This window comes from Bacillus sp. 17RED48 (assembly GCF_019837545.1).
GTDB classification, from domain to species: domain Bacteria; phylum Bacillota; class Bacilli; order Bacillales; family Bacillaceae_G; genus Bacillus_A; species Bacillus_A wiedmannii.
Map to the genome: position 1 here is coordinate 1 of NZ_JADAXG010000012.1, position 57,671 is coordinate 57,671.

Here is a 57,671-nt window from a genome sequence, read left to right on the forward strand (position 1 = left end):
AAGTGTAATTTCCATTATAAAAGCTTCCAGTAAGGGAGAGAAAGGGACCTTGACTCTTGACGTTGCAATAGAAGTGTATAAATCTAAAGGAATGATTTCAAAGTGAAAAGAGACGATAGCAATATAAATTGCAGGTAAAAAAATCGCTATAATAAATCCTGCAAATCGTAATAAACGAAAAAACGATGCAATGAGCCAATGAATATTATAATCATCAGGAGTCTGAAAAAATCCAATTAAATTCATTGGAACAATCATTGCACCTGGGGATCTATCCATCAATACTGCTACTTTCCCATCAAGTAAATGATTTGAAATTGCATCTGGGCGTTCGCTTAAATAAGCCTGTGGAAAAGGAGTCCAATTTTGATCTTTTGTATAATTAGATAGTTCTCCAATGCTCAATACCGTATCCGTTTTAATTTTACAGATTCTAGTTTCTATTTCTTGAACTACATCTGCGCTCGCAACATCACCTAAGTAAATTAAATAGACTAATGAAGTTGCTCTTTCTCCAATCGTCAGCTTTTTGATTTTTAATTCTGTAGAAGGAATATATCGACGAATTAAGCCTATATTTTTTGTGGCATTCTCAATAAATCCATCATGTGAGCCTTTAATAGTAACTTCTGAAATTGGTTCTTGAATTGCTCTTTCTGCCCAGCCTTTTGTATTTATTAAAAGTGACCGCTTTTCTCCTTCCATAAATAGAACACATTGACCCTCAAGTAATCCTTCTTTAATTTCATTCCACGTATATACTATTTTGGTATGAGTAGCAATAATATTAGAATTAAATATTTGACTGTCTTCATTTACTTCTTGTAATAATGGTGTAACAACATTGCTTTTTAATGCGACACCATCTGTAAGGCCTTCAAAATAATATAGTAAAATATTCGTGTTTGTTTTTAATTGCAAAGGATGTTCAACCAAATCGGCACAAATATCAAAGGTCTGTTCTAATCTATTTTTAAGTTCTTGTAAATTTTTTGTCTGAATAGTTTCAACGATTTCATTCGTTGTAGTTTTTAATTTTTCTTCAATTAAGGACATGTGTTCACCCTCTTAATATGTATAATAGTCCGTTTTTTATTATTATTTTTAAATAATTAAATTATATTCATTGAATTTAATTATTCTGAGAGGAATGAAGTAGAAAGTAGTTTTGAACTATCCTTACTTTCAATTCATTTAGAAGAGGGGTTTCCTAAGTAAAGAGTTTGATGGAACGCTTTACTTAGGATATCTTCATTTATTCCAGCGAGAAGATTCTTTCGTTCGTCTTGAAAGAATAAGTTGTGCTTTCGCCAACTTCTCTTCTAATGATCAAAAAAACTTCGGACTTTTCTAGGTAATTCCATCTGACAAAATGGCAAAATCTTATAGTTATACAGCCATTTCAATGTAAGAATTTGTTTTTGGAAGTTCTTGTACTTCTGTTTCAACTACTAGTGACACAATTCATCTACCATTGGAGTTCCTTGAGGAAGGGGTCTTCTCGGAAAAAACGATAATTATTTATTGAAATTTCAATATACAAATGTTTAATTTTAAAATATCTATGTATTTTTATTAATTGATTTTATGGAATTTGGGGATTTATATAATTTAATCCACTTAAAACGGTATTTTAAGTGGATTAAGAAATTATTCCCATTTTTATTTTTCTTTATTTTCTAATAACATATGCTATAATGAAAAAAACTAAAATTTCGACATTTTTCGTCAAAAAAGGAGAGTGCTCTATGAAACAATCGTTAACTTTTAAAGAAACAATCCCTATTGGACTTATGCTGTTTGCAATATTTTTTGGTGCAGGTAATATGATATTCCCTCCCTTATTAGGATATTCATCTGGAACGAATATTTGGATATCGATTTCGGGATTTGTTGTGAGTAGTATTGGACTTCCATTACTAGCCATCGCTGCTATTTCCCTTTTTGGTGGAAATGTTAGTACCCTTGCTAGTAGGATTCACCCCGCCTGTGGTGTTATTATTCCTCTTATCATTTATTTAGCAATTGGCCCTTTTTTCGCCATTCCTCGTACAGGCACTGTTTCATATGAAATGGCAGTTGCCCCCTTTTTAAGTAACACCATGCAAAATCAATGGTATATATTACTTCTGTATACATTTGTATATTTCGCTATAACATATTATCTATCTTTAAATCCCTCTAAATTGGTAGATAGAATTGGAAAATATTTAACCCCGCTGTTACTAATCATGATTAGTATTATTATTGTTAAAGCAATTTCTTCACCAGTTGGATCTATTTCAACACCCTCTGATTCATATCAGGAAGCTCCTTTTTTCAAAGGATTTATTGAAGGATTTTTAACAATGGATGCCCTTGCTGCTCTCGTATTTGGAATTATTGTAATTAACGCTATAAAAGAAAAAGGTGTTACAAATAAAAAATTAATTGCTAAATCTACTATAGTAGCAGGGCTTATAGCCGCACTTGGATTATCTATCATATATATATCACTTGCTTATATTGGAGCTACTTCTCAAACATTTGGCATATTTGAAAATGGAAGTGTGTTATTAACAAATGTAGTACAACATTTATTTGGGCAATATGGTCTTTCCTTATTAGGAATTACAATGTTATTCGCATGTTTAACTACATCTGTAGGACTCGTTTCAGCATGTGGGAGATTTTTCACAACACTATTTCCAAAGATTTCTTATAACAAAATCATTTTAATTATTTGCTTATTTAGCTTTGGAGTATCAAACCTTGGTTTGTCTATGCTAATTAAACTTTCCCTACCTATCCTAATTGTTATCTATCCTGTAGCAATAGTGTTAATTATTCTTGCTTTTTTTGATCGTTATATAAAAGATAAGCAGGCTGTCTATGTTGGATCAGTTTTAGGAGCATTACTGATTAGTATAATACAAGGATTAGAAACAGCAGAACTGGCTAGTGACTCGCTGCTTACTTTCATGCAACATGTTCCTTTATATAATGAAGGAATGGGATGGGTTTTAATAGCCTTACTTGGTGGTTTGATCGGTTTGATGATTTCTGGAAGAACTAAACAATGTTCTACTACGTAAGATCATTAAGGAAATTGTAATCATTGGAACAATGTAACTCTAAAAAGACGTCTGATTCGTGTACAAAGAGAAAATATATAAACGAAAATAGTATCTGAGTGCTAATAAAAAAATTTGAAGATCATGTTTCCGCTTATTTTTTTGTCAAACTGAATTCACGTTTTTTTAGATAAATATATTCATTAGAATAAGGGGGATTAATCATATGGATTTCATCAAAGATGTAATCACTTCCATCCACAAATTCATTGGAATAACAAATGAATTTTTATGGGGTTACATTCTAATTGCTCTTTTAATTGGGATTGGATGCTATTTTACAATTAAGACAAGGTTTGTACAATTTCGCTATATTGGTGAAATGATTCGCTTACTTAGTGATGGCGCAAGTTCCTCAACTCGTAAAGCACAAAAAGAAAAAAATGGAGTTTCTTCTTTTCAAGCATTTTGCATGAGTACAGCTTCTCGCGTTGGTACAGGAAACTTAGCCGGTGTTGCAATTGCGATTTCCACCGGCGGACCCGGTGCAATATTTTGGATGTGGCTTATCGCATTAATTGGGGGAGCTTCTGCATTTGTAGAAAGTACACTTGCTCAAATATACAAAGTAAAAGATGGTAATAAATTTCGAGGCGGTCCAGCTTACTATATGGAAAAAGGATTAAATAAACGTTGGATGGGAGTTGTTTTCTCAATTTTAATTACAGTTTGCTTTGGTCTGGTATTTAATGCTGTTCAAGCGAATACAGTTTCGCTAGCGTTTGAAAGCGCATTCAATCTGGAACCTAAAATTGTCGGCTGTATACTAGTTGGTTTAATCGCACTAATTATTTTTGGAGGCGTAAAACGGATTGCTCGTGTTGCAGAAATGATTGTACCATTTATGGCGATTCTTTATGTTGGTGTTGCACTATTTGTGGTTATTACAAATATTACGCAAGTTCCTATTCTATTTAAAGAAATTTTGCTGCATGCTTTTGGTATTAAGGAAGTTGTAGGCGGAGGACTTGGTGCTGCGATTCTTCTAGGAGTAAAGCGTGGTTTATTTTCAAATGAAGCTGGTATGGGAAGCGCTCCAAACGCAGCTGCGACTGCCAATGTTACTCATCCTGTTAAACAAGGATTTATTCAAACACTTGGTGTTTTTACTGATACACTAATAATTTGTAGTTGTACTGCATTTATGATCCTTCTATCCGATATGCACAATTCTACAGACCTGAATGGAATTCAATTAACACAAGAAGCATTAAAAACTCATATCGGACCATGGGCACCTACCTTTGTAGCAGTAGCAATTTTTCTATTTGCCTTTAGTTCTCTCGTTGGGAACTATTACTATGGTGAAACAAACATTGAGTTTTTAAGTGGTAGTAAGACATTATTAATGATATATCGCATTTCAGTAATTGGTATGGTAATGCTCGGTTCTATAGCAACGGTTCAAATTGTATGGGATATTGCAGATTTATTCATGGGGATTATGGCTATTTTCAACCTAATTGCAATTATTTTCCTTGGAAAATATGCTTTCTCTGCTCTCAAAGATTATATAAGACAAAAGAAAGCTGGAAAAGATCCGATTTTCTATGCAACTAATATTCCTAATTTAAAGAATACTGAATGCTGGAACAACGAAAAAACCAAAGAAAAGATTGGTTAACAAAGATATTTACTTAAATACAGAGGAGTCAATTTCTAGGATTCTGAAGACGCTCTTTTATTCAAGTCGTTTATTAAATACAGATCATGAACACAACTATCATGTTGAGAAAATAGAGAATTTTGAATTTCCACGTTTATTATATTACGGATAATTTATATCCATTTCATTAAAAATTTTAGTTACTTTCAAATTAATTAGAATACAATTAATAATAAAGAAAAGGACGTATTAGTGATGCAGTGTATTCAAATAAATAATCTAGAACAATTGTTAGAGCAAGTACAAACATATACAAAAAAAGGGAAACTGGCTACTTATATCCCAGAACTAGGAAATGCGAATCTAGATGATTTAGGGATTGCAATTTATCATAAAGAGACAGATTATATTCATGCCGGTAACTCACAAACGCTCTTTACACTTCAAAGTATTTCAAAAGTAATTACGCTTGCACTTGCGCTTTTAGACTGCGGCGAAGAGTATGTATTTTCTAAAGTTGGAATGGAGCCAACTGGTGATCCATTTAATTCTATTATTAAATTAGAAACAGCTAGCCCCTCTAAGCCACTCAATCCAATGATTAACGCAGGAGCACTAGCAATTACAAGTATACTAAAAGGGGATAGTAATGACGAGAAGATAGAACGGATTCTTTCCTTTGTGCGTGATATTACGGATAATCCTACCATTAATTACTCTTTAAAAGTAGCCGTCTCTGAATTAGAAACAGCTTACTTAAATCGCTCTCTTTGCTACTACATGAAGCAAAATGATATTATTCATGGAGATGTGGAGGCGTTAATGGATTTATACACAAGGCAATGTGCAATTGAGGTAAACTGTATTGATTTAGCACGGATAGGTTTAATCTTTGCAATGGATGGATATGATCCATATAGAAAAAAACAAATTGTTCCGAAACATATAACAAAAATTTGTAAAACCTTTATGGTCACATGTGGCATGTACAACGAATCTGGTGAATTTGCAATTCGCGTAGGGATTCCTGCGAAGAGTGGCGTTTCCGGTGGAATATTCGGCTGCGTAAAAGGAGAAATGGGAATTGGTATTTTTGGCCCCGCTCTAGATTCAAACGGAAATAGTATAGCTGGTATTAAAATACTAGAGCTACTTTCCTTAAAAGAATGCTGGAGTATCTTTTAGGTTTTTAGTACTAATTATATAAAGATAGATGAAAAATTCTAAATAGCATCTTACTCAAATTAAAGGGATTCTGATACAAAGTCAGCAAAAAGCTAAAAAGAGACATGGATAAAGGGATTGAAGCAATTCAATCTATATTTGAACTACTCACCACTTAACGTCCTTACGGACTTTTTGAAGTGGGAGATTCCTGCGAACACCGATGTATCCACCGGTTATCTTAGCAGGCTCTACCCGTAGTCCCTACGGTGAGAACATAAGTATCTTGTACGTTAACGCACCACACTCCCTACTTTAGCTTGGTTTTCGCAACTTCGGCAAGCATGGGGCGATAGAACGTTGAAGATTTTACGGTTGCAACGTTTTTCTGCAATCAACCTCATATCTTCAGTTTTCGAAGAGCAATCTGTACAAGTAAATGATAGCAAACATGTTGGCTTATGCCAACCGACATTCATCTCCCACCTAAAATTGGTGTTTCACACCTTCACATCTTTGAGGAAGGAGTCTTCTGTCGGAAAACGATAAATGAAACTGCAGTTCGTGACCAAACTGCAGTTTCATTTATATAAAATTACATAAGATTTAATAGCGCTTAATCTAAACTTTTATCTTTTAAGAACCTTTATACCAGAATTACCTATTTACACAATGGCTGAGTGAATATATATGAAATTGGCTGGTTTCTATTCTAGACATATACTCTATTATATAGATAAATACAAATAGATTAGGGAGTTACTAGCAATATGACAGAGATAGAAATTATTAAATCAAAAGAAAAATTAACCATTACATGGCAAAGCGCAATAATAAATATTTCTTTAGAGGATATCGTTGAGGTTAATACAAATAATACTATTACGAACACTACCAAAGTGGTAAAGATCGGTAGAGAGCTTGAATTTTCAGAAATAGTTGTTATTAGAACAAAAAAATTAGCTTATGAATTATTTACAACTAATAAATTAACACTGCTAAATAAAATCAACTTTTAACTTGCAAAAAGTTCTGATGTGAATTTTTCTAAGTATTTTATAACAAAGCACGACAAGGTTCCCTATAGATAGACTATATTATCAAAGAATCTTGGCGGAGAATTAATGAATAAACTGTAATGACAGTCATGAAAAAAGGTTTAAAAATCAATTTTAATTATATAAAAATTACACATCTAAATATGACCTTATTGAAGCCCTGTAAACTAATTATAGAACGCTTAGATTAAAATTCATCTTCCAAAATTAGATTACCGGCATCATTATCTTTCGTCAATCGCTGATTCAAATAATTTTCTTTCGTAGTACGATCATTTTTATGACCTACTGCAGCTGCGATAATATGAGGTGGTAATCCTTTGTAATCATATAAGTACTGTACATAAAAATGTCTAAAGAAGTGAGGAGTAATTCTGATATTCTCTGTAAAGGGTAGGTGAGTATCCTTTATGATTTTAGAAATATATTGCGACAAATAATTCTCTCTATAAGCAGTATGGTTTTTAGTTTGAAATACTGTTCCACCATTTCTATTCCCAATGTCTATAGGTAATCTTCTCCGCATTCGAAATGTGGCAATCCGATTAAAAATCTCTTTATTAATAGAAACAATCCTTTCATTATCTCCCTTTGTATCAACCTTTAAATAATATCGTCCTCGTATAGCGTCATACTCAAGATCATCCCACTTTGCATGTGCGACTTCTGCAACACGTAACCCTGTAGTAGCTAGGACTGATAATAAAGCGTAATTGATTTCATTATCCTTGTAGTAATGAAGCAACTGTTTTACTTCCTCATATGATAACTCCCGTTTAGGTTTATGCTGTTTATTTACAGTTGTACATAGTATCTCAACATGTAGAGGGTCCTGAATATATTGGATTTCATATAGCCATTTCAAATAGGAACGAATAACACCAAGCTTTCTACTAATTGTAGACAGCTTGTATTTATTTTTAGATTGATAGGAGATCGCCTCCTGTGACAACCATTTTTGATAATTACGGATATGTCGTTTTCTAAGGTTTCTCCAGACTTGACCAACTTTATAATCTTTTACATCTTTCTGTAGAAATTCCACACTTTGTTTAATAAAGAAATAAAACTGACTTAGATCACGTGCATATAGAGTTCTTGATGCATCCTTAATCCGTTTTTCTTGGTCAAAATGTGTTTGTCGATTCAAGTAGTAGTACAATATCTCTTCATCTGAAAACCCTTCATATGTATATGAATCTTCTCTTTCATTATTTTCCTTTTTTAATTCCGCTTCATTTATATAATCATCGTTCCATAATGCAATTATGTTTGTAAAATTTTGTTTTTGTTTCTCTATGTTTTCTAAAGAATTCTCACTTTGAAGAGTATCTAATTCAAATTTCAATGTTATTCAACTCCTTATAAATTCCTTTTATATTAAATATTATAACTTAATCAATTAGAAAATAAATTATATATTAAGATTAAATTTTATAAAATATTAATATATAATGACTATAGAAAATGTCCCATTTTCTATGGTTAAATTAGAATTTCAAAAATTAACTTTTTGTTAATATGTTTAAAATTTAATAAAATCTAATTTTAAAAGTAAATCAAATTAGATGTTGTTTCAATTTGAAACCTGATACACATATCGATATATGTTATAATTTATTTAAAGTGTAAATTTTATAAAATTTAATTTACATAATATTATTATGTAAAATATGAGGCGTGAGGAGGAATTAGAATGCTTAACGTATATGAAATGACTATGACTACAAATGAGGTAAAAGATTATTTAGACATTAGTCACTTTATTTTTAATAGTTTAATGAAGCAAGGAAAGCTAACGCCAATCAATAAGGATACATGGCGTTTAGATGGAAGTTTCTTATTTAGTAGAGAAGAAGTAGAGAAAGTAAAAGAAGAGCGTAAAATTGAGGGTATTACTTTATACCAGGCAAGTAAAGAGTACCATATTAGTATGAATCAACTTGAAAAATGGATAGAGGAAGGAAAGTTAGTTTATTCTTTAATAGAACATCGTAACCGACAAACGAAATTTGTGAAGGAGGAGGATATTCGTGAACTTGTTCAGCAAGTAGAACAAGCTAATCCTGTATATACATTTTCGCAGAAACATAATGTAGTATTATTTCAAAAGTTTGTAAAGGGAAATACATTGGCACGTGTTATTTCTATTCCAAAACGTGGTGATATTATAGTTCTTGATGAATTTGGAACTAATATGACACTTAGTGAGGCATTAAAAGCAGGATATGAGTCCGCTTATAAACTGTCGGATAAACCTAGAAGTCATCATCAAAGGTTTGTTAAGTTTCGTTTTCCTAAATCTGCACAATTACGAAACAACGTTTTTCACATAATCGATAATATATTACAGTACGTATCTCCAAGAAATATAAAAATTTCAGAAGAAGAGATATTTTGGTATTTTGAGATTCGTCAATCATTAATTTCATTACCACCAGGAATTCAAATGGAATGGATTGAAGAGTTAATGCCCTATATAATAGAAGGGAAAATCGTCCCAAGAATGAATCATAGTGTATATTTGGATAGTAACACAGTAACGAAGTCTGTCATACTTACAAGTAAGGAATACAAATATATGAAAGAAATTACAAGTGAAACAAATAGCTCTATTGAAGAATTTATAGAAGTTGCTATCAGAGACAAAATTAATCAGCACTTACTTAAGTGAAATCGAATTTTTTACTGAATTAAGGCTGAATCTAGGTGTTTTTTCTTTTACTTCTATTAAAACGTTTTGAGTGGAACGGATTAAATGCTATGCTTTACTATTGCTAAAATGTTATTCAGGATATAAAATCTGAATATCTAGTTTTATATCTGTAATACTTCCTATAAAGTCTGCCATCAGACTTTTGGAAGTATAGAGATAGAAGAAATACAAAACTAATTGCATAAATAATGTAGCGACAAATACCCTCTTTATGTATTAAGTAAATATATCTATTGTGTATGTAAAATAAATTTATATGTATGTTTTAATCATTAGTTCTAGAAAATTACCCTATAATTTTTTGATACTATTTATATCTTTATTCTAATCCAAACTGCATTACGGCCTTTGGATACTAGTTCAATTAATTTTTCTTCTTGTAAACAAGCAAACGCTTTATTGATCGTGCTTGGTGAAACATCAGAAAATACCATTCGTATTGCTTCTTTTGTAAAAGGTAGTTCTTGTTTTAATATATACTCTTTAATTTTAAAACTTTTGTTCCCTTTCAGTTGGTAACTAGTAATATGTACATCTAGTTCTTTATACGCTTCTAGAATAATATGTAATAGACATTTTAATATAAAGGATACATTATGTTCTTGAAAATGCCAATTTGCTGAAGATTTATAAAGGGCATCATAATAATCTCTCTCATATTTTTTAAGTATTTTATCTAGTGAAATATATTTCACTAGTGAATGTTTACTTTGTAATAGTAATAAAGATATAAGTAGACGTACCATTCTTCCATTTCCAGATTCAAAAGGAAAAATACATATAAAATTAAGTACAAAATTACAAATTAAAAGTAGGGGATCAATTTCTTTTTGATTTAATAAATAATTGTATTCTTCACATAAATCTTTTATTGCTTCTGGGATTTCTTTAATCGTTAAAGGGCGATAGCAATAAAATGAGAAATTAAGTTGCTCATGTTCTTCAAGTAAGATGTCCTGTTTTCTCCACGTTCCACTATCCGAAGTAGCATATTTAAAAAGTTGAAAATGTATTTCTAAGATTGTGCTTGGATCAATAGTAAGCCTTTCATAGTTATTATGAATGAGTGATAGCGCATCAACGTAACAAGATATTTCATCTTCAATCATTGTTTTTGGCGACAGATCATATGTAATTAATTCTTTTAACCTTTTATTTGTTATTTTTAAGTTTTTATACATTGCGACAAAATCTTTGGTATGTTGAAGCTGAGTAGATTTTTGCAACTTTTCTAATGTACATGGAAATTCCTTCTCATAGACCTCCAATCTCCCTTGGTATTGCTTTATTTTTCCAATTAGGCTTGCTACATCTAAATTTACCAATAAATTTGTGAATTTTTCGCCAAAAAACGACATATTTTTCCCCTCCTATAATATAAAACTATACAATACTTAACTGGATTTAAAGTGTTTTTTTGAATAATTTTCTAAAAAAAATTTAAAATATAGTTTTTTATGTGTGAAAATTACAATAATTAGGGTCTTTTTGCCTTATTTTGTGACAAGATTTAACATCAGATTAAATAGTTACATGTTAAAAGGTGGAGTTTTATATTGTGTAATTATTTTTTATTAATAATTAAGTCACTGCATATGGGGAAGGGGGAAGTCCTTATTAATGAAGACTATTGCTTTTTACTTACCACAATTTCATGAAATACCTGAAAACGATTTATGGTGGGGGAAGGGTTTTACAGAATGGACCAATGTAAAAAAAGCAAAACCACGTTTTCTAGGACACTATCAGCCTAGGGCTCCATTGGGGGATTATTATTACAACTTGTTAAATTTAGATGTTCATAAGTGGCAAATAAACTTAGCAAAACAGTATGGTTTAGATGGTTTTTGCTATTATCATTATTGGTTCAAAGGGAAAAAACTACTAGAAAAACCAGTAGAACTAAGAAACCAATGTAAGGAAATTGATTTCCCATATTGCTTATGTTGGGCAAATGAATCTTGGTCAAGATCTTGGGATGGGAAAGACCAGGAAGTATTAATACGACAAGAATATGGGGAGGAGTCTGATTGGAAAGAACACTTTAATTATCTTTTGCCATTCTTTAAAAACAAAAACTATTTAAATATTAAAGATAAACCGATATTTGTAATTTACCGACCAGCTTCTATACCAAACCTAAATAAAATGTTGAGTCTATGGAATGAATGGGCTCAATCTGAAGGGCTTCTGGGGATACACTTTGTAGAAATGTTAACAATTTTTGAAGATAAATCAGATTTTCCTTTTGATGCTGCTATAGAGTTTGAACCTATGTACACTTTAAAAAAATTAATAGGTAATACAAATTCACTTCAACAAGAAAAAAAAGATTTTCATTTAAGTTATGATTTTGTATGGAAAAGAATATTAAGCCGTCAAATTAAAGAACGTGAAAACATTTATAAGGGGGCTTTTATAGATTGGGATAACTCTCCAAGAAAAAAAGAAAGCGCTTTAATTTTGAAGGGAGCTACTCCCCGTAAGTTTAAGAAGTATCTTCTACAACATAGTAAGGATACTGATTTTTTATTTATTAATGCTTGGAATGAGTGGGCAGAAGGCACATACCTAGAACCAGACTCAAAGTACGGATATAAATACCTTGAAGCTTTAATGGATATAAAGAAGAGTCACTTTTAATATATTGTATTAGCAATATGGAGGAGGAAACAATATGACTGATATAAATAACATGATTTCCATTCGGAACATTAAGAAATCATATGGAGATTATACAGTTATTAATAATTTAAATCTAGATATTCGTAAAGGTGAAATTATAGGATTACTAGGACCAAATGGAGCAGGGAAGACAACACTTATTTCAATTTTATCTACTCTTATCCTGCCAGATGAAGGGTATGGCACAGTATGTAGCTACGATTTGTATACTGAACGGAATAAGATTAAAAAAAATGTGAGCGTAGTACCTCAAGATTTAGCGCTATACCCGACTTTAACCGCATATGATAACTTAGCTTTTTATGCCGATATATACGGATTAAAGGGAAAAAGGAAAAAAAGGCGGATAAGAGAAGCATTGCAGTTTGCACAGCTTGAGGATTGGGCGAATAAAAGAATCGATACATTTTCTGGCGGTATGAAAAGAAGAATTAATTTAGTGGTTGGTTTGCTAAATAAGCCAAAAGTTATTTTCTTAGATGAACCAACAGTTGGGATTGATCCACAATCAAGAAACCATATTTTTAATTGCATACGCCATCTTGTAGAAGAGCTAGGGATTACTGTCATATATACAACTCATCATATGGAAGAGGCAGAGATGTTATGCCATCGTGTAGCAATTTATGATAAGGGTGAAATATTAGATGTTGAAACCCCAAAAAATTTAATAAAAAAATATGGGGAAAATTATTTAGAGATAGTAATATCAAATACTCCGGAAGAATTTATACATAAAACAAAAATGATTCCTGATGTGAAATCCTGCACATTGGTAGATAAAAAAATCATCATTCAATGCGTAGATAGCTTTAATGTTACAAGAGAAGTTATGAAATTGATTCAAAAATATAATCTGAAAATCGACTTATTTAATGTTAAAAATTCTAATTTAGAAAATGTATTTTTACATTTAACGGGGAAAAACTTAAGGTCGTAAATGAAAGGAGATGATAAACATGAAAGCTTGGTATATAGCAAAGAAAGATCTGCTTATTCTTTTAAAGGATATTCCTGGTCTAATCTATTTATTTATTACACCCATTATAGTAATTGCAGTTGCTAGTTTTGCATTATCCAATGTATTTGATAGTAAGACAGAAAAATTCAAGATTCCTATAGTAGTAAATGATAGTGGAGAACTTTCTAAAAGGGTTATTGAAGAGTTGAAAAAAATACCTGCTCTTGAGCTAGAAGAAACTTATGAATTAAATGGTAAAAAGAAAGCATATACAGAAGAACAAGCGAAAAAGGAAGTTCAAACTAAAAAAGCGGCAATCGTTATCCCTAAGGATTTTACACAAAATGTATATTCAGGGACAGAGGCTAAAGTCATCATCATAGAAGATAAAGTTGATCGCATTATTCCAAGTGTTGTTTCAAATGCTGTAACTCAAATTGTGTCAGAAATACAAAGAGATATGACTAAAGAGATTGTAAAACAAGCCTCTGCCCAAATGGAAGTAAATGTGAAAGTAGAGTTTAAAGAATTAGCATCAGATAATGAACATAAACCTACTCCATTTGAATCTAATGTACCGGGATATGCCGTAATGTTTGTACTTTTAGGTACTGCTGCAGCTGCAGGTGCATTAGTAGAAGAGAGAGAGAATGGAACGTTAAGAAAAATTCTTACTTTACCTATTAATACATTATCAATCATTTTTGGAAAGATGCTCTCATGCTTTATAACAGCTATTGTTCAATGTGCAGTCCTTTTTAGCGTAGGACATTTTGTATTTGGAATGTGGCTAGGGAAAAGTGTATTAGGAATTATATTGCTAGTGATATGTACTGCATTTGCAGCTTCAAGCCTAGCAATTTTATTAGCCTCTATATGTCAAACAAGATCCCAAGCAAATGGTATTTCAATTTTAATCGTGTTAACTATGTCTGCTTTAGGTGGATCTTGGTGGCCACTTTATATAGAGCCTGAATGGATGCAAAACCTAGCGCATATTACGATTACAGCTTGGGCAATGGGAGGCTTTAACGATTTATTAGTATATAACAAAGAATTCTCCTCTGTTCTTATTCCATCAGCTGCATTAATTGGTATGGGAATTTTATTTTTAACAATCTCCATACAAAAATTTCGACGTTCTTATGAAAAGTAGGTGAAATAAGTGTACTTAGTAAAAAATGAGGTGAATGTTCGTTTTGGGGAATGCGATCCTATGGGAATTGCTCACCATTCTCATTATTTTCATTGGTTTGAGCTGGGTAGGTTTCAAATGCTAGATAAGATTGGTATAAACCAGTATTTAAAACAGGAAAAATTGTATTTTCCAATTATTGATATAAGATGTACCTACAAAAAATCAGCTCGTTTTCAAGACGACTTAATTGTAGAAACCTACCTTAAGAATGAAAGTAAAGTTTATATAGAATTTGTTTATAAATTATTCCGCAAGAGATGCCGAGTTTTGTTAGCGGAGGGATTTTCAAAACACGTTTTAACACGGTCGAATGATCAATTAATCAGTAGATTACCAGAAGAAATTTTAGAAAAGCTTCAATTTGAAAATAGCGGGGGTGTCATATGATTACATTTATTTTTCCAGGACAAGGGTCTCAATCCGTAGGGATGTGTAAAGGGTATTTAGATAAATACCCAAACATATTTGTCCCATTATTTGAGGAAGCAAATGATACGCTAGGATTTGATTTAAAGCAACTATGTTTATATGGGCCAAGTGAAAAATTAACAGAAACCAGTGTTACACAACCAGCTATTCTTACGGTAAGCACAGGGCTATCAAGAATTTTACATTTGTATGGTATAAGGCCATCTAAAGTAGCGGGGCATAGCTTAGGACAATTCTCTGCACTGGTAGAAGCAGGATCTTTACAATTCCATGATGCACTATCCATTGTACGGAAGCGTGGTCAGCTGATGAGTAATGTAAAGCAAGAGGGGTGTATGTTAGGAATTGTGTCAAACACATATCAAACATTATTTGAAGTTGTAGAGGAATCTAAACAATATGAAATTGATATTGCTGCCTATAATTCCCCTACACAGGTTGTATTTTCTGGCGAGAGTAAGAGCATTCTTAGGTTTCAAAAGGTATTAGATCAAAAAAACGGTATAAAAACTAAAATACTCTCAACTAGTCATGCATTTCATTCGCGTTTAATGGAAGAAATGGTTCTTGAGTTTAAGGAGTATTTAAATTTATTTTCGTTAAAAAGTGCCCAAATACCAATTGTTTTAAACTGTTCAGGAAAACCAACTACAGATAGAATCAATATTTTACAAGATATAAAAAGACAATGTGTAGATCCAGTTATGTGGCAAGACACTATCTATAATTTATTGAATAATGGTACGAAACACTTTATAGAAGTAGGTCCCGGAAATACGTTAACCAAGTTATGTCGCTCCTTTAAACAGAACATATCCGTATCCTCTACAGAAACACCGATGTATTTAAAAAGAAGTCTTACTATGATAGAGAAAGAATTTAAGGAGGAACAGGTCTATGTTTAATGGAAACGAAGTGGCATTAGTTATCGGAGGATCAAGAGGCATTGGTAAAGCAATAACAATGGACCTAGCCAATCAGGGCTTAACTGTTTACTTTACGTTTCAAAGTAATCAAAAATCAGCAAATGAAATAGCCAACACTATAGAAGCAAAAGGTGGAAAGGCATTTCCTATGCATGTAGATATTACAAATGAAGATTCTATTCATAAATTGTTTCAACACATACGCTCAAAGGAAAAAAGAATAGATATTTTAGTAAATAATGCAGGAATTATTAATGATGGCTTTGCTGCAATGATGAGCGAGGAAAAGTGGGATCATGTGGTTGATTTAAATTTAAAAGGAACATTTCTTTGTTGTCGACAAGCATTAAGAATCATGATGAGACAGAAAAGAGGTTCTATAGTAAATATCACGTCGACAAGTGGAATAACAGGTGCAAGGGGGCAATGTAATTACTCTGCTTCAAAGGGTGGGGTTATTTCTTTAACCAAGACCTTAGCATTAGAAGGTGGGGAATTCGGCATTAGGGTTAATGCAGTTGCACCTGGTTTTATACAAACAGATATGACAAAAGGAATGGATCAACAAACATTAAAAAGGATGTTAGAACTAGTGCCACTTGGCAGAATTGGGGAACCTAAAGAGGTAGCACATCTAACAACATTTTTATCCTCTAATTATGCAAGTTATATCACTGGGAAAGTTTTTACAGTGGATGGTGGATTAGTTAATGGCTAAACAATAGATGATTAAATGAAGAATTTTGAGTTAAACAAGGAAATGGGGAAAACAGATGTTTACGTATATAGAAACAAAAATTATTGCTGCAAAAAGAAAACAATTAACTACTAGAATTAAAGAAATTATTACTGAGAGATTAGATTTAGAAATCGAACCGCATTTCATTACTGATGATCAGCCATTATTCGGAAGAGGCTTAGGAGTGGACTCCTTAGATGCATTAGAGCTATTTCTGGCAATTGAAGAGGAATTTGGGGTTGCAGTGTATGACGAGAATATGGCAGTACTGGGTTCCATTAATAAAATTGCTGATTTTATTGAAGAAAATAGGGAGGATGATGTGAAGTGAGACCGGTATTAAATGCAGATCAAATCCGAAATATCTTACCACATAAATGGCCATTCCTTTTCTTAGATAAAGTTATTCAACTTGAGCCAGGAAAGAGTGGAATTGGTATTAAAAATGTAACAATAAGTGAACCCTTCTTTGAAGGGCACTTTCCAAATGAATCAATTATGCCCGGAGTGTTAATTATTGAGGCTTTGGCACAAATGACGGCTGTTGTTTATGTTACAGGAGAACTAGCAAAAATAGATGCACATGGCGCATGTTCACCTAAAATAGATCCGAGTTCATATGTGGGTTATTTAGTTTCTGTACGTAATATGAAATTTTTAAAACCTGTAGTACCAGGAGACCAGCTAGAATTACATGTCCAAATTGGAAGATCACTTGGGGTAATCTCACAAGTAGAAATCACGGCTTATGTAGATAAAAAGAAAGTTGCTACTGGTAGTATTCAAGTTTCTAAAAGAGTTGAGGAAATATGATCCATGGTATAGATGTTCAAGTTCGTGAGTGTACAGAGGCAGATAGTGAAAAGTTAGCTCACTTTTATAATAAATATCAATATGGACCCATTAAATATGGGTATCCCTTAAATAAGCAAGACATCAAGCAATTATTTCGAGAGCGGAAGATACAGTTATATTTAATTGCTGAATATGAAAATGAAATTATAGCCACCTTATTATTTTCTAGTTTGTCAGGTCAAAGAGCAGCAGTTTCAGATGGAACCTGGGCAGGATTCTTTTTAATCCATCCAGAATTTCGTTCGGGAAATATACCAGATAAATTATTTGCTTATGCAATTAAAAATCTTATCCAACAAGATATTAAGTATATTGATACAGAAGTGAATCCGGAAGATAAAGTAGCCATGGCACTCTATAAAAGAGTGGGGTTATATCAAACAAGTAGGTCGTATATAGACTATGATGGCTACTTGAATTTAAGGAGCTATTTACCTTATGTTATTAGTTATCTATTAGATGCATTTAAACCGATTATTTCAAAAAGTGACCAAGATATATGGTTATCTAGAGGTTGGAAAACAGTTAGGGGATTGAAATCCTTACGTTCTATTCAGAGTAACGCTATAACAAAAAATGGAATTGAAGTTGTAAAATATGCTATTAATCTTGGAGCAAAAGATGTGAATTGTTGGGTCGATATAAAAAGTGAAAAGATTACTGAGGTAGAAACAGAACAAGTACGATTCACTAGTTATATTTTAGAAGGAAACAATTTAATCGTTGGAGAGAAGATTCACATCTGTTATGTATATGAACACAATTTTCCGAATCCTCTTGAAGCCAGTATTTCATCGAAGATAGGGAAAGATTACTTAATTGATTTAAAGAAAACTTTTTATCCAAATAAAAAGTACGAGTGGGAAGAAGTTATAACAGTAAATAAGGAAATAGAGGGAGAGCTTGTTACTAAGTTAAAAGCAAAAGAACTAGAATTATCTGTTCATTTTGGAGTAACCATAGCAAATCCGTTAGAAGTAAATGTTGCTAATTATCCTAAGTTAATTAATGGAAAAGAATCTGCATGTATCGTTAATGTAAAAAATAATTCTTTAGATAGATTAATTTACAAACTACTTATTCAACAAGAAAACTCGAAAATACTAGATTTCAAACCGCTAGAAAAACACCAAATCTGTATCATAGAGCCGGGTGAAATAAAGGATCATATTATTGTATTGAATCCTAAAAAAATTGGTATCACTAATATGACATTTTCGACTGTTAGTCATCAAAATAAAAATATTGGGGAATTAAAGGCAATAATTCCGATTCATGCGCATGGGAAAAATCATGTTTATGAAACAAAAGAATACTTAGTTCTAGAAAATATGTATATAACCGTACAAATAAGTAAAAGTACTGGTTGTTTATATATATATGACCTTAGAAAGCAGCAATTATTGGCAAAAGAAGCATGGCCAGATCTAGATTATCCATTTTTAAATGCAGTAAAAGAACCGAAAGTAAATGAGCTGTCATGGGAAATAACATCTGATTCATGTTTTGAAATTATTCATGAGGCCACAAGATTAAAGAGAAGCATTTGTTTTTTGTCAGATAAGATAGTTCAAATAAATGATTTCGCACAGGAAGGAAAATATATAAAAATATATCCTTGGTGCATGTTATATGATGCGAAAATGACGGTACCACTAAAGAGTGGGCTAGTTTCTAAACCTATGGTATATGGTGAGTATCCATATGCACTACATGACTATGAATTTGTAAATCAATTTGATCTACCTAGTCATCCAAACATGTATGAGCGAAATTATACATTGTTTGAATCGCAAAATATTAATATTGGATTTATATGGAAAGGTAATATAGAGCGTATCCTATTTGGATTAAGATGGATGCCAGCGGTAATATTTAAACGGAATGATAAAGAAAAATGTATAACAAAAACGCACTATTATACTTTATGTTCCCATGATAGCAAAGATGAAGTGGAAGAAATCTATAACGATATTACTAGTCATACATCCAAATTCATATCTAATAAGATTCCGTACTCAATTGAGACTGACCAATTTCATATTATAAATGAAAACGGGGAATTTAATATTCATGGAAGTCTAAAAAACTTATTTTCTTCCATATTAAAGGGGAAATTAACATTGTTTTTCCCTCAGACATCTTACGAACAACAATTGTTTATACAAGACATAGAATCTATAAGCAATTTTAATTTTGAATTTAGTGGAAAGGTTAATTGGTCAAAAGCTCATTATGCCGTACTTACGTATCAAGATGAATTAAATAGAAATGCGATAACTAAAAAAATATATCTTTTCCTTAAAGGAAGAAATAAATTAACATATAGCGAAAAAAAACAAGAATATCTAGTTCAAAATAATGTACTAAATTTAAAGATTAAAGTAAACCAAAGTAGTAAAATAACAGAATTTATGTATAAAGATAAAGAGATTTTAAAAGAAAACCCAGTATTAAGTTCTTATAATTTTTTACCCGGTGTAATGATACCAACAGCTAACTCTTATACTCCAGATTGTAGGAAAGATTTGAGCATTAATTCAATATATCTCAATAAAAGTAATCATTCAGTAGTAGCAACGGAAAATACATATAAGGAATTTATTAATCAGATTTTCTGTCAATCTGATGAGTGGAAAGTTAAATATACAACTGTATATGATCTACCTGTTTTACAAATACAATTGAAAAGCCTACAGAAAGATAAAATAAAAACTAGTGTCTTTCACTTATTCTGGGAGAAAAAAGGAAAAACAAAAATTAAAAAGATGTATTATTGGCAGAATGGAGAGCAAAACACGTTAATACCAAATGGCAAACAAAGAAAGATTTATTTAGATAATAAGGTAATTCTCGAATTATCTAATGGGTTATTTGTATCTATTTTAGCATTATCACATAGTACAAAATGTTTTATATACGAATGGCCCAAAAAAGGGATACAAATCGGAATATATGGTAATCAGAATGAATTTAATGATGGAGATATTCGCTTTAATATTGCAGTTGGAGAAACTTTACTTGATAGTGAATACTTTTCGCAAATTTTAGTAGAGGGGAATAAGACATGAAAGTATTGTTTATTGCACCTAGTCATTTTAGCATTGGTGAGTTGCATAATGCCTTATGTCTAGCTAAACAAATTCAAAAAGATGGGGAAGTTTATTTTTTAACAAGCGAAAAATTCTCATGGTATGCCAGTAAAACTGTAGCCAATGTTACATCACTAACAAAGGGGCTAAAACAAAAAGAGGTTATTAAACAGATAATTAATTCTTTTCAGCCTGATGCAATTGTTTTAGCTGATTACCATAATTTATTTTTAGAGTCTCCAATTATTGATCTTGATTATCTATTAAACCTACACATACCTTGCTTCTCTATTGATTCTTTAGCTTGGGGTAGTGAGGACAGATTATTAGAAAATAAACTATTTAAAAATGCAAACTACAATAGCTTAAAGAAAAGGTCAGTGATTGAACTGCCTAAAATCCCGTCTCAATTTAAGTTAATTAGAACGTGTCCAGTGAATAGTCATAAACAAGATAATAAGAAGATTGTTTCTGTCAAGTTGTATAAAGAAGCTTTACAAGTAGATGAAGAGAGAAAAATGAAAATACGAGCACAACTTGGTTGTAGAGAACAAGATAAATTAATTATGATTGCAAAATCATCATGGGCCAACTTATTAGTAAAAATGAGGCTCATGGAGAAGAAACAGTACAATGATGCAAAGTTTAGCTATGAATTTGTATTACAAGAACTATTAAGTCTATATCTTCAGGACTTTCCGAGTGATACATGTATTAAATTTATTGGGGTTTCAGATGAGACTAAATTTGTTTCTATGAAAAATGGAGGGAAAATAGAATTTGTTTCACTACCATTTCTTCATTTGGAAGAATACGAGCAACTAATATTATCGTGTGATTTATTTATCACCGATAATATTACATCCTGCTCAATGGGAAAAGCGGTATTTGGAAAAATACCTGTGATTAGTCTTGTAAACCATATGGGAAATGAAGAGTTAAGGGCTCAAAGAGATAGCTTTAACCCTACCTTAAGAAGCATTATAGACAAATGGAATTATATAATACCTAATGGACTTTATCCATTTCTTGTATTTCCAAATGGATGGCATAAAGAATTAGCTCCATTGATGGAGCAAAATGATTATTTTAAATGTGTGTATACTTGTGAAATGTTTGATTTAAAGGAAACCAGTCAAACAATATTTAATATGCTGTATAGCAAAACTGAGATTGATAAATTAAAGAAAATGCAACAACTTTATATAGATAATGTCTGTGATTTACCGACAATAAATGATGTGATAAAGAGAGAATTGGGGGCACTTAATCATGAGTAATCAAATTAATATACAAAAAGAGAAAAATGAAGCATATGATGCAGTACGTAGCGGAATAGGTGTAATAGATTTATCAGAAACAGGAAGAATTGTTGTAAAAGGGGAGGATCATGTAGAATTCCTAGATCGTTTAGTTACGAAAGATATTATGTTTATGGAAGAAGAAACTACACTCTTTACCTTATTGTTACAAGAAGATGGGACTGTAATTGATATAATTAATCTATTTAAAAATGAGGATTCTATTACAGTTATTACTACAGCGCATAAAAAGGATACTGTACTAGATTGGTTAGAAAATCAAAAGACAAATGGTATTGAGATTATAGATATAAGTCAAACGCATTCTCTCCTTGGATTTGAAGGCCCTTATGCATGGAGATTAGCTCAAAAATTTTTAGATTTCGAAATATCATCACTACCATTTCAATCGTTTGTGTTAAATCAATTATTTGGAAAGGAAATTCTATTGGCAAGAACAGGTGTAACAGCAGAGTATGGTTATCAATTATTGTTTGAAAAACACTTGGAACCAATAGTAGTTGAAACCATAAATTCTTTTAAAGATGACGATATTATCCTAAAAAGAGTGGATTGGGAAACATTAGAGACGTTAATGTTAGAAATTCGACATCCATATTTTGAATTTAAACATTTAGAAGAACTAAATATTTTCGAAGCTAGTTTAGAATGGTTTATTGATTTTTATAAAGATGAATTTTATGGAAGAGAATCCTTAGAACAGCAATCGGAAGCTGGAGTAAATAAAAGAATTGTGGGATTCACGACAGGAATAGAGAGTCAAATTACAGTTAATGATGAGATTTTTATAGAAGAACAATTAATTGGTAAAGTTATTGAACTTAAAGAAAGTCCTGTATTAAACATGAGGCTCGGGGTTGCTTTATTAGAAGAACCATTTGCTGTTTCAGGAATTGGATTTTATGTGAAAAATAAAGAAAATGCTTTATATGAGGCACATACTCAGTCCTCACCATATATTCTACCTAAATCATGGTCAATCAAAATACTGTAAAGGTGATGGCATATGAACATGAATAATCAACGAATCGTCGTAACTGGCATGGGAATTATTTGTTCAAACGGAAATAGTGTAAAAGAATTTTGGGACAATATTAAATCTGGGAAATCTGGTATTAAAGTAATCCAAAATATTGATATGGCTGAAATGGTAACAGATTATGGCGGAGAGGTTGAAAACCTTCAGGTAGATGATTACTTCTTTAAGGATGAAATAAAGGATATGGATCGATGTGGAAAATTAGGTGTCATGGCGGCAAGAGAAGCGGTAGAAAACGCAAAATTAATAATAGAAAACTTTAATCCATACCGAATTGGAATATCATTAGGCACATCTTTAGGAGGCATGTCGAGCGGGGAAGAATTTCATAATCAGTGGATTAAAGATGGAATTGAAAAAGCAGATGAAACGTTACTTTTTAAGTATCCAATCCATACTCCCTGTGACAATATTACGCGAGACTTAAAAATAAAAGGGCCAAAAATGATTATTTCGAATGCATGTGCCGCTGGTACAAATTCAATTGGATTTGCGCTGGATACAATTCGAAATAACAAAGCAGATATCATGATAACCGGTGGTGTAGATCCCTTATCTAAATTGTCAATGAGTGGTTTTAATAGTTTACAAGCACTAGCACCAACGCCACCATCGCCCTATAGCAAGAGTAATGGCGTGGTAATCGGAGAAGGTGCAGCTATTCTTGTTTTGGAATCCTTAGATCATGCGGTTGAAAGAGGTGCAAATATCCTAGCTGAAGTAGTGGATTACGATTTATCTTCAGATGCATATCATCAGACGGCACCAGATCCGGGCGGGGAAGGTGCTTTGAGATCCATGCGAGGTGCTTTAAAAAAAGCCAATATAGATGCTAAAGAAGTAAGCTATATCAATGGACATGGTACAGGTACACCAGCAAATGATGTATCAGAGCCAAAAGCAATTCGTACATTAATTACTGAAAATAAGACACCAGTTTCTTCAACTAAATCAATGATAGGACATATGTTAGGAGCCGCAGGGGCGGCGGAAGCAGTAACAAGTATTCTTGCTATTCAACATGGATATTTACCTCCAACTATAAATTTTGAAGTTGAAAGCCAAAAGTTTAATCTAGATTTTGTACCTAACATAGGTAGGGTAAGTGATTTGAGTTATGTACTATCAAATTCATTTGCTTTCGGTGGAAACAATGCAAGTATCTTATTCTGTAAGTACAATGAGAACCTTGAGTTATCAGCGGCAAAGGAAAAGCTAATTAAAGAAAAAAAAGTCGTAATTACTGGTGTAGGGGGACTTGCTGGGAATTCTTCAAACCTTCAAGAAATTAAAGATTGCATGTTTAAGGGAAAGAGTGGTACCTCAAAGATTAAACAGTGGAACGAAAATCCTAAGTGCATACAAGCCGGGAAAATACCAGAACAAAACTATCGAAGGCTAATACATCCTAATTTATTAAGGAAGATGGATTCAATTAGCAAACATGCAGTATTGTCAGTGAAAATGGCGATAGAAAACGGGAACTTAAAGATAAATAAAAATAATAGGGACAAGATAGGAATTATTTTTGCTACAGGTACCGGACCGGTTGGAACGGTAGAATCATTTAACCGGATTGTTATTCAAGAGGGCGTAAAGGCTGCCAATGCTAAATTATTTCCAAACACAGTTATGAACGCAGCAGCTGGACATATTTCATTAAACTTTAAAATAAAAGGACCTACTTCAACTATTTCATGTGGTGGGGTTTCTGGTATTAGTGCACTATACTATGCCTATGCCATGATTCAATCTAGTGATTATGACACATTCATTGTGGTAACAGCGGATGAAGTAAATGATCCAATAATAGAGGGACACTCAAAAATAAAAAGGTACTTAACAACTGAGAATATAAGACCTTTCGATTGTAATAGTAGTGGTACCATACTTGGTGAAGGGAGCGTTGCCTTTATTGTAGAAAGTGAGGAGGCAGCGTTAAAAAGAAATGGTAATATTTTAGCTGAAATAAAAGGGTTTGGATTAACATCTGATGACAGTAAAATAGGGGACTTAAATCATCTAGGAAAGGCATGGGAGGAATCTATGCGTTTAGCAATGAAAGAGGCAATGATTTCTCCAAAAGAGATAGAATATATTTGTGCAGCCGCCAATGGTCATACATATTTTGACCGTATTGAAGAGAGAGTTATAGAACGTACATTTGGTATCGAGGCTCCTGTTAGTGCTACAAAATCTATCTTTGGGGAAACCCATGCAACTGCAGGCCTTCTTTCTCTTATTAGTGTAATATGTGCATTTGACGGTGAAATACCAGCTACGCAAAATGTAAAGAGTCATAGAGGAAGAATCGATCTTGTCACAGGAAATGCTCGTAAGGCCCCGGTGAGCAATGCCTTAATTAGTACATATTCTTATGGTGGTAATTATAATTCTGTTGTAATAGGAAAATATCTAAATTAATTATTTATGTAGGAGGCCACTTTTATCAAGTAAGTATTGGTCTCCTGCATAATAAGCTATATAGTTTTTAAACCTTAAGCTCTTAATTGAGCATATCAGAAAAACTATGAAGGAGCACAATGCCATGAAAGGTATCATTCTTGCAGGTGGGAGCGGTACTAGATTGTACCCCCTTACCCAAATTGTATCAAAGCAATTATTACCTATCTATGATAAACCCATGATTTATTATCCTTTATCAGTACTAATGTTGGCGGGTATAAGAGAGATACTAATTATTTCAACGCCACAAGATATTAATAAATTTGAGCAAATGTTAGGTGATGGTTCAAAATATGGAATTACCCTTTCATATACTGTTCAACCTTATCCAGAAGGAATAGCACAAGCATTTATTATAGCTGAGGAATTTATTGGAAATGATAATATAGCTTTAATTCTTGGCGATAATATCTTCTATGGTCATGGACTAACAGAATTACTAGAAAAGGCTGTTAAGAAGACTAGCGGAGCTACAGTTTTTGGTTATTATGTCAATGATCCAGAGCGCTTTGGGGTAGTAGAGTTTGATTCTAAAAAGCGTGTGATTGATATCATGGAAAAGCCAAAGGAACCAAAATCAAACTATGCAGTAACTGGCCTGTATTTTTATGATAAACGTGTGATAGAAATAGCAAAAAACATTAAACCATCTAATCGTGGGGAATTAGAGATAACAGATATAAACAAAGAATATCTTGAAATGGGAGAATTAGAAGTTGAATTATTGGGAAGAGGCTATGCATGGCTAGATACAGGTACACACGAATCATTATTAGAAGCAGCACAATTTATAGAAACAATTGAGAAAAGACAGAGTTTAAAAGTAGCTTGTTTAGAAGAAATTGCATTTAAAAAGAAATATATAACCAAGCAACAACTATTAAAAATGGCAAATTCGGTAAAGGAAAATCAATACAGCCGATATTTACTAAGGGTTGCCCATCAATAGCATTTAAATGAATGGAGAGAGAAGAATGCGTAAAATTCATACAGCATTAGATGGTGTTTTTATTATAGAGCTTGATAAATGCAGTGACAAACGTGGTTACTTCATAGAAACATATAATAAGAAAAAATTTGAACTTTTAGATTTACAGGGAGAATTTGTACAAGATAATCAATCATTATCTGTTCACACAGGCACGATACGTGGGCTGCATTATCAGTTGAATCCTAAAGCCCAAATGAAGGTAGTGAGCTGCATTTCTGGTTCTATTTACGATGTAGTGGTAGATATTCGAAAGGGATCCCCCACGTACGGGCAATGGTTCGGAACAATTTTAAGTGAGTATAATAACCGTCTACTTACCGTTCCTAAAGGGTTTGCACATGGTTTTTGTACAACAGAACCTAATACTATCGTCCAGTATAAAGTAGATGAGTATTATTCCCCTAACCATGAAGAGGGAATTCTATGGAATGATGAAACGATAGGAATATTTTGGCCAACTAATCAACCAATTTTATCAGAAAAAGATAGAAAACTGCCTAGATTAAAAGATACTAATATCAACTTTGTTTATGGAGATGATTTTAATTGAAATTATTAATAACGGGTGGGGCAGGTTTTATTGGTAGTAATTTTATTCGTTACATTTTAAAGAAATATCCTCAATACCAAATTGTAAATGTAGATTTATTAACATATGCAGGAAATTTATCTAATCTCAAGGAAATATCATCAAATCAGAATTATAAATTTATCAAAGGGGATATTTCAAATGAAATATTCATAGATAAGTTATTTAAAAAAGAGAAATTTGATTATGTATTAAATTTTGCAGCAGAATCTCACGTTGATAGAAGTATTAAAAATCCCCATATCTTTGTTCAAACTAACATATTAGGTACACAAGCCTTATTACAATCAGCATATAAAACAAAAGTGAAAAAGTTTGTACAAATTTCTACAGATGAAGTATATGGAACATTATCTCAAACAGGTGCGTTTACAGAGCATACAATAATAGCTCCTAATAGTCCTTATAGTGCAAGTAAAGCTAGTGCGGACTTAATGGTACGAGCGTATCATGAGACATTCGGTTTACCTATGAATATAACTCGTTGTTCCAATAATTATGGTCCCTATCAGTTCACGGAAAAATTAATACCATTAACAATAACTCATGCGTTAAATAATAAAGATATTCCTCTATACGGTGATGGATTACATATAAGAGATTGGCTTCATGTAGAGGATCACTGTGTAGCTATTGATTTAGTTCTTCATGGTGGAGCAGATGGGCACATTTATAATATCGGAGGAGATAATGAATATACAAATCTAGATATTGTACAAAAAATAATCAAATTCCTAAATAAAGATCAATCGCAAATTACATTTATCCCAGATCGCTTAGGACATGATCGACGTTACGCCATGGATGCTACTAAGTTGAAAGAAGAATTAGGTTGGAAACCACACTATCTATTTGATATTGGACTCACTCAAACAATTAAGTGGTATTTAGATAACCCTACTTGGTGGGGATGAATTTTATTAGCTAAAAATTACATAAGTTAAACGAGGAATTCTAAAATGAAGATACTGATAACGGGCGTAGATGGGCAACTTGGACAAACTTTAATACAAGTACTCAGCAGAACACGTCATGAACTATATTGTGTGAATCGAACCACGTTAGATATTACAAACAAAATAAGGGTTTGCTCGTATATTGACAGAGTAAAGCCAGATGTAATTGTACACTGTGCAGCATTTACAAATGTAGATGGGGCAGAGAGAGATAAAGGTTTGGCATATGAAGTAAATGTATTAGGTACCAAATATATTGCTGAAGCTGCAGGGAGAATAAAATGTAAATTTGTATATATTAGTACGGATTATGTATTTGATGGCGAAAAGCATACACCATACAATCTTGAAGATCGTCCTAATCCATTAAATATATATGGAGAAACGAAATTGGCTGGAGAATATTTCGTAAAAAAATACACGAAGAAACATTTTATTATTAGAACCTCCTGGATATTTGGAAAGGGCGATGGTCACTTTATTGCTAAGATAGGAAAAATAGCAAGTCTATATGGTGAAGTACGTGTAGTATCAGACCAATTTGGCTCACCTACCTATGCAATAGATTTAGCAAACTTTATTGAGGAGTTAGTAGAGACAGATCAATTTGGATTATATCATGCGACAAATGAAGGAGTATGTTCGTGGTATGAGTTTGCAGTCGAATTTTTTAAAGACTTCAATAGAGACATCAATATAATTCCCTTAACGACAGAAGAATTCCCGCAAACAGCCAATAGACCTAAATATTCAGTGTTAAGCAAAGATTGCATTATCTTGAATGGTTTAAAACCATTAAGACATTGGAAAGAAGCATTAAAAGAGTATAAGGAACAATTTAATAGTAGATAATCATTTTAATTAATATAAAATTAGCCAGCAAATGTAGCTTTATTTTTTAGTAAGTTGCAGTTGAATTTTTTAGAAATTTGTCGTTTATAAAGTATTAACTGTAAAATAAAAAACCACTACTTAAAGTAGAGGTTTTTTATTTTACAACTATACATTAAATCGTAACAAAAGCCATTATACATTCGCTGAAAGATTAACGGTACATTTACTATTTTAGCATAATTGCATTCAAATAAATGTTCCAATCTAGTGAACTTTCAAGTTTGAATAGATTTAGATAATACCTATTATGTAATTATTACAGATGGGCATAAATTAATAATTAGTATTTGAATTAGTTTTCCTCAAAGAATCAAACAGGATTGCGGCTGCTTGCTATTACTATTTTCCCTTTGTTATCACGTATAATAACAAAGAATATTTTGATGGTAGTATAAATGATGATTGAGAAGCAAACAGAAAAAACAATTATGGCGTAAAAACAATTTAAACATGTATAAACATTGAAATCACAGGAGTAATGCTTTAATAATTTGAAAAGCTTATTATGTAACAAATATTAATAATTAAAGATTATAATTTTTCACCAGTAGATTCCCTCCTAAACTTTCGTGAAGGTAGATAGCGCCAGAACCTTTCCAATTTATTTAATTATTTGATTTCAATGGAATATTATGTTAGACGAGGGAATTACAAAGAATCTAGTCAATAGTTTTTAAGCATTTTTATTAAATTATACTCTGCGGTCTATAACAGCAAACCTGTCACTCTAAATTAATAGCTTAAAAACAAAAAAAGCCGCTTACTTTAGTGGCTTTTTTGTGGGTAATGAAGATCAAATACTAAATTGAAACACAATCCGTTACGCATTCACTGAAAGGTTGACCGCTTACATTAATTATTTTAGCATAGTTGGATTCGATGGAATGTTCCAATTTAGTGAACTTTCAAATCCCAATTCGATAAGCACATGCTAATATAGGTGGAGGTTCATGGATATGGATAAAAATTACTTATTAATATTGGAACTATATTGTCTTCTAAATGTCGTTAGATTTATTATTACAGTTATTAAAGGGACATCCTTAAATTGGCATCAATCTTCTTTTTCTATAGGATATATCTAAAATGAAATGAGAACAAAAAAATTAAAAGAATTGTTCTCCTTTATCCGGGAATACTCCTTAAGGAAGACTGACAAGAATGCTAAGGAGTTGTACACGATATGGAAAATGCAATTGGAATTGTATATGATGGGCAATTTTATCAACTTTTACTTCATAAAAGCCCAACTGTTTTTAAAGAAAATATCAGACCAATGGAAGCGCGCTTACCACTACCTTTGATTTTTTCAGATGATCAAAATGGACAGATCGTAAATGTAGCCTATGTTTCTAATAAGCCTGAGGTAGTAGGGAATACCGTAGCATTATCAAGTGAAATGTTAGAGATTTTACATGGTAACAGTACAGAAGAGCCATGCTCCTTCTTACCAGGTACTGTGGGCGGAGCAACCAACGTTCGTTCTTGATATAAAGAACTATTGATTGAATTAAACTGCACGAGAAGGAAGCGAAATCTACATGAAAACATTATGATTAAGCAGATGTTTTTTTAGTAACGTATAATGAATTAACCAATACTATTATATTAAGGATACTTTTGTACATTTAGTTGAAATCTCAAAAATCTATATGACAACAGCCTTAATTTAATATTGTTCCATTTTTTGTTTGATTAAGTAGAGTGTGTTGCAAATTCGATTCAAGAGTTTATTTTTTCTCAGTTAATATGAGATAGAATAGTTTCTAAATCAATCATTAAAATTGTGTTATCAATATATATCCAAAAAAATATAAAGGAGATAAAGAATGACAATTAGTATTAAGCAAAATGGACCTACTTGTGGAATTTATGCAATGTTAAATGGTTTATACAACTTAAACAAGATTAAGAGTGTTACTAAGAAACAGACGGATGATGTAGTTTGTAATTTATTAAGTAAAAATGTAATAACAAAAAAAGGAATTGCTATTAATGGTAATACATTTTTAGGGGAATTTTTCGATTTAAATTTGTATAAAATGTTTTTAGTAAATAATTTGGAGATATTCAATCAAGCAACTGGATGTGATGATATAAAATATGATGTAAGTATAAAGAACATAAAACATCTACATTCTAAAGAGTTAATTACGAAGTTACAACAGAATAAGTGTTTTGTACTTTTTAGTCTATGTACATATAAACGCCGTACAAAGAATCATATAATTTCTCATTGGGTTTCTATAGTTGGTTATGATAATAAAACTAGCAAATATATTGTAGTAGATAGTCTAAAAGGGAAAATCAAGAAATACTCTTTGGAGCGATTATATGAAGGAAATAACCGGCTGCAAGATGCTCAGTTTCAATGGGGAAATTTTAAAATCAGTAAATTCCAATATTGGGAACACCCTTGGGGATTGAACCCTGTTAAGAAGTGTGTAAAAGAACAATATGATAAGAAAAAGGCGTATTTAAAAGAGGGGATTATTAAGCATGAAGTACCTCATACATCAGGGGAAATGATAGTGATTGAAAAATTATGAGCGCTTAGAGGTTATTCTGGGTTATACAGAAATTGCAACTTCCCCTAGTTGCCCACTTACGATATTATAAAACTTTTCCTCGTAAAAACTAGGGTCTTAGTTAATAAGATTACTTTTAAAAAGTAGTATTCTCACCATGTGGTAGTAGTTACCGGAAGAGATGTTAGCGTATCTCTTCTTTTATAATATACCTTCAAATATTGAACTAGACTTCGCTCTCAATATGCTTGAATTGAAAAAAGGATTTGGAAAATTAGAAAATGTTAATCTAACTCAAATAACGTCCAATTCTATTAAAAATGCAATTGCACAACTTAAATAATAGTTTTACCTTAATTCATTTGTTCGTTAAAAGTGTATTTAACGTAAACAATAATTTTAGGAATTTAAAACTGTTATTTAATAACCCCCTATTAAAAGAGAGTTTAAACTCTAATTTCTAATTAAAGTAGAATTTAAACTATATATTTTTTACATAATAAATTTCGGAATTAAGTAAATTTATCATAGATTTTAAATCCATCGCTCTTATCAAGGGGAATAATAAAAGTTCAGCAATGCAAAATTGCTGAACTTTTATTATTTATTCTTTCCTATTCTTCCTAGACTATCTTTAATAGTTGTTTCCCCAAGTTGAGTGTATAACAAAGCTGTATCTTGACTGGTATGCCCAAGTTGCTGCATCACTTGTAATGAATCCTTTTCTTCCATATATAATTTATTTGCCAATGTATGTCTTAATTTATGAGGAGACATTTTTTTGCCAAAGGCTTTAGTATATTTTTCTACTATATCTTGGATAGCCCTAACAGAAAGAGGCTGTGCAGTATGTTTATACTTCGATAAGAATACATTTTGTAATTCTTTCCCTGGAGCATATTTGTTATCTCTAATCTCCATATATTTTTCAAGATCATTTAATGCAATTGGGGTAATCCAAACGGAATCTTCTTTGTTTCCTTTTCGGATTACATCAATTAGTCTTTCCTTTAAGTTTATATCTTCCATGCGGAGATCAGCCAATTCACTTACACGAATACCACTACCAAGAAAGAGGGAGAGGATAGCTACATCACGCTCCTTATCTCTTAGGAAATAGAATAACTGATGTTTTGTTAAATATTTTTCATGTTCGTACTTAACATAATTCAGAAATTCTTGATCATCATCATTATGAAATATTTTAGATCTCATACGTTTTGCACGAGCATTTAATGTTTCTTTATCTTTATGTATTTCAATTTTAGCCATTACATTTCTATAAAAATAGCATTCTCCATCTTCATTCTCTGATAGGGAGGTGAGGTACTTAAATAAAGACTTTAAGGCCGAAATTTTTCTGTTAACAGAGGAATTCTGCATGTTTTGTTGTAATTTTAGAAACCTCATAAAGTTCTCAACATCTTTTTTCTTTAAATTCTCTAAATCAGAGAAGGATATGTCTTTGATGGACTTTAATTCAATAATTTGTTCGGATAATAGCCAATTAAAGAAGACTCTAAAATCATATACATAATTCAGTAGGGTGGAGGGAGAGGCATCATGCAATTCTTTGTACTCCACAAATTCTTCTATGTAAAAGGGCATTTCTTTTAAATTCTCGTATAATTTTTTACGATGTACGGATTTTTGACGTTGCTTGCTGTAATCCATAAAAATCACCTCATATATACTATAACAGAAAAGAGATACGAACACAAGTTCGCATTAAATTCAATTTTTACACAGACTTATTTACATAATTAAATTATGGGATGCTAAAATATACTCGAAATTAAATAAGGATGGTGTAGTCATTCTAATAAAATTATAGATAAGCACGTGATAAATTTGTATTAAGCTATAAAAATTAGTACAAAATCACGTTCACAGGTGTGCAAAATAAAACAATTTTTATATATAAATTCGTACAAAATGAATACACGAAAAATTTTTAACAGTAGTTATAAAATACGAATTGGTTAATTTAATCAAGATTATAAGGAGTTAAATAGATTAACATAAGAAAAACCTTTATAAATTTAAATGTAATTTACTATAAAAATTTTGTAATGAGTAATTTAGTATTTGATAATTCCTATATAAAATATGAATCATATGGACACATACCAATATACGGAGATTCATGCTAATGAGATCGAAATCCCTAAATACTGTATTAGATTTTTATTTATACATTTTATTGTTCGTAAAAACGGTATTTCGTGCAAACTTATAATTATTAGAAAAATAGTAGCTTTACTATCATCTTCCTATTGTTAATTAGCCCTTATTTGTTTTCTAGCTAGTGCTTCAATTACATCTTTAATATCTTTCTCAAGGGATCTTACTGAATATGATGAAATCATACTCTCACCCTTTCATATATCAATTATGTTTAGGATATATACTCAAAAAATACAAAGTGATATTGTGAGCAGAATGAAAAATATAAAAAGGTTAATTTAGAAAAAGCACTGCCAAAGTCTTCAGCAATGCCTTTTGATTAGACGTACTTTGATAATGAACGTCTACTTTTTTCTATACGTTTGCTCATGAATAGAAGAAAAATTATTATTTATCATAGGTTCTGTATGCTTTTTTTTAGCATAATAACGGTATAATTCTATCTCTCTATCAAATTTAAAGTTTCACTTCGAAGTGTACTATTATCTTTAAATATTCCTTTATAGGACGAAGTTATAGTTATTGAACCAGGTTTTTTCACACCTCTCATTGTCATACACATATGCTCAGCTTCAATTACTACAATTACTCCTTTTGGCTTTAAAGTTTCAAAAATTACATTAGCTAATTCATTGGTTATTCTTTCCTGCACCTGTGGTCTTTTACATATGGTTTCTAAAGCTCTAGCTAACTTGCTTAACCCAGTTACTTTTCCATTATTAGGAATATAACCTATATGGGCGATTCCAAAAAAAGGTACCAAATGATGTTCACACATAGAATAGAACGGAATTTCTTTGACTAATACCAATTCTTCATGATTTTCATTAAATATTTTTAACAAGTGTTTTTCAGGGTTTTGACCTAAACCCTGAAAAACTTCCTTATACATTTTTGCTACTCGCTTTGGGGTTTCTAAAATACCTTCCCTATTAATATCTTCACCAATTGCTTCAAGAATCATTTTTACTGCTACTTCAATTTTGTCAGTATCTATTTCTCCACTTTGAATTGTTTTTAAGCTCATATATTATCTCCACCTTATTAATTTATTCATAATATGCTCTTATTTATACGCCTCGTTTATTTCCCCATACTAACGCATGAAGTTGAGGTAATACTTTTGCATCATTCATTTCTTTACACTGTACAGTTTTTTCAATCAACCGTTCATATTTCTGTAATAAGTTTTTAATAAGCGCTGCATCATCCATCGTTTTCGTATCATCGTTACCAACTTGTAAAAAAAATGGTACATGCGGATATCGCTTGTGTACCTTTACTGCATATTCAAAATCGTAATCTTCAAATACAACTACTTTTAAACTAAAATCTTTTCTTTCTAATTTACGAATAATAGAATCTAGCATTATAAAATCTGTTTTCATCTTTGAACTTGGTGGTTTAGGCGAAATGGTCACTTCTTCAATTTGAAGTAACCATTCTTGCCACTTACTCCCTTGCGTCTCAATCGCTGTACGAATTCCATTCTCTTTTAATACAGTAATAAGAAACTGAATATTTTTCAGCAAAACAGGATTCCCACCTGAAATTGTAACGTGAGAAAAATTTTCTCCACCAATTTCAACAAGTTCATTCCAAATTTCTTCTGGCGCCATTTGTCTAACTTGTTGTTTTGCTGAGCCATCCCATGTAAAGGCTGAATCGCACCAAGAGCAGCTATAGTCACAACCTGCTGTGCGAATGAACATCGTTTTTTGTCCGATAACCATTCCTTCTCCTTGAATGGTTGGGCCAAATATCTCCAACACAGGAATCTTACTCATCAAGTATCCACTCCCGTCTTACTTCTGCATAACTCGTTGGTGTTTCAAAAAGACGTACGAATTCGACACGAGCTCCTTTATATTCTTCTGCTCGATACCCTTTTGTTAATGCTTCCGCCATCTTTTCATAAATCCAGACAACCATATTTTCCGCAGTCGTATTCATCACTGGTAATGTCTCATTTAAATAGCGATGATCTAAATAAATTTCGATTTCATTTTTCCAAATTTCTTTTATATCTCCAAAGTCAATTGCAATTCCAATATCATTTACATATCCACTAATCCCAAATACAACTTTATATGTATGACCATGTAAATTTTTGCATTTTCCTTCATAACAGTGCAAATGGTGTGCTGCATCAAATGTAAATTCCTTGCTGACCATTACTCTTTTATTATGGTATTTTAATTGCTCAAGCTGAATATCCTTGTCCATTTTTTGCAAATTTTCAACAATGCGAAACCCGAAAAAGTTTTCCATTATTTATTCCCCTCTTTGCGTTCTTGTAGATACGTATCTAACCCTGCTTTACGAAGTTGACATGCTGGACATTCACCGCAACCATCACCTATGATTCCGTTATAACATGTTAATGTTTTTTTTCTAATAAACTCGAATGCGCCAAGTTCATCAGATAATTTCCATGTGTCTGCTTTATCAATCCACATAAGTGGTGTATGAATGACAAATGGATAATCCATAGATAAATTTAATGTAACATTTAACGATTTCACAAACACGTCACGGCAATCTGGATAACCACTAAAATCAGTTTCACATACACCCGTTACAATATGACGAGCTCCAACTTGTTTTGCTAATACTGCAGCAAATGATAAGAATAGTAAATTCCGCCCATCTACAAATGTCGATGGTAATTCACCTTCTTCGTGTGTAATCTCCATATCTATTCTTGTTAACGCGCTTGGAGCTAGCTGATTTAGTAGGCTCATATCTATTACTGTATGTTTAATGCCAAGCTCGTTCGCAATTTCCGCTGCACAATCAATTTCTAACTTATGACGTTGATTGTAGTTAAATGTTACAGCTTCCACCTCCGCAAACTGTTGCATTGCCCAAAATAAACATGTTGTACTATCTTGTCCACCACTAAAAACAACTATTGCTTTATCATTAGAGTACATTTTATTCTCCCCTTAACTACTTGCACTGTTATAATATCTTAAGGCAAACTTCCAAAAATAAATTGAAATAATAAAAAATCCAATAGAATAACCTATTAACATGAATACATCGTTTAGTTCTAATCGATTAATTAAAGGATAAGTTGGAATATTACTAACAATAACAATAGGAAAAATAAATAAAAAAACAAATCGACTTATTCCTTTATATAAGGAAGATGGGTATCTAAGTAATGTCATAGTACCAAGAAATAACTCATGCATACCTTCAACTTTGGTTAACCATATAGATAAAGTCATTAAAATAAACCACATAGAATACGAGAGTATAATCCCTAAAAACAATAGACCCAAGAAAGAAAATCCATTTACAATACTAACACTCTCTCCCTTTTGTAATAATGCATAACTAATTAACAGTATGGCTGGTAAACAGTTCCCTAAATTCCCTAAATCAAGCTTTCTTAATGAAACTAGAAATTGACTATTAATAGGTTTAAACAATATCTGATCTAAACTTCCTTGGTTAACTAAACTCGGTATATAAGGTAGATTATTAATAAAAAGAGTAAACATCAAAGATTTTATCAACTCACTTGTTCCAATTAACAAATAAATATCATTTGTATTCCAACCATTAATATTACCAAAACTATCAAATATACTATTAAAGAATACTAATGTAACAATGAACCAAACAACGCTATCTACTATATTTAAAAAAAAGTTAACTCTATACATCATAATATTACTTAAATTAATTTTAAGAATTGCTTTTAACATTTTTAAATATCTAATCATATTTATGCACCAACAGATTCATATTTATTTAACCCCTTCTTCCAAAGTACTCTAATAAGGACATAGAAAACTAAAGACCATATCACTTGTGAAATTAATCCATTTACAATTTCAGCGCTACTTAAATTTCCTAAATATACATTTACAGGAAAGTGAATTAAGTATGAAAAAGGTAAAAACTGAGTTATTGTATTTAACGGAGCTGGTAAAAATTCAAGTGGAATAAGCGATCCAGATAATAATTCTAATACTATATCTACAGTAAAGAAAAAGGATGATATCTCTACAAAGTAAAATGAGAAGAGTGATATCAAATAATAAATCATATAATATAGTATTAATGCTCCTACTATTGAAAGAATGAACAGGAAAGTATATTTTAGGGTTGGCAAAAGGAAATAATCCCTGTTCAGGAATATTATCGGTATTATCGGTATCACTGACATCACTAAATGAATAATTTTGTTACCTAAATTATGACTGAACCAATATCCAAAATATGAAAATGGTTTTATTAGATATTTTGATAATTCACCAGATTGTATTTCATCATTTATCGACCAGTGCATTTCAGGAATTAGCAAAAGTTCAATTAACTTAGCAATTATTACATAAGTAATCATCATTTCAAGAGTATAACCTTGAATATTGCTTTGTGTTTCAAAGAGGGAATGCCACAATAGTATTAAAGCCACAAGCGGTATTAAACCAAAAATCATATATAATACAACATTCATGCGATACTGAAAAACCGCTTGAAATGAAAGCATCATTGGTTTTAAATACTTCTTCATACTGTTATTTTCACTCCAGTCGATTCCATTGAATAAATATCTTCAATTAGGTCTTGTGATGACATTTCAGTCAAATTGTAGTCAATAACATTGAATTCTTTTAATATGCTAGATATGGTCTCGTTCACTAACTTTTCTTGCACTTTTATTGTTACACTAAATGTATCCGACTCTTTAACTTCTCCATATTTCTTAAGATCTTGAGAATCTATTTCATTTTCAAAGCTAAGATATATATATTTATAACTCTTAATTTCTTCTTTTATTTTTTTGAAATTGTTATTAAAAACAACTTCTCCATTCTTCAATATTATTAATTCTTCACATAACTCATATATATCCGGGAAATAATGACTGGTTATTACAACTGTTGTATTTCTTTCTTTGCAATAATTTTTGAGAAAATTCCTAATATTCTTTTGGGCGAGAAAATCCAATCCAATAGTCGGTTCATCTAAAAATAATATCTTAGGTGAGTGTAAGATTGATGCGATTAACTCACATTTCATTCTCTCTCCTAACGATAGATTCCTTACTGGCGATTTAAGAATTTCTAATACCCCAAGATTTTTAGCTAATTCATCTACATTCTTTTTAAACTCTGTATCAGACAGTTCATATATTTCTTTATGTAATAAAAATGTTTCGTAAGGGGAAAGATCCCACCATAGCTGATTTTTTTGTCCTAAAACAACACCAATAGACTTTAAAAAATCTTTCTTCTTATCATGGGGGTTAAATCCATTTACCAAGATTGTCCCGGAAGTAGGTTTAATTAACCCAACCATGGCTTTCATTAAGGTAGACTTACCAGCACCATTCGCGCCAATAAGCCCTATTATTTTACCTTCTTTTACTTTAAATGATACATCACTTAAAGCAGTAACCTTGACTTTTTCTCTTTTAAATAAACTTTTGAAAGAGTTTATTAATCCTTCTTCAATTTTTACTCTTTCAAAAGTTTTCGATACATTTTCAATTTCAATGATATTCATCTTCTCTCTCCTTTTTACTACTTACTTACCACTCTAAAAACTTCTGCAAATTGCACTCCTGCCTGCATACCCCTATAAGAATTTAGCCCCAAAACTCCATCAACCAAATTTAATGTTTTAAGTTGGGATTCATATTTTTTAATTGATGCTTTTTTCAGTTCAATAAACCTGGTAATATCTTTTACAACCTGATAGTTTTTCATGGGAGTCCATACTTCATACTGTAAACACATTGGAGCACAATTCTCTTTTAAGAACCCTGATTGACACAGAAATATTGCTTCTGATACAACTTCATTTACTATTCGATGATCCCTATCACTTTCCATATCATGGGGGAAATAAATAAAATTAGGCTTATATTTTGAGATTTCATGAATAAGTTCTTCTACAAAATCTAAAGAATACACAAGTGATCTGTCTGGTTTCTTTAAAAATTTAACATTTTCTTTTTCTACCCCTAATGTATTACAAGCATTTATACACTCGTTCTCTCTATTTGAAATAATTTCATTTAAATCCCCTTCTCCCCCAGATAAATCTCCTTTTGTAATTATTATTACTTTTACATGTTCACCCTTACTAATAGCTTGAGCAATTGTTCCACCACAGCCAATGACTTCATCATCATGGTGTGGCGCTATAACTAAATGTTTTTTTACAATATCCTTCACTCAGCATCACCTTTATTGAACAGGTAAATTATTTACCTATTATTTAAATTAACTGGATACATTTTATTTCCACTAGAAAAATATACTTTTTTCAGAGCGACTATTTAAATTGTATATCATTAAAATTTCCCCTTTGCTGCCTACACTCGTACACCATAAATTCACTATTCCTTCCAAAAGGATTTTTATTGTAATCACCATAAAAATTTTTTATATTGAATCCTTCTATCTCTAAGAGATACTGCATTTCGGATGGTAAAGTATATTTTGCAAGAAATCTAAATTTTTTTTCACTTAAAAAATTATCTGCTATGTCATAAACTTCAAAATAACAAGTGGTTTCAACTATTTGCTTATAATGATCTGCTTTTACGACATCCCATGATTTAATTTTATATTTTTTAAGATTCTCTCCTTTAATAGAACTATTTCCTCCATCACTCACTCTCTTAGAATAAGGAAGAATAGTTGGAGGTGTAATAATATCGAAAACAAAAATCCCGCCTTCTTTTAATAGTAATTTAATGTTCCTAAGAGCTAATTTTTGTTGTGACGATGTAAGTAAATATTCAAATACACCACCAGACATAAATATATAATCAAATTTTCTTTCAGACTTAAAATCTGTAGCAGAGGAAACCTTAAATTCTATTTTATCCTTAATATTTGGCATCTCCTCTAACTTCTTACTGGCTTTTTCAATCATTCCTGCTGATATATCAACACTAGTTACATTCGCGCCTTTTTCAGCAAGAATAAAAGATAATCTACCAGTACCGCACCCCAAATCTAAAACTTCATCATTTGGTTTTACCAAACTACTGTAAAAATCAAAAATACCATCAGGTTCTGGCATGATAATGTCGTATAATTCAGAAATTTCATCGTATTGTTGCTGCATTGTTTTCCTCCTTAATGCATTTCTTTTTTATATCCCCTATAAAAGGCAAGCTGCCAAAATATGAGATAGAAAGCAGTTAAATAACCGTATTTTTTTTTGATATACTTATATGAGTTAATAATGGACTTCGTTTTATTTTTAGGTTCATAATAACCATCTTTTTTGTGTAAAACCCCACGTGCATGACCTACACCATAATTAAATGAACTTTTCAAATCTTGCTTAATGCTTAACTCTGGATGAATAATTCTTGCTTTATCATCATATAAAATCTTAAGATTTGCAGATTTAACTCTAATATCAAAATCATAATCCTCTGTCCAAGATAAATTCTCATCAAAATAATATCCATTTACCTTCGCTAAGATTTCTTTATTAAATGCCAATGGAGGTGAATATGCATTTTTTTTGCAAGTATGTATATGTCTTGCGCGTGCAATGATTTTTCCAATTTTGCTGTTAAAGGAAAACATCACCCTTCCTTTAGCCAAAGGTCCTGTATCTAATAATTTAAATAATTTATTGATGGTACCTGGTATAAAAACACAATCTGAATCCATAATTAACACATTATCTTTACTAGAAATTTCAATTCCATAATTATATGCTTTTGCTAAATTAGGTGTAGGTAATTCCCCAATTACTGCATTGCTAGAATAAGCGATTTTTTTTACTTCTTCTGTTGCACCATTTAAGACAACGACAACCTCTACATTTTCATCAATACTTTTTAAACACTTTTCCAATCTAACATCATTATAAGCTGGTATTACAATTGATAGATTCAACATATCTACTCACCTTATTTAAACAATTATCCATACTACTCAAAACTTCATCTAAACAATAAAATTCTCCTGAATCCTTTAACTCGACTAATTTATCTTTATTATTTCTATATGTTTCTATATCTGGGGTTAAAAGAAAAGTAATTCCTAGATCCTTACAAATATCTTTAATTACAGGAGCCATTGAATATTTTTTTACCGGTATACCATATTGTACTACTACATCGTATGAATTTGATTCTAGGTAGCTCCTAATTCTTTGTATCAATTTACCCCTATATTCTTTCATTAATTCTTCAGAAATTACTGGATCCTCAATGTCATCCATCCAATCGTACGCACAAAAAGTAGGATTCATTTGGTATTCATATGGTATAATTCCCGCATTTGATAGAATAATTGGATGAACCATTGGGTATTTATTTGTAACTTCTCTAATTTTTTTACCAATATATGAAAAATCATATGGTTTAGCCCAAGAACAAACTTGTAAAAAAGCAATTCTTTTCCCTTGAGGCTTTTCGTAATATTCCCCACAAAAATATTCCTGCCATGTATTGAACTCTTCGTGATGAATATACTCTGAGCAAGCTCCTCGTTTAAAAACGGTTTCCTCTTTTATTAAATCTAATAGTATATATTCTGGGTAGTTAGGATAACCTTTTTTATTAAGTACCGAATCCTTTACCCTTTCATCCTGTAGATTAGAATAATTTCTATTTCTCAAAATCTCTCCTCCTTTATTTAAGAATTAAAAATGAACCTAATAAAAGGGCATCCATCTCTGATCCATAAAATGACCTAATGGCATCACTTGGGTTACATATAATTGGTTCTTTTCCTACATTAAACGATGTATTCATAACTGCTGGAATTCCTGTTTTCTTGTAAAAGTTATAGATTGTTTCATAATAATCAGAATTCATATCCCTTGTAACTACTTGAGCCCTTGTTGACCCATCAACATGAACTATTGCTGGAACTAAATGATGTACCTCTTTTTTAACAGTAGAATTTAACAGCATATAAGGGTTATTTATTTTTTCTTCTAATACTACAGAAGCGTTTTCATCTATGATGCTAGGAGCCAATGGTCTCCATTGCTCTCTTTTCTTAATAGTATTTACTTTATTTAACATATCCCTATTCTGAGGGTTAGCTATTATGCTTCTATTTCCTAAAGCTCTAGGACCGAATTCCATCTTTCCAGAAAATCTTCCTATTATCTTATTTTGAATTAATAACTCGGAGCATTTATCATACTTATTAGAACCTAATTCTATATATGATAAATTATATTTTTTTAATATATTTAAGATACTAGAATCAGGAAATTCCGGACCAGAATATACATGATTTTCAGTGAACATAGGCGCTATTCCATTTTCGGCAAGAAACCATGTAGCTGCTCCAATACTTACCCCACTATCTGAAGCACCTGGTTGAATGTACAAATTATTCACTTCTGGTAAATCAGCTATAATTCTATTCGCTATACAATTTAATGCTACTCCTCCCGAAAGACACAAATTATCAATTCCAGCTAGATTAACAGCTTTTTTTACAAGCTTAACAATCGCTCTTTCCAAGGCTGCCTGACCTGAGGCTGCAATATTTTTATATTCCATTACTGATGAATTCATTAATAGGATTGAATCTATTGAATTATATTCATATTTAATATGATTAGGAGCCATTTTTGTTATACTATTAATAGCTTTTATCCAATCTTTTAATACCGAAAAATATTTACCATTCATACTAACTGTATTTTTATTTGGTTTCAAAGGATTTTCCAGTATTTCAGGAAATTCAAATATTTCTTCCCCATATGAAGATAGGCCCATTAACTTCCCTTCATTATGCCTCCCTAAACCTGAAAACACAGTTAATGCTTCATAAAAAATACCTAAAGAATGTTCCAACGGGTATTTTTCTAGTACTTCTATTATATTACCTTTTCCTTTTGCTATCGTTATTGACTCTTCTTCTCCACTTCCATCTATAACTATTATGGTAGCTTCATTGAATCCCGAACTAAAGAACGCACCAGAAGCATGTGCCAAATGATGAGAACACATATGGATTTGAGGATCTTTATCTCTCTTAAAAATTCCCTTCGGAAAAATCTTTTCAAGACATTCTTCTTTGTTAAGCTTCTTTGAATACTTTTCAAAATATAGTTGTTCTACATCCCATCCCATAACAATATGATCTACTTCATTTGGAGTAATTTTAGCTTCCTTTAAACAATAAGCTATTGAATTATATGGAATTTTATCTAATGCCTTTTTTTGACGAATAAACCTTTCTTCTTCAGCTGCAGCTATTAATTTACCATTATAAAATAAACACGCACTTGCATCATGAATATCAAAGTCCCATCCATTGACTCCTAAAACATACATTATATTACCTCGCAGTTATTTTATATTTTTCTTCTAATCTCATAATATTCTTGCGGAAATAGGATTGGTTTATCTATTAATCGTACAAAAACCAACATATCCGTTTGAATATATAAATTTTGGAATGTCCCTTTGGAAAAACCAATGCTATCCAAGTCCTTTTTTATTAATTCTTCATCAATGTAAGGCTCTTCAGCCACTTTATAAGAACTTAAATCATGAATAATTTCTTTTAAATAAAAGCCTAAAGAAGTCAAGAAATTCTGCAAATAAACCGCCCTATTGCCTAATCTTTTAACACTTATATTTAAAAAAATTAAATCACCCTTTTGACCTTTTAATAATTCATTAGCTCTATTTAACCACAAATCTAACCCTCTACCATCATCTATAGGGTCACAATGTATTGCATCATACTTATTCCTTAAATCTTCTATAACTTCATTTCTAACATCAAAATTATAAAAATTAATATCATTACTTTCACTTTCCAAATATTCAATCAACTCTCCATCAATATCTCCTACACTTATTTCTCTGTTTTTATATTGTTCAAGGGCCAAACTTGTATAATCATCGTCTCCGCAAAAAAAGATATTTTTATTAGATGATAACTCTTGATTTATTATTTCAGCTCTCCTCAGTGAACTATCCCAAGTAGCTTTAAATTGAGCATAATTTTTTTTGTTTATTTTATTCGTATATACTGTATTAGGAAAAGCGGTTGGTTCATATAAAATACTACTTGTTAAATCTTGTGAAAACCTTATTTTATTTTCTATAATTTCAACTAAATTTCTTTCTTTTAATACTTTTAATAATCTTAAAGCCAAACTTAAAGTCCCAGTTATTTTGACTAGATCATCTAAAGTATCTACAGTATTAATGGACTTCCAAATTATAAATTCAAATTGTTTTTCACTAATTTCATACCATTTTTTCCAAAAATTCAAAAGTACCCCTCTGTTTTTTAATTTTGGTACTTTATCTAACTCTTCTTCATAGTCTAATTCAATAAATCTTTCATATAATAAAATAATTTTATTTTCTTTCATACTGTATACCCTACCTTAAAAAAAGTTACATATACAGTTAAACTGCATATGTAACCTCCTTATTTTAAAACTTAACCTAATGTCTTGCCTGCACGAATTAGTAAATCCTCTTCATCTAATTCAAGATCTTCAAGCTCTAGCATTTCTTCATGAATATATTCCTTTTCCATTTCACATTCCCCCTTTTATAGATAATTTTGTATTCCAAATGTTTGTAACAGAGCTGCAAAACCAATATTAGCATAAAAGTAGAATTTTCTGATTAATAAAAAAATTGTATTTGTAGATAAAATTTGTTCAGAAAATTAAGTTAAATTTTTCCTGATAAAACAATACTAGGAATAATTATGGGTATTTATTTTATTTAAGTTTTTATATTAGGATTTTTTAAAAACCCAGTATAGAGCCTTTTCTTAGAGGTTTTTGTCGATTTTTCTTTTTATAAATTTTTCAAAAAATGTTTATTTTCGTGGGTTATTGGGGGGATGTCTATTTTATGGGGGCAAGACAGAAAGAAGCTATATAATAACTTATATAGTTTTAAAACACGCCACTTTAAAAACCCTTTTTAGCTTTATCAAAATTATAAAATGGTTCTCTTTCTCTTTGGACTATACAAATTCTATTCTTATAGGGGTATCACCACATCGCTATCAAGCTAAGCTTATACAAAGTCAATTTTAGGCGAGATTGTTCCTTTTTCTAAAGGGCAAGTGTAGGTGATTGAAAGATTTGCATACGAAATAAACCCTAACGGGTTTCACTTTTTTGAATTAAGCGGCTTGATTGTCCGACATAGTACAATTATAAACGACACCTAATATATCAAAAACTGTTTTCTTCTCATACCTATGGAATTTTCGCCCGTTTTGCTGTAGGAGATTGAACAGGCGAAGTAATACCTTTGATAGCTCTTGGGTGTTTTTTTGTATAGTTTGGAATAGAAGAAGGAAATAGTCTTTAATCATATATATGGCCTTATATTCACTCAGTTCTCGTTTCTTTTTCATAAGAAGTAATTGCCGCATTTGAAACATGGTAGAAGAACAAAGTAGAATGGCAATCAGTTGCCCATACAAATGGCATTCCAATCGTTCTCGTTTTATCTTTTTACAATGATGAATATGAAAGAATGATTTCCATGTTTTAAATAAAATCTCGATTTGCCAACGTAAAGAATACCAATCATGTACTTGTCCCATTGGGACAATATCTATAGGGGTATTTGTCATATATACATTGATACCGCTAAGTCGTTTACTACGAGCAGAATACTTCATTCCTTTCTTTTTTTCTCTTACCGTTTGATCGTGTAATCGTTTTTGTTGTTGTTCTTTTGTTAGTCGATGAACAATCACACGAGTTGGTACTTTATCAGTCATTCCTACATAAGCGTTGGATATTTCATATGTTTGTCCTGGCTGAAGAGAGTTCATTAAAACCTCCATATCTATTTGGATATACTCTGTACCCTTCTTAATTCTGCCATCTTGAAAATAATCAGGGTTTGGATTTTTTTGATAAATACGTGTATTCGATTTAATACGTGAGATATAATAAGCCTTTTTATCTTGTATATGTTGAAGATCTTTCAAATGAAAATAACCTAAATCTCGGATACATAAATCATTCGCTGTTACAGTTGGGGCACACAGGGAACCGTAGGTTCGATCATGTTGTTTACCTGGACCTGTATGAATATGAAGGAATTGTCCACTTAATAAATCATACTCAAGCTGTATCTTTACTCCCGCTGTATGGCTGCATCCTCCCGCACCAGGATAAACCGATGAAAATATATCCGGGAGTTGAAATGCAGTTGAATCTAAAATACGAATACGCTTGAAAACAGAAGTGTATGGAGAAGAAATCGGCATAGATGCGGCCAATTTTTTGCTTAGTAGTTCGGCTAGTAGGTGTTGTAAAAGTTGGACGGCCGCCTTATTAAACCGTTGATTCAGTCCCTCAGGACTGATGAGTACTTCTGTTGATGCTTCTAAACAGCTAGATAACTGAGTTAAAGAAGTCATAGCTACATTTTGGCTCACCCATACACATAAAGCTACTAAATCTTTTGCTTGGTACTTACTGGTTCGTTGTACAAAGCCAACATCTCTAGCAAGATCTCGTAAGGCATTTGGAGATAGGGCACTTTGAATCTCTTGAGCAAATAGTTGTAATTCGTTAGACACAGAAACAGACATAAAAAACGCCATCCTTTCCTATGATTCTACAGAAAGAATAGCGTATTTTTTCATTTTAGGGGGCATTTCTTTTTATTAGCTTGATAGCGATGGGGTATCACCACATCGCTATCAACCTAAAGAAGTAAGTCACCCCCAAAAAGAGAAAATATGTTAAATTCTCATAGATAACTATCTTATATTAATTACATAATCCAGTGTGATATAATAATATAAAGATATTATATTTAAAGGAGGGATTCAAATTGGTTAAAAACTTACCTTTACTAATAGTGATTTTAATACTAGGTATAAGTTCTTCTACATTAAGCACGAACGGCTACTTTTCTCCAGTTATAGAATGGTCTTTAATGATTATAAGTATTATTTTAAACATTACTGCAGTGATAGGTTTATCACTACACGTCCTTGTATATCAACCTATGAAAAGATTTGATAAAAATTTAAAAGAGACCTTCAAATAAAATAATTATATTTGAGGTAACACCACATCGCCATCGAACTAAAAAAATGTATCCATAAAAAGAAAAAATACGCTATTCTTTCTGTAGAATCATAGGAAAGGATGGCGCATTTTTTCATTTGAGGGGAGAACTTTGTTTTATTAGTTTGATAGCTATTGAGTAGCACCAAAGTGTTTAAGAATAAAACTGTACAACAGTTATTTGTTAGATATTCTATATTTCAGTCAAAAAGAATTTTTAAAAATCAGTACGTTTATAAATTCTCACCGTTAAGAAGTAAGAACCGATAAATATAAGCATGGTAACGATTGAAGCAAGTGTAATTAGTTGATTAATAGTAAATTGTGTAGTAACGCTATATACAAGGTCAGTAATATTTACATATTCCTGAATTGGTCTCCATAAAACAACACATACAGGGAAAATAATGCTGACAGCAGCCATCAAATATTTATTGGTGAAGCGATAGAAAAATGGTAAGTAGATAGACGTAAACAACATGACAGTAAGAACACTAACCACAATTGTCTGTGGAGTTTCAATTTCAACTCCATAAGTCGGGGATGCAACTTGAATTACTGCTTGTATCAATAATGAGAATAGAACTACTAGAATTGTAAACAACACTGTACCAATATATTTTGACATAATAATTTTATTTCTACTATAAGGCAAGCTATTAATAAATTTGTGACTATTATTCTTTTCGTCGTAATAATGTAGATTTATCATATAAGAACCAGCCACCAAAACGACTATGAACCCAAAACTTCCAAACGTCCCTATAAAAAAGCATATACCAAGTAGATAGAGTAAGATCAATAATTTTTGCAATCTAAAATCCTTTAATATTAAATTATACATATTGAACACTCCCCTTTTTTGTATAGTACATAATATCTTCTAATGTTGCTTCTTCAATTAATACATCATTCCCTAATTGCGTACGTGAACGGCTGGCGTTACTTGTGAGTGCTTCAAACCCCATGTTTGTTTCACGAATCCCGATTAATTGTTCTCTGATTTTAGACGTAAGTAAGGATTTATCCCCTTTTACAGTTGCATATTCTTCAGAAATACTATGTATATCTTTTTCAAACACAATCTCACCATTATGAATAAATACAATATAATCAGCAATACGATCTAAATCAGTGGTAATATGTGTGGAGAAAAAAATTGTTTTATCTTGATCGACCATTAAATCATAAAGGATGTCTAAAAGTTCTCTTCGAAATACAGGATCGAGTCCAGATGTCGGTTCATCCATAAGTATAAATTCGGCATGGTGTGAAAGTGCAAACGCTAGGGAAGTCTTCATTTTCATCCCTGTAGACATCTCTTTCATTTTTATGTTAGTCGGTAACTCAAAGCGCTGTAAGTAGGATTGGAACTGATTTTCATCCCATTTTTTATACGCTGGAGCAATGAATTTTTTCAGTTGATGAATTGTCATATCTTCATAATAGATATTGTCATCGTATACGAATCCTATACGCTCTTTAATAGAAACTTGGTCCTTTTGATGATCTTTACCGAAAACTGTGATATCTCCGCTATCCTTGCTAATAAGATCCATAATAAGTTTAATTGTCGTACTTTTCCCAGCACCATTTGCGCCAATAAATCCCGTTACAAACCCCTTTTTGATGTTGAACGATGCATTTTTTAAAGAAAATCCCTTATATGTTTTTGAAACATTTTTCACTTCTACAATGTTCTCCATTTTTATTCCTCCTCATAAATATGATTAATAATTTGTATTAACTCATCCCTTAATAAATGATTAGCCTTACTCTCTCGAACGATTGTACTGAACTTTTCACGTATTGGATTACTTAATTCATCCGCTCGTTGTTTCTTTGTTTGTTTTGCAACAAACGAGCCTTTCCCTACTATAGAGTAGATGTAACCAGCCTTTTCAAGTTCTTCGTACGCTCTTTTTGAAGTAATAACACTTACCTTCAAGTCTCTCGCTAATGAACGCATAGAAGGTAACGAATCATCTACTTTCAATGTTTCATTTGATATTTGTAATATAATCTGATCAATGATTTGTTGATAAATAGGAGACTTAGACTTATTAGATAATAAGATTTTCATGATTCAACTCCTTGCCTTTTAAATGCTTATGAACATATTATATACAATGTGTACAATATATACAATATATACATTTGGAACGATGTTAATTTTTCATATAGGATACCGTCATATTGATATAAAGACGTTATCCTTTCCTATGATTTCTCAGAAAGAATAACGCCTTTTTCATTTTAGGGGGTATTTTGTCTTGTTAGCTTGATAGCGATGTGACGAGATCCCTTACACTATAAAATTAATTACTATTTTCATATCTTTCATTAAATGTGATTTGTAGCATACATCTACCACAATTTGATCCATAAATTTTCCCTTTTTGCAAGATTATAGTTCAAATAACAAAGAATACGAAAATGGATACTAAATGTTACAAGTAATATAAAAAATTATAAAATCAATACACTTCACATAAATTAAATAATTGTTATATAAAAATTATTTAATTTATTATATACTTGAAACAATACATATAGAGTTACCTACCATATCGTATCCTCCGAAGTAATTAGGTATTATAAAGTGGTCTCCCTTTTTAAAGAAATAGTGCTCACCTTCTTTAATTAACTCACCTTCCCCCTGTATTACACTAACAAGAAGGAAGGCCTTTTGTTGTTCCAAGCTAGTTGATCCATCTAACTCCCATTTTGCCACTGAAAAATATGGACATTTGATAAAGTTAGTTATACTCAAATCATCTACTTTTTCATGTTTAACCTTTAACTGATTCGATATAAATGGGGCTTCTATTACATCAATGCTTTTTTCAAAATGCAGCTCACGTAAATTCCCTTCTGAATCTCTTCTATCATAATCATACAATCTATAGGTTGTATCAGAGTTTTGCTGTGTTTCTAATACTAAAATCCCTTTACCAATTGCATGAACAGTTCCACTCGGCACATAGAAGAAATCTCCAGGTTTCACCTTTACACGATGCAATAGTTGGTTCCACTCTTTCTGTTCAATCATAGCCATGAATTCTTCTTTTGTTTTCGCATGGTGTCCATAAATAATTTCCGCGTCTTTTGTGGAATCGATTACATACCAGCATTCTGTTTTTCCTAGTTCTCCATTTTCATGTACTCTGGCATACTCATCGTTGGGATGAACTTGAACAGATAGGTCCTGATTGGCATCTAAAATTTTGGTAAGAAGAGGGAAACGGTCTCCCTCAATATTACCAAACAAATCTCGATGTTCTTCCCACAATTCCCTTAAAGATAACCCTTTATATTTTCCATTCTTAACAATACTTTGTCCATGTTGATGCGCTGCAAAAGCCCAACACTCTCCAGTTTGATTTGATGGAATTTCATATCCAAAAGAAGTTAAATGTGTCCCACCCCAAATTCTTTCTTTAAAAACAGGTGCAAAAAATAATGGTTCAGTCATGATTTGAATCCTCCATTCTATGCAATTTCATCTAGTAGTTTGTATGCTTCTGCTTTTGTTTGAACAGATAATAACCGCTCTCTATAACTATCATCCATTAGTTTTCGAGAAAGCATTTGAAGGATTTTTAAATGTTCATTTCCTTCATTTCCTTTTGGTACCGCAATCATAAATATTAACTTTGCTTCCGTTCCATCAAGGCTGTTCCAATCTATACCCGATTGTTTAATTCCAAATACCACACTCGGTTTCCTAACGGTAGCTGATTTCCCATGTGGAATCGCAATATTTATACCAATACCTGTAGTACTTTCTTGCTCACGGTTCATAATAGCCTGTTTAAATTCTGTCACTGAATGTAATGCACCTACCTGCTTTAACTTTTGAATCATTTCATCAATGATGTCATCTCGTGTTTCTCCTTTTAAGTCCGTTTCAATTAATTCTAAACTTGTAATATCTGTTAATTTTTTAATTTCTACCTTGTCTACTTGTTCGCCTCTTACTTGAGTCTCTCGCTCCAGTTGTTGCACTTCTATTGTTGCTGATACTTCTTTTATTTGTTCATTTTCTTGTTTTTCTAACTTTGAAACGTCTTTTTTCAATACATTTACTACAACAGCTGTCACAATAGAGCCTACAATTACAGCTACAAAAAACATAAACACATTATCTACTGCCCCTAACACTGCAACAATTGGACCACCATGTGCTACTCTGTCTCCTACATGACCAATCATCGCAATCACAGCACCCGTCACCGAACCAGCCATTATACTTGGAATAACCCGAAGTGGATCTTGTGCTGCAAAGGGGATTGCACCTTCCGTAATACCAAATAGCCCCATTGTAAATGATGCTTTACCCATTTCTCTCTCTGAATCTTGAAATTTCCCCTTACCTATGAAAGTAGCCAGTCCCATTCCAATTGGTGGTATACAAATTGCTGCAGCAATTGGACCCATAATTTCATAGTTTCCTTCTCCAATCATTGCTGAACCAAATAAGAATGCTACTTTATTGACTGGACCACCCATATCAAATGAAATCATTGCTCCTAAAATTAATGCTAAGAGAATTGAACTTGACCCTTGCATACCTGCTAACCAAGCTGTTAATGATACGAAAACTTGTGCAACAGGAGCACCAATAATAAATACAAATGCTAAGCCTACAATAAGAGAAGTAAATACCGGAATAATAATAATCGGCATAATTGGTTGAATCGCTTTTGGAACTTTTAATTTTTTGATTCCTAACGCTATGTAACCAGCTAGAAAACCAGCGATAATTCCACCAAGAAAACCAGCACCACTTTCACTTCCGTAAAAGCTTCCTGTTGCTGCAATATATCCACCAATCATCCCAGGAACGAGTCCAGGTTTATCCGCTATACTATATGCAATATATCCAGCCAGTATTGGGACCATGAACGTAAATGATGCACCACCAATTTGTTCAATGGTTTTCCAAAAAGAACCCTCTGGAATCACTAAACCCCCAGGAGTTTTTTCTCCCCCAAGTGTTAACGCAATAGCAATTAATAATCCCCCGACTACGATAAATGGGACCATAAAAGATACACCATTCATTAAATGACGATATATCGGATTTTGCTTTCTTTCCTGATGGTTACTTTCTACTATTTTTGACTGTGAATGATAAATAGGTACATTCCCGCTGATTACTTTCTGAATTAATTCTTCTGGTTTACGAATACCATCTTGCACTCCAACAACCAACAATTTTTTCCCTACAAATCTATCTTTATTTACGACTCTATCTGCAGCTATAATAATGCCGTCTGCTTCGCGAATATCTTGTTCCGTCAACTCATTTTCTACCCCTATTCCACCTTGGGTTTCAATTTTCATTTGGACTCCTAATTTATCCGCTGTTTTTTGCAAATTTTCAGCTGCCATATAAGTATGGGCAATCCCATTTGGACATGATGTAACCGCTAACAATTTCATTCTTAATCCTCCTCACACTTTTTACTAAGCGCCTACACTTACTATAAATTAATATTACGACGTCAAAAGTTTCATTTTTTACCGTAAATTCCGGAAAAATAAACCTTTTACCCAAGCGAAAAACGGGTATTTGATTCTCCACTTTTCGGTTAATTATGTAAAAAGGACAAAAATTTCATTACGTTTGTTTCTTTCGTAAGCTTTTGAATAAAGGATGGTTGCTCACTTATAAAGGATAGTTCCTGAAACAATTGTTTCGTTACCTCTTGTCCATCACTTTTAACTGCTAGCATAAATACAAGTGATACCTTCTCTTCTCCCCAATCAATTGGTTCCTTTAATGTAGCAATTGCAATTACTGATTCTTGAATAAATTTTGGGTTGCCATGGGGAATTGCGATTCCTGCCCCAATCGTTGTTGCTGACATTTTTTCTCTTATGATTGCATTTTCTGCATACTCTTTATCTACATACCCCTTACTATGCAAAGCATACGCTAACTTTTCAATTAGCTCATATGGGTGCTGTATATCCTGTTGTAAAAACACTAAAAATGGAGATGTATAATTGAACATAACAAAGTCTTTTTGTTCTTTATAACTTGGCTCATCATAATTTTGTATAAAGTCCCCTAGCTTCTTTTCTTCTGGCCCCTCTAATAATGGGGATACTACTATATGAGGAATGTTTAATCTTGAAAGACTAGTAGTTGAAATAACGAGATCCACATCACGATGTTTCATTATATAACTTTGTAAATCAGCTTTTGAAATACAGTCCATAACATGGATATGACGAAATTTACGCTCAATTTTTGTACGTAACAACTGCGACATGCCAATGCCCATATGGCAAACAATAATTACATTTTTAGATTTTTCCTGGTGATTTAACCGTTCAACAGATGCTTCAAAGTGTAGAGTAAGATAAGCCGCTTCTTCTTCTGGAATATATATAGTTAGAGATTCATTTATCTCTTCTAATACTTGTATCAATACATTAAACACATAGGGATACATTCTCTTTATATCGTGTAACATCGGATTAGAGACAGAAAGATCATAGCTTAAGCGATTCAATGCGGTATATAAATGAATCGTTAACCCTTCAATTAAAATTTTGTCTTTACTGAAATCAATTTCATATAACTGTGACATACGTTTAACTAATTGCTGTATAACCATAGAAAGCATTGGATTACTTTCAGTAAGTGTGCTATCCTGCATTGGTTTATCTTGATAACGGATTTTCCCACCTAAAATATGAGCTGTTAAATATGTAACTTCTTCCTCTGTAAAATGAACAGAAAAAACACATTCCAGCTGTTTTAAAAACTCCAATGTCCATATATATTCTTTTGTTTCTTTCAGTATTTTAATTTCCTTTTCAGCATTTAAAATAGGTTGCTTAAGCTTCATTCTCCGTACCATAAGCAACGTATGCACTAATAAACTTTCAAATGTATCATCTGTAAAAAACAATGCATTTCGTTTTTGTAACGCTTTCAATTCGTTCGTAACAAATTCAACCTCATGATATTGAAATTGTTCTTTAATAAATTGATTCGTAAGATCAGAATTACCAATCAAATCTGATAATCTAGCCAATGCTCTTCTTTTTTTCTTTTCATTTCCATCAATAATAAGTCCAACTCGCTGTTTTGAAACAATGGTTAAATCAAAATGATGTAACCATACTTCAATTCTATCTAGATCTTTTTTTATAGTAGTTCGACTTACAAAATGTTGGGATGCCATTTTCTGTGCAGTAACTGCCTTTACATTCATTAATAAGTTGTATGCTATTTGTAGAATTCTTTCTTCATCTGATTCATACTTTGTGCGATTATTAATACAATACAGTTTATTAAACAAGTCCACCTTTTCATATTCCTCAATCTCTAAGTACACACCTAGTCCCGGTTTCCTAACAAGAATCGCACTTGAATAATTCGCAAGGTGCTCCTCAATTATTTTAAAGTCATTACGAATTGTTTTTTCAGAGCAATTCACCTGATCCGCAAGGTCTTGTACTAAAAAATAGTCGTTAGATTCAGATAATAGCAGAAATAAAATTTCTTTTTGTCTTGTATTCATAAATTTCACCTATCTCTTATATACTTCTATGTTATATGCATTACTTTACAAGATATTTTTTCTCTCTTTATAACTGACACTTCCAATTATATGTATTCATTTTAAAATTCCAACCATCTTACGATACATATTATTATTTAGATTTAATTGCATAACACTACATTACTCTTACTAATAAACATCAAGATTCTCAAGAAGTTAGGTCTGTCGGGAAGTGAGTTGCCTTATCAAAAAGATAAAATTCACCTCGTTCCCATGTTAGATGAACATCTTTATTTAACATCTGGAAATGATGTTCCAGATGTATTTGAAATTCACAATACCAAGGGGGGCAAAATTATATGTTACAACTTACGCTTTCCAGAAATTACACGCTATCCATCGTTTCAAGGTGCAAAATCATCTTATATGTTGCACCGTGGACAACAACAAATTTGAACCATTGGAGAACACTATTAAAAGCAAGAGCCATAGAGAACTGCATCTGTGTTATTGCATGTAACAGTGTAGGAGATGTGAATAATGAAAATCATATCGGCAACACATACACGGGATACTCAATGGCCATCGATCCAAATGGAAACATTGTAAAAGAAGCGGACGACCAAGAGCCAATCATAACAGTAGAAATTGATTTAGCAAAAATAGAGGAACAACAACAAAACATCCCAATATTTAAAAATCTTTGACCGGATGTTTTTAAGTATACGAAGTAGAACCGTATCCCCCCCTCTTCACCAAACAAGTGCAGTAGTTGAAGATCGAGCTATCGTAGAGGCGGATTTTTTTATTCGTCTCTTAAGACTAAAAGATATATTCCAGCACAAGTACAATAGAAACAGGAAACCTCTACAATCGTATATACAGCCTCTAATACTCATTTTTGAAAAAATGCTTATGCAAAAATCCTAACTTTGTTTACAACAAGAGCAAACACAAATGGCGGTTGTTATTAATGAATATGGAGAAGATAAATTTAATTGAAAAGAAACGACGATGATCTTAACTTGTACAGAGGATCTCACTTCTTTTGGTGAAAACAACTATGAAATAATGTAAAAGTAGTTCTACTCAATTTGAATAGAACTACTTTTTATTGGAAATTAAGTATTTTACAACATGTGGCTAGTTCCTAATTTCCTGTCCTTCTAAATGTCTCACATTCTGTAGAAAGACAAGAATTTAGGAACCTTGTTATACAGGAATTGTTTCAATTATTTATTTTAAATACATTAAAGGATAATTAATATTTACATAAGCACACCTTTATCATGTTTAGTAATTACCAAAGGATTTATTTCTTTATAGGTATGTAGAATGATTCTTTTTATTATTGGTAGATTGTAAAAAATAATCTGTCCAAAATTAAATGAAATTCAATCTTCAATTATTTTTAATTAAGGATTAACAGTAGACATTTAATAGGATTCATCGTTCTGTTTTTAAGAGCCATCATATTCGTCACGGAACCTATTTTCATATTGAAACTTCTTTAAAATAAGTTGGATCATGTATGATAATTTTTTTTCCTAGAACGGTGATAATGCTTTCATTCTTTAATTGCTTTAACACTCCACTAACTGTTTCGCGACACGTCCCAGATATTTTAGAGATTTCGGTTGTTGTAAGTGGGCATGAAATTATAATTTCTTCTCCCTCTTGTTCTCCTAAAAAATTCATTAAATGATGTAGCGCCTGAATGACACGATCTTGTGCATTTGGAATTGAAATATTTTGTACACGGCTTTCATTCACTTTCAATATAGAAGATAACTGTTGAACAATATACATAAGCTGTTTTCGACTTGATCGAATCATATCCTCAAAAATTACAGTGGGAATATAGTATACATCTACATCTGTCATTGCAACAGCTGTATAATCGTATGCTTTGTCTGTAAACATATCACCATAAGGAAAAATAGAAAATCGCTTGATATATTCCTCATATAATAAATTCCCACTTTGATTGACTCGTTCTAATTTTACAAATCCATCTAATACAAGGTAAATTCTTTCTCTGGAATCACCTTCTAAAAATAAAAATTGACCTTTTTTATAGGTTCGCCAATAGATAAGTTCTGCTAGGCTCTTCAATTTTTTATCCGTTAAATGAGCAAATAATTCAAACTGTTTCAAGTCTTCAACTACGTTTCGCTTTTTCATAAAACGCCCTCTTTCTGTATACCGGAGTAAAAATTCAAGAAAGCCTCTTCAAAATTTATTTTATCATAATTAGTTTCGAGATTGTTTTACGTTCATGAATACTTTATGAATGTTACTTACTAAAAAGTATACTGTACATAAAAAAAATGAAGCAAATCACTTCATTCTTTTTATTGGTGTGAACTACCCGCCACTTAACGTCCTAACGGACTGTTTGAAGTGGGGCTTCTCGGTTAGTCGTTACTTTTGATAGCTAACGAATTCGTCCTAAGACAGCCGAGCTAACTCCCTTGTTCCAAAGGTTATTTTATTGCTATTTACGCTAACACTAATAGACGTATTGCTTCATTTTTGATATTGATAGCTGCGTTATAATCTCTATCGAGATTTACACCGCATATACAAGA

The 57,671-nt window shown here is 31.7% G+C and carries 51 protein-coding genes and 2 pseudogenes (1 of these 53 running past the window's edge); 26 read left to right on the forward strand and 27 right to left on the reverse strand.

Annotation, left to right across the window (positions count from 1 at the left end; translation table 11 throughout):
- A partial coding sequence (locus ILT06_RS28670) for a spore germination protein (RefSeq protein ID WP_222655736.1) occupies positions 1-1,056 on the reverse strand: 1,056 nt, incomplete at its 3' end.
- A gap of 198 nt (positions 1,057-1,254) precedes the next feature.
- Positions 1,255-1,461, reverse strand: a pseudogene (locus ILT06_RS28675) (IS200/IS605 family element RNA-guided endonuclease TnpB); the annotation flags it as partial.
- Between the two features lie 287 nt (positions 1,462-1,748).
- On the opposite strand from ILT06_RS28675, the gene brnQ reads away from it, so the two are divergent.
- The 4 genes from brnQ (at position 1,749) to ILT06_RS28695 (ending at position 6,902) form a co-directional block, all read left to right on the forward strand.
- Complete coding sequence (brnQ, locus tag ILT06_RS28680) at positions 1,749-3,074, forward strand: branched-chain amino acid transport system II carrier protein (protein ID WP_098103526.1); 1,326 nt, start codon at positions 1,749-1,751, stop codon at positions 3,072-3,074.
- 205 nt (positions 3,075-3,279) lie between these two features.
- Positions 3,280-4,737 carry an alanine/glycine:cation symporter family protein gene (locus tag ILT06_RS28685; protein WP_142313299.1) on the forward strand — a complete coding sequence of 486 codons (1,458 nt, stop codon included), beginning with the start codon at positions 3,280-3,282 and terminating at the stop codon, positions 4,735-4,737.
- Between the two features lie 237 nt (positions 4,738-4,974).
- Positions 4,975-5,904, forward strand: coding sequence for a glutaminase A (gene glsA, locus ILT06_RS28690; RefSeq protein WP_097816252.1), 930 nt, complete (start codon positions 4,975-4,977; stop codon positions 5,902-5,904).
- Positions 5,905-6,653: 749 nt separating this feature from the next.
- Complete coding sequence (locus ILT06_RS28695; RefSeq protein WP_097816254.1) at positions 6,654-6,902, forward strand: SunI/YnzG family protein; 249 nt, start codon at positions 6,654-6,656, stop codon at positions 6,900-6,902.
- 226 nt (positions 6,903-7,128) lie between these two features.
- Here the strand turns inward: ILT06_RS28695 and ILT06_RS28700 are convergent, their stop codons facing one another.
- Positions 7,129-8,289 (reverse strand): tyrosine-type recombinase/integrase, encoded by a 1,161-nt coding sequence (locus ILT06_RS28700; RefSeq protein ID WP_222655737.1) that lies wholly within the window; start codon positions 8,287-8,289, stop codon positions 7,129-7,131.
- Positions 8,290-8,637: 348 nt separating this feature from the next.
- On the opposite strand from ILT06_RS28700, the gene ILT06_RS28705 reads away from it, so the two are divergent.
- Positions 8,638-9,615 (forward strand): DNA-binding protein, encoded by a 978-nt coding sequence (locus ILT06_RS28705; RefSeq protein ID WP_097816256.1) that lies wholly within the window; start codon positions 8,638-8,640, stop codon positions 9,613-9,615.
- A 353-nt stretch (positions 9,616-9,968) separates the two neighbouring features.
- Here ILT06_RS28705 and ILT06_RS28710 read toward each other — a convergent pair whose 3' ends face one another.
- The gene (locus ILT06_RS28710) at positions 9,969-11,015 is read right to left on the reverse strand and encodes a Fic family protein (RefSeq protein ID WP_098131414.1); all 1,047 of its coding nucleotides are present in this window, start codon (positions 11,013-11,015) and stop codon (positions 9,969-9,971) included.
- A gap of 262 nt (positions 11,016-11,277) precedes the next feature.
- Here ILT06_RS28710 and ILT06_RS28715 point away from each other — a divergent pair, with 262 nt between their 5' ends.
- The 18 genes from ILT06_RS28715 to ILT06_RS28800 all read left to right on the forward strand — a co-directional run bounded on the left by ILT06_RS28715 (position 11,278) and on the right by ILT06_RS28800 (position 31,348).
- Positions 11,278-12,300, forward strand: coding sequence for a glycosyltransferase WbsX family protein (locus tag ILT06_RS28715; RefSeq protein WP_097816174.1), 1,023 nt, complete (start codon positions 11,278-11,280; stop codon positions 12,298-12,300).
- Between the two features lie 34 nt (positions 12,301-12,334).
- Positions 12,335-13,282, forward strand: a complete 948-nt coding sequence (locus tag ILT06_RS28720; RefSeq protein ID WP_097816173.1) for an ABC transporter ATP-binding protein — start codon at positions 12,335-12,337, stop codon at positions 13,280-13,282.
- A 19-nt stretch (positions 13,283-13,301) separates the two neighbouring features.
- Complete coding sequence (locus tag ILT06_RS28725) at positions 13,302-14,459, forward strand: ABC transporter permease (RefSeq protein WP_098103437.1); 1,158 nt, start codon at positions 13,302-13,304, stop codon at positions 14,457-14,459.
- 9 nt (positions 14,460-14,468) lie between these two features.
- On the forward strand, positions 14,469-14,888 hold the full coding sequence (locus ILT06_RS28730; RefSeq protein WP_098103436.1) for an acyl-CoA thioesterase: 420 nt from the start codon (positions 14,469-14,471) through the stop codon (positions 14,886-14,888).
- A complete protein-coding gene (gene fabD / locus ILT06_RS28735; RefSeq protein ID WP_098103435.1) occupies positions 14,885-15,835 on the forward strand; it encodes an ACP S-malonyltransferase in 951 nt (316 codons plus the stop codon). Before ILT06_RS28730 ends, fabD begins: the two co-directional genes overlap by 4 nt.
- Positions 15,828-16,574 carry a 3-oxoacyl-[acyl-carrier-protein] reductase gene (fabG, locus tag ILT06_RS28740; RefSeq protein ID WP_098103434.1) on the forward strand — a complete coding sequence of 249 codons (747 nt, stop codon included), beginning with the start codon at positions 15,828-15,830 and terminating at the stop codon, positions 16,572-16,574. The genes fabD and fabG overlap by 8 nt, the downstream gene beginning before the upstream one ends.
- A 55-nt stretch (positions 16,575-16,629) precedes the next feature.
- Positions 16,630-16,926, forward strand: coding sequence for an acyl carrier protein (locus ILT06_RS28745; RefSeq protein ID WP_098103433.1), 297 nt, complete (start codon positions 16,630-16,632; stop codon positions 16,924-16,926).
- A complete protein-coding gene (fabZ, locus tag ILT06_RS28750; protein WP_001247960.1) occupies positions 16,923-17,408 on the forward strand; it encodes a 3-hydroxyacyl-ACP dehydratase FabZ in 486 nt (161 codons plus the stop codon). The genes ILT06_RS28745 and fabZ overlap by 4 nt, the downstream gene beginning before the upstream one ends.
- The gene (locus ILT06_RS28755; protein WP_098131417.1) at positions 17,405-20,521 is read left to right on the forward strand and encodes a GNAT family N-acetyltransferase; all 3,117 of its coding nucleotides are present in this window, start codon (positions 17,405-17,407) and stop codon (positions 20,519-20,521) included. Before fabZ ends, ILT06_RS28755 begins: the two co-directional genes overlap by 4 nt.
- Positions 20,518-21,822 carry a DUF6365 family protein gene (locus ILT06_RS28760; RefSeq protein WP_097816166.1) on the forward strand — a complete coding sequence of 435 codons (1,305 nt, stop codon included), beginning with the start codon at positions 20,518-20,520 and terminating at the stop codon, positions 21,820-21,822. The genes ILT06_RS28755 and ILT06_RS28760 overlap by 4 nt, the downstream gene beginning before the upstream one ends.
- Positions 21,815-22,858 (forward strand): aminomethyl transferase family protein, encoded by a 1,044-nt coding sequence (locus ILT06_RS28765; protein WP_222655738.1) that lies wholly within the window; start codon positions 21,815-21,817, stop codon positions 22,856-22,858. Before ILT06_RS28760 ends, ILT06_RS28765 begins: the two co-directional genes overlap by 8 nt.
- Positions 22,859-22,870: 12 nt before the next feature.
- Positions 22,871-25,327, forward strand: coding sequence for a beta-ketoacyl-[acyl-carrier-protein] synthase family protein (locus ILT06_RS28770; RefSeq protein ID WP_098131419.1), 2,457 nt, complete (start codon positions 22,871-22,873; stop codon positions 25,325-25,327).
- Positions 25,328-25,451: 124 nt separating this feature from the next.
- The gene (gene rfbA, locus ILT06_RS28775; RefSeq protein WP_098131420.1) at positions 25,452-26,318 is read left to right on the forward strand and encodes a glucose-1-phosphate thymidylyltransferase RfbA; all 867 of its coding nucleotides are present in this window, start codon (positions 25,452-25,454) and stop codon (positions 26,316-26,318) included.
- 25 nt (positions 26,319-26,343) lie between these two features.
- Positions 26,344-26,910: a dTDP-4-dehydrorhamnose 3,5-epimerase gene (gene rfbC / locus ILT06_RS28780; RefSeq protein ID WP_097816162.1), complete on the forward strand. Its 567-nt coding sequence runs from the start codon at positions 26,344-26,346 to the stop codon at positions 26,908-26,910.
- Positions 26,907-27,863 (forward strand): dTDP-glucose 4,6-dehydratase, encoded by a 957-nt coding sequence (gene rfbB, locus ILT06_RS28785; RefSeq protein ID WP_222655739.1) that lies wholly within the window; start codon positions 26,907-26,909, stop codon positions 27,861-27,863. Before rfbC ends, rfbB begins: the two co-directional genes overlap by 4 nt.
- A gap of 45 nt (positions 27,864-27,908) precedes the next feature.
- On the forward strand, positions 27,909-28,757 hold the full coding sequence (gene rfbD / locus ILT06_RS28790) for a dTDP-4-dehydrorhamnose reductase (protein WP_098131422.1): 849 nt from the start codon (positions 27,909-27,911) through the stop codon (positions 28,755-28,757).
- A gap of 1,225 nt (positions 28,758-29,982) precedes the next feature.
- Positions 29,983-30,288 (forward strand): hypothetical protein, encoded by a 306-nt coding sequence (locus ILT06_RS28795; protein ID WP_097816159.1) that lies wholly within the window; start codon positions 29,983-29,985, stop codon positions 30,286-30,288.
- A 340-nt stretch (positions 30,289-30,628) separates the two neighbouring features.
- Positions 30,629-31,348, forward strand: a complete 720-nt coding sequence (locus ILT06_RS28800) for a hypothetical protein (RefSeq protein ID WP_098131570.1) — start codon at positions 30,629-30,631, stop codon at positions 31,346-31,348.
- Between the two features lie 579 nt (positions 31,349-31,927).
- Here ILT06_RS28800 and xerS read toward each other — a convergent pair.
- The 15 genes from xerS to ILT06_RS28875 all read right to left on the reverse strand — a co-directional run bounded on the left by xerS (position 31,928) and on the right by ILT06_RS28875 (position 47,070).
- On the reverse strand, positions 31,928-33,001 hold the full coding sequence (xerS, locus tag ILT06_RS28805; RefSeq protein WP_222655740.1) for a tyrosine recombinase XerS: 1,074 nt from the start codon (positions 32,999-33,001) through the stop codon (positions 31,928-31,930).
- Positions 33,002-33,953: 952 nt separating this feature from the next.
- Positions 33,954-34,541, reverse strand: a complete 588-nt coding sequence (gene folE / locus ILT06_RS28810; protein WP_222655741.1) for a GTP cyclohydrolase I FolE — start codon at positions 34,539-34,541, stop codon at positions 33,954-33,956.
- Positions 34,542-34,584: 43 nt separating this feature from the next.
- Positions 34,585-35,301 carry a 7-carboxy-7-deazaguanine synthase QueE gene (gene queE, locus ILT06_RS28815; RefSeq protein ID WP_071714037.1) on the reverse strand — a complete coding sequence of 239 codons (717 nt, stop codon included), beginning with the start codon at positions 35,299-35,301 and terminating at the stop codon, positions 34,585-34,587.
- Entirely contained in the window at positions 35,294-35,785 is a 492-nt protein-coding gene (gene queD, locus ILT06_RS28820; protein ID WP_016513434.1) for a 6-carboxytetrahydropterin synthase QueD, read from the reverse strand. The genes queE and queD overlap by 8 nt, the downstream gene beginning before the upstream one ends.
- The gene (gene queC, locus ILT06_RS28825) at positions 35,785-36,450 is read right to left on the reverse strand and encodes a 7-cyano-7-deazaguanine synthase QueC (RefSeq protein ID WP_098131439.1); all 666 of its coding nucleotides are present in this window, start codon (positions 36,448-36,450) and stop codon (positions 35,785-35,787) included. The genes queD and queC overlap by 1 nt, the downstream gene beginning before the upstream one ends.
- Positions 36,451-36,462: 12 nt before the next feature.
- A complete protein-coding gene (locus ILT06_RS28830; RefSeq protein ID WP_222655742.1) occupies positions 36,463-37,251 on the reverse strand; it encodes an ABC transporter permease in 789 nt (262 codons plus the stop codon).
- A gap of 2 nt (positions 37,252-37,253) precedes the next feature.
- Complete coding sequence (locus ILT06_RS28835; RefSeq protein WP_016083415.1) at positions 37,254-38,045, reverse strand: ABC transporter permease; 792 nt, start codon at positions 38,043-38,045, stop codon at positions 37,254-37,256.
- Positions 38,042-39,040: an ABC transporter ATP-binding protein gene (locus tag ILT06_RS28840; protein WP_016513431.1), complete on the reverse strand. Its 999-nt coding sequence runs from the start codon at positions 39,038-39,040 to the stop codon at positions 38,042-38,044. The genes ILT06_RS28835 and ILT06_RS28840 overlap by 4 nt, the downstream gene beginning before the upstream one ends.
- Before the next feature lie 17 nt (positions 39,041-39,057).
- Positions 39,058-39,714 (reverse strand): PIG-L deacetylase family protein, encoded by a 657-nt coding sequence (locus ILT06_RS28845; protein ID WP_016513430.1) that lies wholly within the window; start codon positions 39,712-39,714, stop codon positions 39,058-39,060.
- 100 nt (positions 39,715-39,814) lie between these two features.
- Entirely contained in the window at positions 39,815-40,615 is an 801-nt protein-coding gene (locus tag ILT06_RS28850) for a class I SAM-dependent methyltransferase (protein WP_222655743.1), read from the reverse strand.
- An 11-nt stretch (positions 40,616-40,626) separates the two neighbouring features.
- Positions 40,627-41,406 carry a glycosyltransferase family 2 protein gene (locus ILT06_RS28855; RefSeq protein ID WP_016513428.1) on the reverse strand — a complete coding sequence of 260 codons (780 nt, stop codon included), beginning with the start codon at positions 41,404-41,406 and terminating at the stop codon, positions 40,627-40,629.
- On the reverse strand, positions 41,372-42,130 hold the full coding sequence (locus ILT06_RS28860; RefSeq protein WP_222655744.1) for a DUF5591 domain-containing protein: 759 nt from the start codon (positions 42,128-42,130) through the stop codon (positions 41,372-41,374). The genes ILT06_RS28855 and ILT06_RS28860 overlap by 35 nt, the downstream gene beginning before the upstream one ends.
- 13 nt (positions 42,131-42,143) lie before the next feature.
- On the reverse strand, positions 42,144-43,811 hold the full coding sequence (locus ILT06_RS28865) for a carbamoyltransferase family protein (protein WP_098131437.1): 1,668 nt from the start codon (positions 43,809-43,811) through the stop codon (positions 42,144-42,146).
- A 20-nt stretch (positions 43,812-43,831) separates the two neighbouring features.
- The gene (locus ILT06_RS28870) at positions 43,832-44,866 is read right to left on the reverse strand and encodes a bis-aminopropyl spermidine synthase family protein (RefSeq protein ID WP_222655745.1); all 1,035 of its coding nucleotides are present in this window, start codon (positions 44,864-44,866) and stop codon (positions 43,832-43,834) included.
- Positions 44,867-45,639: 773 nt separating this feature from the next.
- Positions 45,640-47,070, reverse strand: a complete 1,431-nt coding sequence (locus ILT06_RS28875) for an IS4 family transposase (protein ID WP_222655746.1) — start codon at positions 47,068-47,070, stop codon at positions 45,640-45,642.
- A 245-nt stretch (positions 47,071-47,315) separates the two neighbouring features.
- On the opposite strand from ILT06_RS28875, the gene ILT06_RS28880 reads away from it, so the two are divergent.
- On the forward strand, positions 47,316-47,534 hold the full coding sequence (locus tag ILT06_RS28880; RefSeq protein WP_000240384.1) for a hypothetical protein: 219 nt from the start codon (positions 47,316-47,318) through the stop codon (positions 47,532-47,534).
- 237 nt (positions 47,535-47,771) lie between these two features.
- Here ILT06_RS28880 and ILT06_RS28885 read toward each other — a convergent pair whose 3' ends face one another.
- The 6 genes from ILT06_RS28885 to ILT06_RS28910 all read right to left on the reverse strand — a co-directional run bounded on the left by ILT06_RS28885 (position 47,772) and on the right by ILT06_RS28910 (position 55,098).
- Positions 47,772-48,398 carry an ABC-2 transporter permease gene (locus ILT06_RS28885; protein WP_097796867.1) on the reverse strand — a complete coding sequence of 209 codons (627 nt, stop codon included), beginning with the start codon at positions 48,396-48,398 and terminating at the stop codon, positions 47,772-47,774.
- Complete coding sequence (locus tag ILT06_RS28890; protein ID WP_222655747.1) at positions 48,391-49,260, reverse strand: ABC transporter ATP-binding protein; 870 nt, start codon at positions 49,258-49,260, stop codon at positions 48,391-48,393. Before ILT06_RS28890 ends, ILT06_RS28885 begins: the two co-directional genes overlap by 8 nt.
- 2 nt (positions 49,261-49,262) lie before the next feature.
- Positions 49,263-49,637: a GntR family transcriptional regulator gene (locus ILT06_RS28895; RefSeq protein WP_222655748.1), complete on the reverse strand. Its 375-nt coding sequence runs from the start codon at positions 49,635-49,637 to the stop codon at positions 49,263-49,265.
- 447 nt (positions 49,638-50,084) lie between these two features.
- Positions 50,085-51,029, reverse strand: a complete 945-nt coding sequence (gene manA, locus ILT06_RS28900) for a mannose-6-phosphate isomerase, class I (protein WP_222655749.1) — start codon at positions 51,027-51,029, stop codon at positions 50,085-50,087.
- A 17-nt stretch (positions 51,030-51,046) separates the two neighbouring features.
- The gene (locus tag ILT06_RS28905; RefSeq protein WP_097816004.1) at positions 51,047-53,002 is read right to left on the reverse strand and encodes a PTS fructose transporter subunit IIABC; all 1,956 of its coding nucleotides are present in this window, start codon (positions 53,000-53,002) and stop codon (positions 51,047-51,049) included.
- A gap of 149 nt (positions 53,003-53,151) precedes the next feature.
- The gene (locus ILT06_RS28910; RefSeq protein ID WP_098103576.1) at positions 53,152-55,098 is read right to left on the reverse strand and encodes a BglG family transcription antiterminator; all 1,947 of its coding nucleotides are present in this window, start codon (positions 55,096-55,098) and stop codon (positions 53,152-53,154) included.
- A 255-nt stretch (positions 55,099-55,353) separates the two neighbouring features.
- Between ILT06_RS28910 and ILT06_RS33205 the strand changes: the two are divergent.
- Positions 55,354-55,437: pseudogene (locus tag ILT06_RS33205) on the forward strand (nitrilase-related carbon-nitrogen hydrolase); the annotation flags it as partial.
- A gap of 2 nt (positions 55,438-55,439) precedes the next feature.
- Positions 55,440-55,787 carry a nitrilase-related carbon-nitrogen hydrolase gene (locus ILT06_RS28915; protein ID WP_255298118.1) on the forward strand — a complete coding sequence of 116 codons (348 nt, stop codon included), beginning with the start codon at positions 55,440-55,442 and terminating at the stop codon, positions 55,785-55,787.
- 787 nt (positions 55,788-56,574) lie between these two features.
- Here the strand turns inward: ILT06_RS28915 and ILT06_RS28920 are convergent.
- Together ILT06_RS28920 and ILT06_RS28925 are read right to left on the reverse strand one after the other, a co-directional pair.
- Positions 56,575-57,264, reverse strand: a complete 690-nt coding sequence (locus ILT06_RS28920; RefSeq protein ID WP_222655750.1) for a Crp/Fnr family transcriptional regulator — start codon at positions 57,262-57,264, stop codon at positions 56,575-56,577.
- A 317-nt stretch (positions 57,265-57,581) separates the two neighbouring features.
- Positions 57,582-57,671 carry the 3' end of an RNA-guided endonuclease TnpB family protein gene (locus ILT06_RS28925; protein WP_222655751.1) on the reverse strand. 1,023 nt of this gene lie beyond the right edge of the window, so only the last 90 of its 1,113 coding nucleotides appear in the window; its start codon lies off the right edge, out of view; the stop codon is at positions 57,582-57,584.

Excerpts from the sequence above, each read along its gene's own strand:
- ILT06_RS28885 (WP_097796867.1), bottom strand. The coding sequence starts at position 48,398 with ATGTATAATTTAATATTAAAGGATTTTAGATTGCAAAAATTATTGATC.
- ILT06_RS28715 (WP_097816174.1), top strand. The coding sequence starts at position 11,278 with ATGAAGACTATTGCTTTTTACTTACCACAATTTCATGAAATACCTGAA.
- ILT06_RS28725 (WP_098103437.1), top strand. The coding sequence starts at position 13,302 with ATGAAAGCTTGGTATATAGCAAAGAAAGATCTGCTTATTCTTTTAAAG.
- ILT06_RS28830 (WP_222655742.1), bottom strand. The coding sequence starts at position 37,251 with ATGATTAGATATTTAAAAATGTTAAAAGCAATTCTTAAAATTAATTTA.
- queE (WP_071714037.1), bottom strand. The coding sequence starts at position 35,301 with ATGAGTAAGATTCCTGTGTTGGAGATATTTGGCCCAACCATTCAAGGA.
- ILT06_RS28840 (WP_016513431.1), bottom strand. The coding sequence starts at position 39,040 with ATGAATATCATTGAAATTGAAAATGTATCGAAAACTTTTGAAAGAGTA.
- rfbA (WP_098131420.1), top strand. The coding sequence starts at position 25,452 with ATGAAAGGTATCATTCTTGCAGGTGGGAGCGGTACTAGATTGTACCCC.
- ILT06_RS28695 (WP_097816254.1), top strand. The coding sequence starts at position 6,654 with ATGACAGAGATAGAAATTATTAAATCAAAAGAAAAATTAACCATTACA.
- ILT06_RS28755 (WP_098131417.1), top strand. The coding sequence starts at position 17,405 with ATGATCCATGGTATAGATGTTCAAGTTCGTGAGTGTACAGAGGCAGAT.
- fabD (WP_098103435.1), top strand. The coding sequence starts at position 14,885 with ATGATTACATTTATTTTTCCAGGACAAGGGTCTCAATCCGTAGGGATG.
- ILT06_RS28760 (WP_097816166.1), top strand. The coding sequence starts at position 20,518 with ATGAAAGTATTGTTTATTGCACCTAGTCATTTTAGCATTGGTGAGTTG.
- ILT06_RS28835 (WP_016083415.1), bottom strand. The coding sequence starts at position 38,045 with ATGAAGAAGTATTTAAAACCAATGATGCTTTCATTTCAAGCGGTTTTT.
- ILT06_RS28850 (WP_222655743.1), bottom strand. The coding sequence starts at position 40,615 with ATGCAGCAACAATACGATGAAATTTCTGAATTATACGACATTATCATG.
- ILT06_RS28710 (WP_098131414.1), bottom strand. The coding sequence starts at position 11,015 with ATGTCGTTTTTTGGCGAAAAATTCACAAATTTATTGGTAAATTTAGAT.
- ILT06_RS28770 (WP_098131419.1), top strand. The coding sequence starts at position 22,871 with ATGAACATGAATAATCAACGAATCGTCGTAACTGGCATGGGAATTATT.
- ILT06_RS28855 (WP_016513428.1), bottom strand. The coding sequence starts at position 41,406 with ATGTTGAATCTATCAATTGTAATACCAGCTTATAATGATGTTAGATTG.
- ILT06_RS28745 (WP_098103433.1), top strand. The coding sequence starts at position 16,630 with ATGTTTACGTATATAGAAACAAAAATTATTGCTGCAAAAAGAAAACAA.
- xerS (WP_222655740.1), bottom strand. The coding sequence starts at position 33,001 with ATGGATTACAGCAAGCAACGTCAAAAATCCGTACATCGTAAAAAATTA.
- ILT06_RS28765 (WP_222655738.1), top strand. The coding sequence starts at position 21,815 with ATGAGTAATCAAATTAATATACAAAAAGAGAAAAATGAAGCATATGAT.
- queD (WP_016513434.1), bottom strand. The coding sequence starts at position 35,785 with ATGGAAAACTTTTTCGGGTTTCGCATTGTTGAAAATTTGCAAAAAATG.
- ILT06_RS28905 (WP_097816004.1), bottom strand. The coding sequence starts at position 53,002 with ATGAAATTGTTAGCGGTTACATCATGTCCAAATGGGATTGCCCATACT.
- rfbD (WP_098131422.1), top strand. The coding sequence starts at position 27,909 with ATGAAGATACTGATAACGGGCGTAGATGGGCAACTTGGACAAACTTTA.
- rfbC (WP_097816162.1), top strand. The coding sequence starts at position 26,344 with ATGCGTAAAATTCATACAGCATTAGATGGTGTTTTTATTATAGAGCTT.
- fabG (WP_098103434.1), top strand. The coding sequence starts at position 15,828 with ATGTTTAATGGAAACGAAGTGGCATTAGTTATCGGAGGATCAAGAGGC.
- ILT06_RS28870 (WP_222655745.1), bottom strand. The coding sequence starts at position 44,866 with ATGAAAGAAAATAAAATTATTTTATTATATGAAAGATTTATTGAATTA.
- ILT06_RS28915 (WP_255298118.1), top strand. The coding sequence starts at position 55,440 with ATGTTACAACTTACGCTTTCCAGAAATTACACGCTATCCATCGTTTCA.
- brnQ (WP_098103526.1), top strand. The coding sequence starts at position 1,749 with ATGAAACAATCGTTAACTTTTAAAGAAACAATCCCTATTGGACTTATG.
- ILT06_RS28890 (WP_222655747.1), bottom strand. The coding sequence starts at position 49,260 with ATGGAGAACATTGTAGAAGTGAAAAATGTTTCAAAAACATATAAGGGA.
- ILT06_RS28795 (WP_097816159.1), top strand. The coding sequence starts at position 29,983 with ATGGAAAATGCAATTGGAATTGTATATGATGGGCAATTTTATCAACTT.
- ILT06_RS28920 (WP_222655750.1), bottom strand. The coding sequence starts at position 57,264 with ATGAAAAAGCGAAACGTAGTTGAAGACTTGAAACAGTTTGAATTATTT.
- queC (WP_098131439.1), bottom strand. The coding sequence starts at position 36,450 with ATGTACTCTAATGATAAAGCAATAGTTGTTTTTAGTGGTGGACAAGAT.
- ILT06_RS28910 (WP_098103576.1), bottom strand. The coding sequence starts at position 55,098 with ATGAATACAAGACAAAAAGAAATTTTATTTCTGCTATTATCTGAATCT.
- ILT06_RS28895 (WP_222655748.1), bottom strand. The coding sequence starts at position 49,637 with ATGAAAATCTTATTATCTAATAAGTCTAAGTCTCCTATTTATCAACAA.
- ILT06_RS28875 (WP_222655746.1), bottom strand. The coding sequence starts at position 47,070 with ATGTCTGTTTCTGTGTCTAACGAATTACAACTATTTGCTCAAGAGATT.
- manA (WP_222655749.1), bottom strand. The coding sequence starts at position 51,029 with ATGACTGAACCATTATTTTTTGCACCTGTTTTTAAAGAAAGAATTTGG.
- ILT06_RS28720 (WP_097816173.1), top strand. The coding sequence starts at position 12,335 with ATGACTGATATAAATAACATGATTTCCATTCGGAACATTAAGAAATCA.
- ILT06_RS28865 (WP_098131437.1), bottom strand. The coding sequence starts at position 43,811 with ATGTATGTTTTAGGAGTCAATGGATGGGACTTTGATATTCATGATGCA.
- folE (WP_222655741.1), bottom strand. The coding sequence starts at position 34,541 with ATGAGCTTAAAAACAATTCAAAGTGGAGAAATAGATACTGACAAAATT.
- ILT06_RS28685 (WP_142313299.1), top strand. The coding sequence starts at position 3,280 with ATGGATTTCATCAAAGATGTAATCACTTCCATCCACAAATTCATTGGA.
- glsA (WP_097816252.1), top strand. The coding sequence starts at position 4,975 with ATGCAGTGTATTCAAATAAATAATCTAGAACAATTGTTAGAGCAAGTA.
- ILT06_RS28800 (WP_098131570.1), top strand. The coding sequence starts at position 30,629 with ATGACAATTAGTATTAAGCAAAATGGACCTACTTGTGGAATTTATGCA.
- ILT06_RS28705 (WP_097816256.1), top strand. The coding sequence starts at position 8,638 with ATGCTTAACGTATATGAAATGACTATGACTACAAATGAGGTAAAAGAT.